Annotated in this window: 55 protein-coding genes (1 of these 55 running past the window's edge); 20 read left to right on the plus strand and 35 right to left on the minus strand. The window is 72.0% G+C overall.

All coding sequences use genetic code 11. The annotated features are described in order from the left end of the window. From ACWC5O_RS14530 to ACWC5O_RS14540, 3 genes are all read right to left on the minus strand, one after another. The coding region (locus ACWC5O_RS14530) for an acetyl-CoA C-acetyltransferase (RefSeq protein WP_450780984.1) at positions 1–1126 on the minus strand (1126 nt) is incomplete at its 3' end. A 40-nt stretch (positions 1127–1166) separates the two neighbouring features. Further along, positions 1167–1802, minus strand: coding sequence for a TetR/AcrR family transcriptional regulator (locus tag ACWC5O_RS14535; protein WP_094220263.1), 636 nt, complete (start codon positions 1800–1802; stop codon positions 1167–1169). A gap of 24 nt (positions 1803–1826) precedes the next feature. Continuing rightward, complete coding sequence (locus ACWC5O_RS14540; RefSeq protein WP_450587353.1) at positions 1827–2612, minus strand: SDR family oxidoreductase; 786 nt, start codon at positions 2610–2612, stop codon at positions 1827–1829. Positions 2613–2665: 53 nt separating this feature from the next. Here ACWC5O_RS14540 and ACWC5O_RS14545 point away from each other — a divergent pair, with 53 nt between their 5' ends. Together ACWC5O_RS14545 and ACWC5O_RS14550 are read left to right on the plus strand one after the other, a co-directional pair. After that, entirely contained in the window at positions 2666–3805 is a 1140-nt protein-coding gene (locus tag ACWC5O_RS14545; protein WP_450587452.1) for an acyl-CoA dehydrogenase family protein, read from the plus strand. Next, positions 3805–4755: an acyl-CoA dehydrogenase family protein gene (locus ACWC5O_RS14550; protein ID WP_450587351.1), complete on the plus strand. Its 951-nt coding sequence runs from the start codon at positions 3805–3807 to the stop codon at positions 4753–4755. The genes ACWC5O_RS14545 and ACWC5O_RS14550 overlap by 1 nt, the downstream gene beginning before the upstream one ends. Positions 4756–4781: 26 nt before the next feature. On the opposite strand, the gene ACWC5O_RS14555 is transcribed toward ACWC5O_RS14550, so the two are convergent. After that, entirely contained in the window at positions 4782–5507 is a 726-nt protein-coding gene (locus ACWC5O_RS14555; RefSeq protein ID WP_450587349.1) for a VWA domain-containing protein, read from the minus strand. Positions 5508–5650: 143 nt separating this feature from the next. Between ACWC5O_RS14555 and ACWC5O_RS14560 the strand changes: the two genes are divergently transcribed. Further along, positions 5651–6529, plus strand: coding sequence for a rhomboid family intramembrane serine protease (locus ACWC5O_RS14560; RefSeq protein ID WP_450587348.1), 879 nt, complete (start codon positions 5651–5653; stop codon positions 6527–6529). 191 nt (positions 6530–6720) lie between these two features. Here ACWC5O_RS14560 and ACWC5O_RS14565 read toward each other — a convergent pair whose 3' ends face one another. Beyond that, entirely contained in the window at positions 6721–7746 is a 1026-nt protein-coding gene (locus ACWC5O_RS14565) for a glycoside hydrolase family 113 (protein WP_450587346.1), read from the minus strand. Between the two features lie 35 nt (positions 7747–7781). Beyond that, the gene (locus tag ACWC5O_RS14570; protein WP_450780986.1) at positions 7782–9638 is read right to left on the minus strand and encodes a DUF2334 domain-containing protein; all 1857 of its coding nucleotides are present in this window, start codon (positions 9636–9638) and stop codon (positions 7782–7784) included. Between the two features lie 430 nt (positions 9639–10068). Between ACWC5O_RS14570 and ACWC5O_RS14575 the strand changes: the two genes are divergently transcribed. The 3 genes from ACWC5O_RS14575 to ACWC5O_RS14585 all read left to right on the plus strand — a co-directional run bounded on the left by ACWC5O_RS14575 (position 10069) and on the right by ACWC5O_RS14585 (position 13273). Next, positions 10069–11268 carry a glycosyltransferase gene (locus ACWC5O_RS14575; protein ID WP_450780991.1) on the plus strand — a complete coding sequence of 400 codons (1200 nt, stop codon included), beginning with the start codon at positions 10069–10071 and terminating at the stop codon, positions 11266–11268. A gap of 134 nt (positions 11269–11402) precedes the next feature. Then, on the plus strand, positions 11403–12566 hold the full coding sequence (gene wecB, locus ACWC5O_RS14580) for a non-hydrolyzing UDP-N-acetylglucosamine 2-epimerase (RefSeq protein WP_450587342.1): 1164 nt from the start codon (positions 11403–11405) through the stop codon (positions 12564–12566). Continuing rightward, complete coding sequence (locus tag ACWC5O_RS14585) at positions 12563–13273, plus strand: calcium-binding protein (protein ID WP_450587341.1); 711 nt, start codon at positions 12563–12565, stop codon at positions 13271–13273. Before wecB ends, ACWC5O_RS14585 begins: the two co-directional genes overlap by 4 nt. A 98-nt stretch (positions 13274–13371) precedes the next feature. Here ACWC5O_RS14585 and ACWC5O_RS14590 read toward each other — a convergent pair whose 3' ends face one another. The 3 genes from ACWC5O_RS14590 to ACWC5O_RS14600 form a co-directional block, all read right to left on the minus strand. Next, entirely contained in the window at positions 13372–14835 is a 1464-nt protein-coding gene (locus ACWC5O_RS14590; protein WP_450587339.1) for a glutamate synthase subunit beta, read from the minus strand. Continuing rightward, on the minus strand, positions 14828–19420 hold the full coding sequence (gltB, locus tag ACWC5O_RS14595) for a glutamate synthase large subunit (RefSeq protein ID WP_450587337.1): 4593 nt from the start codon (positions 19418–19420) through the stop codon (positions 14828–14830). The genes ACWC5O_RS14590 and gltB overlap by 8 nt, the downstream gene beginning before the upstream one ends. Positions 19421–19826: 406 nt before the next feature. Then, positions 19827–20558 (minus strand): VIT1/CCC1 transporter family protein, encoded by a 732-nt coding sequence (locus ACWC5O_RS14600; RefSeq protein ID WP_450587336.1) that lies wholly within the window; start codon positions 20556–20558, stop codon positions 19827–19829. A 304-nt stretch (positions 20559–20862) separates the two neighbouring features. On the opposite strand from ACWC5O_RS14600, the gene ACWC5O_RS14605 reads away from it, so the two are divergent. From ACWC5O_RS14605 to ACWC5O_RS14635, 7 genes are read left to right on the plus strand one after another with little or no spacing between them, the layout of a single operon-like run. Continuing rightward, on the plus strand, positions 20863–22104 hold the full coding sequence (locus tag ACWC5O_RS14605; RefSeq protein ID WP_450587335.1) for an ADP-ribosylglycohydrolase family protein: 1242 nt from the start codon (positions 20863–20865) through the stop codon (positions 22102–22104). After that, entirely contained in the window at positions 21993–23216 is a 1224-nt protein-coding gene (locus ACWC5O_RS14610; RefSeq protein ID WP_450587334.1) for an ADP-ribosylglycohydrolase family protein, read from the plus strand. The genes ACWC5O_RS14605 and ACWC5O_RS14610 overlap by 112 nt, the downstream gene beginning before the upstream one ends. Before the next feature lie 8 nt (positions 23217–23224). Next, a complete protein-coding gene (locus ACWC5O_RS14615) occupies positions 23225–24400 on the plus strand; it encodes an ADP-ribosylglycohydrolase family protein (RefSeq protein WP_450587333.1) in 1176 nt (391 codons plus the stop codon). Then, positions 24388–25755, plus strand: a complete 1368-nt coding sequence (locus tag ACWC5O_RS14620; RefSeq protein ID WP_450587332.1) for an ADP-ribosylglycohydrolase family protein — start codon at positions 24388–24390, stop codon at positions 25753–25755. Before ACWC5O_RS14615 ends, ACWC5O_RS14620 begins: the two co-directional genes overlap by 13 nt. Next, on the plus strand, positions 25752–26645 hold the full coding sequence (rbsK, locus tag ACWC5O_RS14625; protein ID WP_450587330.1) for a ribokinase: 894 nt from the start codon (positions 25752–25754) through the stop codon (positions 26643–26645). The genes ACWC5O_RS14620 and rbsK overlap by 4 nt, the downstream gene beginning before the upstream one ends. Positions 26646–26647: 2 nt before the next feature. Continuing rightward, the gene (locus ACWC5O_RS14630; protein ID WP_450587328.1) at positions 26648–27898 is read left to right on the plus strand and encodes a CaiB/BaiF CoA transferase family protein; all 1251 of its coding nucleotides are present in this window, start codon (positions 26648–26650) and stop codon (positions 27896–27898) included. After that, a complete protein-coding gene (locus tag ACWC5O_RS14635) occupies positions 27895–28707 on the plus strand; it encodes an HpcH/HpaI aldolase/citrate lyase family protein (RefSeq protein ID WP_450587326.1) in 813 nt (270 codons plus the stop codon). Before ACWC5O_RS14630 ends, ACWC5O_RS14635 begins: the two co-directional genes overlap by 4 nt. Before the next feature lie 68 nt (positions 28708–28775). On the opposite strand, the gene lgt is transcribed toward ACWC5O_RS14635, so the two are convergent. From lgt to hisI, 11 genes are all read right to left on the minus strand, one after another. Continuing rightward, positions 28776–29744 carry a prolipoprotein diacylglyceryl transferase gene (gene lgt / locus ACWC5O_RS14640; protein WP_450587325.1) on the minus strand — a complete coding sequence of 323 codons (969 nt, stop codon included), beginning with the start codon at positions 29742–29744 and terminating at the stop codon, positions 28776–28778. A gap of 84 nt (positions 29745–29828) precedes the next feature. Next, entirely contained in the window at positions 29829–30602 is a 774-nt protein-coding gene (locus ACWC5O_RS14645; RefSeq protein ID WP_450587324.1) for a DsbA family protein, read from the minus strand. Between the two features lie 148 nt (positions 30603–30750). Next, positions 30751–31569 (minus strand): tryptophan synthase subunit alpha, encoded by an 819-nt coding sequence (gene trpA / locus ACWC5O_RS14650; RefSeq protein ID WP_450587322.1) that lies wholly within the window; start codon positions 31567–31569, stop codon positions 30751–30753. Further along, complete coding sequence (trpB, locus tag ACWC5O_RS14655) at positions 31566–32849, minus strand: tryptophan synthase subunit beta (protein ID WP_450587320.1); 1284 nt, start codon at positions 32847–32849, stop codon at positions 31566–31568. The genes trpA and trpB overlap by 4 nt, the downstream gene beginning before the upstream one ends. A 60-nt stretch (positions 32850–32909) precedes the next feature. Then, positions 32910–33158: a tryptophan biosynthesis modulator TrpM gene (gene trpM / locus ACWC5O_RS14660; RefSeq protein WP_450587318.1), complete on the minus strand. Its 249-nt coding sequence runs from the start codon at positions 33156–33158 to the stop codon at positions 32910–32912. A 21-nt stretch (positions 33159–33179) separates the two neighbouring features. Further along, positions 33180–33989 (minus strand): indole-3-glycerol phosphate synthase TrpC, encoded by an 810-nt coding sequence (trpC, locus tag ACWC5O_RS14665; protein ID WP_450587316.1) that lies wholly within the window; start codon positions 33987–33989, stop codon positions 33180–33182. A 158-nt stretch (positions 33990–34147) separates the two neighbouring features. Then, positions 34148–34597, minus strand: coding sequence for a DUF2752 domain-containing protein (locus tag ACWC5O_RS14670; RefSeq protein WP_450587314.1), 450 nt, complete (start codon positions 34595–34597; stop codon positions 34148–34150). Between the two features lie 445 nt (positions 34598–35042). Then, on the minus strand, positions 35043–35300 hold the full coding sequence (locus tag ACWC5O_RS14675) for an HGxxPAAW family protein (RefSeq protein WP_450587313.1): 258 nt from the start codon (positions 35298–35300) through the stop codon (positions 35043–35045). 132 nt (positions 35301–35432) lie between these two features. Then, positions 35433–36071 carry a TIGR02234 family membrane protein gene (locus ACWC5O_RS14680; protein WP_450587311.1) on the minus strand — a complete coding sequence of 213 codons (639 nt, stop codon included), beginning with the start codon at positions 36069–36071 and terminating at the stop codon, positions 35433–35435. Positions 36072–36259: 188 nt separating this feature from the next. Beyond that, positions 36260–37753: an anthranilate synthase component I gene (locus tag ACWC5O_RS14685; RefSeq protein ID WP_450587309.1), complete on the minus strand. Its 1494-nt coding sequence runs from the start codon at positions 37751–37753 to the stop codon at positions 36260–36262. 11 nt (positions 37754–37764) lie between these two features. After that, positions 37765–38157, minus strand: a complete 393-nt coding sequence (hisI, locus tag ACWC5O_RS14690; RefSeq protein WP_450587308.1) for a phosphoribosyl-AMP cyclohydrolase — start codon at positions 38155–38157, stop codon at positions 37765–37767. 138 nt (positions 38158–38295) lie between these two features. On the opposite strand from hisI, the gene ACWC5O_RS14695 reads away from it, so the two are divergent. Both ACWC5O_RS14695 and ACWC5O_RS14700 read left to right on the plus strand, forming a co-directional pair. Continuing rightward, a complete protein-coding gene (locus ACWC5O_RS14695) occupies positions 38296–38931 on the plus strand; it encodes a TIGR03085 family metal-binding protein (RefSeq protein WP_450587306.1) in 636 nt (211 codons plus the stop codon). A 10-nt stretch (positions 38932–38941) separates the two neighbouring features. Continuing rightward, on the plus strand, positions 38942–39349 hold the full coding sequence (locus ACWC5O_RS14700) for a VOC family protein (RefSeq protein WP_450587304.1): 408 nt from the start codon (positions 38942–38944) through the stop codon (positions 39347–39349). Positions 39350–39465: 116 nt separating this feature from the next. On the opposite strand, the gene ACWC5O_RS14705 is transcribed toward ACWC5O_RS14700, so the two are convergent. The 10 genes from ACWC5O_RS14705 to hisD form a co-directional block, all read right to left on the minus strand. Next, positions 39466–40716 (minus strand): MFS transporter, encoded by a 1251-nt coding sequence (locus tag ACWC5O_RS14705; protein WP_450587303.1) that lies wholly within the window; start codon positions 40714–40716, stop codon positions 39466–39468. A 14-nt stretch (positions 40717–40730) separates the two neighbouring features. Next, positions 40731–41318: an ArsR/SmtB family transcription factor gene (locus ACWC5O_RS14710; RefSeq protein WP_450587301.1), complete on the minus strand. Its 588-nt coding sequence runs from the start codon at positions 41316–41318 to the stop codon at positions 40731–40733. A gap of 84 nt (positions 41319–41402) precedes the next feature. Beyond that, positions 41403–42173 carry an imidazole glycerol phosphate synthase subunit HisF gene (gene hisF / locus ACWC5O_RS14715; protein ID WP_450587299.1) on the minus strand — a complete coding sequence of 257 codons (771 nt, stop codon included), beginning with the start codon at positions 42171–42173 and terminating at the stop codon, positions 41403–41405. Further along, entirely contained in the window at positions 42170–42571 is a 402-nt protein-coding gene (locus tag ACWC5O_RS14720) for a RidA family protein (protein WP_450587298.1), read from the minus strand. The genes hisF and ACWC5O_RS14720 overlap by 4 nt, the downstream gene beginning before the upstream one ends. Then, positions 42568–43293, minus strand: a complete 726-nt coding sequence (gene priA / locus ACWC5O_RS14725; protein WP_450587296.1) for a bifunctional 1-(5-phosphoribosyl)-5-((5-phosphoribosylamino)methylideneamino)imidazole-4-carboxamide isomerase/phosphoribosylanthranilate isomerase PriA — start codon at positions 43291–43293, stop codon at positions 42568–42570. The genes ACWC5O_RS14720 and priA overlap by 4 nt, the downstream gene beginning before the upstream one ends. A gap of 3 nt (positions 43294–43296) precedes the next feature. Next, positions 43297–43941 (minus strand): imidazole glycerol phosphate synthase subunit HisH, encoded by a 645-nt coding sequence (gene hisH / locus ACWC5O_RS14730; protein ID WP_450587294.1) that lies wholly within the window; start codon positions 43939–43941, stop codon positions 43297–43299. Further along, positions 43932–44096, minus strand: coding sequence for a hypothetical protein (locus ACWC5O_RS14735; protein WP_450587292.1), 165 nt, complete (start codon positions 44094–44096; stop codon positions 43932–43934). The genes hisH and ACWC5O_RS14735 overlap by 10 nt, the downstream gene beginning before the upstream one ends. Before the next feature lie 3 nt (positions 44097–44099). After that, the gene (hisB, locus tag ACWC5O_RS14740) at positions 44100–44702 is read right to left on the minus strand and encodes an imidazoleglycerol-phosphate dehydratase HisB (protein ID WP_393466498.1); all 603 of its coding nucleotides are present in this window, start codon (positions 44700–44702) and stop codon (positions 44100–44102) included. Then, positions 44699–45808: a histidinol-phosphate transaminase gene (locus ACWC5O_RS14745; RefSeq protein WP_450587290.1), complete on the minus strand. Its 1110-nt coding sequence runs from the start codon at positions 45806–45808 to the stop codon at positions 44699–44701. The genes hisB and ACWC5O_RS14745 overlap by 4 nt, the downstream gene beginning before the upstream one ends. Continuing rightward, positions 45805–47148, minus strand: coding sequence for a histidinol dehydrogenase (gene hisD, locus ACWC5O_RS14750; RefSeq protein WP_450587288.1), 1344 nt, complete (start codon positions 47146–47148; stop codon positions 45805–45807). The genes ACWC5O_RS14745 and hisD overlap by 4 nt, the downstream gene beginning before the upstream one ends. A 202-nt stretch (positions 47149–47350) precedes the next feature. Here hisD and ACWC5O_RS14755 point away from each other — a divergent pair, with 202 nt between their 5' ends. The 4 genes from ACWC5O_RS14755 (at position 47351) to ybaK (ending at position 51463) form a co-directional block, all read left to right on the plus strand. Continuing rightward, positions 47351–48928, plus strand: a complete 1578-nt coding sequence (locus ACWC5O_RS14755; protein ID WP_450587286.1) for an oxidoreductase — start codon at positions 47351–47353, stop codon at positions 48926–48928. A 171-nt stretch (positions 48929–49099) separates the two neighbouring features. Continuing rightward, positions 49100–50185 (plus strand): hypothetical protein, encoded by a 1086-nt coding sequence (locus ACWC5O_RS14760; RefSeq protein ID WP_450587284.1) that lies wholly within the window; start codon positions 49100–49102, stop codon positions 50183–50185. An 11-nt stretch (positions 50186–50196) separates the two neighbouring features. Next, positions 50197–50937, plus strand: coding sequence for an LON peptidase substrate-binding domain-containing protein (locus ACWC5O_RS14765; RefSeq protein ID WP_450587282.1), 741 nt, complete (start codon positions 50197–50199; stop codon positions 50935–50937). Positions 50938–50959: 22 nt separating this feature from the next. Beyond that, positions 50960–51463, plus strand: a complete 504-nt coding sequence (gene ybaK, locus ACWC5O_RS14770) for a Cys-tRNA(Pro) deacylase (protein ID WP_450587280.1) — start codon at positions 50960–50962, stop codon at positions 51461–51463. Positions 51464–51481: 18 nt separating this feature from the next. Here the strand turns inward: ybaK and ACWC5O_RS14775 are convergent, their stop codons facing one another. The 4 genes from ACWC5O_RS14775 to ACWC5O_RS14790 all read right to left on the minus strand — a co-directional run bounded on the left by ACWC5O_RS14775 (position 51482) and on the right by ACWC5O_RS14790 (position 55410). After that, a complete protein-coding gene (locus ACWC5O_RS14775) occupies positions 51482–52153 on the minus strand; it encodes an AAA family ATPase (protein ID WP_450587278.1) in 672 nt (223 codons plus the stop codon). Positions 52154–52187: 34 nt separating this feature from the next. Beyond that, positions 52188–53009, minus strand: coding sequence for an ABC transporter permease (locus ACWC5O_RS14780; protein WP_450587277.1), 822 nt, complete (start codon positions 53007–53009; stop codon positions 52188–52190). Between the two features lie 76 nt (positions 53010–53085). Continuing rightward, positions 53086–54099, minus strand: a complete 1014-nt coding sequence (locus ACWC5O_RS14785) for an ABC transporter ATP-binding protein (RefSeq protein ID WP_450587275.1) — start codon at positions 54097–54099, stop codon at positions 53086–53088. Positions 54100–54192: 93 nt separating this feature from the next. Beyond that, positions 54193–55410, minus strand: a complete 1218-nt coding sequence (locus ACWC5O_RS14790; RefSeq protein WP_450587273.1) for an NYN domain-containing protein — start codon at positions 55408–55410, stop codon at positions 54193–54195. 253 nt (positions 55411–55663) lie between these two features. On the opposite strand from ACWC5O_RS14790, the gene ACWC5O_RS14795 reads away from it, so the two are divergent. Beyond that, on the plus strand, positions 55664–55837 hold the full coding sequence (locus tag ACWC5O_RS14795; protein ID WP_450587272.1) for a hypothetical protein: 174 nt from the start codon (positions 55664–55666) through the stop codon (positions 55835–55837). 71 nt (positions 55838–55908) lie between these two features. On the opposite strand, the gene dnaE is transcribed toward ACWC5O_RS14795, so the two are convergent. Further along, positions 55909–55969 carry the 3' portion of a DNA polymerase III subunit alpha gene (dnaE, locus tag ACWC5O_RS14800; protein WP_450587271.1) on the minus strand. It continues 3479 nt past the right edge of the window, so only the last 61 of its 3540 coding nucleotides appear in the window; the start codon falls outside the window, past its right edge — the gene reads right to left on this strand; its stop codon occupies positions 55909–55911.

The following is a 55969-nucleotide window of genomic DNA, read 5'->3' on the forward strand; positions in this document are numbered from 1 at the left end:
GACCGCCCCCCTCGCACATCGTCTGGAGGCCGAACCGGCCGCCGGTGCGCTCCAGTTCGTGCAGCAGCGTCGTCATCAGCCGGACGCCGGTGGCGCCGAGGGGGTGGCCCAGGGCGATGGCACCGCCGTTGACGTTGACCTTCTCCGGGTCGGCGCCGGTCTCCTTGAGCCAGGCGAGCACGACGGGGGCGAAGGCCTCGTTGATCTCCACGAGGTCGATGGCGTCGATGGTCAGGCCGGTCTTCTTCAGGGCGTGCGCGGTGGCCGGGATGGGCGCGGAGAGCATGCGGATGGGGTCCTCGCCGCGTACGGAGAGGTGGTGGACGCGGGCCCGCGGGCGCAGCCCGTGTTCCCGTACCGCCCGCTCGGAGGCGAGCAGCATGGCCGCGGCTCCGTCGGAGACCTGGGAGGAGCAGGCCGCGGTGATGGTGCCGCCGTCGAGGACGGGCTTGAGCGTGGCCATCTTGTCCAGGGAGGTGTCCCGGCGCGGGCCCTCGTCGACGGTGACCTCGCCGTAGGGAACGGTCTCGCGCTCGAAGCGGCCGGTGTCGATGGCCCAGACGGCCCGCCGGTGCGAGCGCAGGGCGAACTCCTCCTGGTCCGCGCGGCTGATGCCCCATTTGGCGGCGATCATCTCGGCGCCGGCGAACTGGTTGACGGGCTGGTCGCCGTAGCGGGCGCGCCAGCCGGTGCTGCCGAGGAAGGGGCCGTCGGTCAGGCCGAGGGGGTCGGCGGCCTGCCGGGAGGCGAAGGCGATGGGGATCTGGGACATGTTCTGCACCCCGCCCGCGACCACCAGGTCCTGGGTACCGGAGAGCACGGCCTGCGCGGCGAAGTGCACGGCCTGCTGGGAGGAGCCGCACTGCCGGTCGACGGTGACGCCCGGCACCTCCTCGGGCAGACCTGCGGCCAGCCAGCAGGTGCGGGCGATGTCCCCGGCCTGCGGTCCGACCGCGTCCAGGCAGCCGAAGACGACGTCCTCCACGCGGGCCGGGTCGATCCCGGCCCGCTCCACGAGCGCCTTCAGCACATGTGCGCCCAGGTCGGCCGGGTGGACCCCGCTGAGCCCTCCCCCGCGCCGCCCGACGGGCGTGCGGACCGCTTCGACTATGTAGGCCTCGGCCATGGCGACTCCCTCACAGGAAAGGGGGGTGTTGATCGTGATGTCATTCGCGTACGGCGATCCCGTCCAGCACCATCGACAGGTACTGGCGGGCGATCTCCTCCGGGCTGTGCTGTCCGCCGGGCCGGTACCAGGACGCGGCGACCCACACCGTGTCCCGGACGAACCGGTAAGTGAGCCGGACGTCCAGGTCGGCGCGGAAGACGCGCTCGGCGACCCCGCGTTCCAGCGTGGACAGCCATGCCTTCTCGAACCGGCGCTGCGAGTCGGCGAGGAAGGCGAAGCGGTCCTGCGCGACGAGCTGCTTGCTCTCCTTCTGGTAGATCGCGACGGCGGCGCGGTGCCGGTCGATCTCCCGGAAGGACTCGGTGACCAGGGCCTCCAGGGTCTCGCGGGGCCCGAGCCCGGAGGCCAGGACGGTGTCGTAGCCGTCCCACAGCTCGTCCAGGAAGGTCCGCAGGATCTCCTCCAGCATCGACTCCTTGGAGTCGAAGTGGTAGTAGAGGCTGCCCGCGAGCATGCCGGCGTGGTCGGCGATGGTGCGGACGGTGGTGGCGTTGTAGCCCTGCTCGGCGAAGACCTCGGCGGCGGTGCCGAGGAGTTCGTGGCGGCGCGCCTGGGCGGCGGCGGCCGTGGGCTTCTTCGGGGCGGTCACCTGGGGCTTCTTCTTGGTCGGCACGAACCCATTGTGGTCTGCCGTTCGTCAGGGATGCTGGCTGCTGACGGCGACGACCTCGCCGGTCAGGTACGAGGAGTAGCCGGAGGCCAGGAACACGATCACGTTGGCCACCTCCCAGGGCTCGGCGTAGCGCCCGAAGGCCTCCCGTGCGGTCAGTTCCTGGAGCAGTTCGGCGGAGGTGACCTTCACCAGGTGCGGATGCATGGCGAGGCTGGGCGCCACCGCGTTGACCCGCACCCCGTAGGCGGCCGCCTCGATCGCCGCGCACCGGGTCAGCGCCATCACGCCGGCCTTGGCGGCGGCGTAGTGGGCCTGGCCGGCCTGGGCGCGCCAGCCGACGACGGAGGCGTTGTTGACGATCACCCCGCCGTCGGTGTCCCGCATGGCGCGCAGGGCCGCCCGGGTGCAGCGGAAGGTGCCGTTCAGTGTGACGTCGAGGACGCGGGACCACTGCTCGTCGGTCATGTCGACGAGGTTCGAAGTGCCGCCCAGCCCCGCGTTGTTGACCACGATGTCGAGCTTTCCGTGTTCCCGTACGGCCGCCTCGAAGAGTGCGCCCACCTGGGTCTCGTCGGTGACGTCGCAGGACACCGCGGCCACCGCGCCCGGGAACTCCCGGCCCAACTGGGCCTCGTGCTCCTTCAGGCGGCGCGTGTGCGCGTCGCTGATCAGCACCCGGGCACCCTCCTCCAGGAAGCGACGCGCGGTGGCCCCGCCGATCCCCGCGCCGGCCGCCGCGGTGATGACGGCGGTGCGCCCCTTCAGCAGCCCGTGCCCGGGCACGTACGCCGGACTCTCGACGCCTGTCATAGGGCCACGCTAACCTACCAAACACTTGTTAGGGAAGGACGGTGACGGCGACCGTGGACCTGACCCACGCTCCGGCCGACGAGGAGTTCCGCGCCGAGGCCCGCGCCTGGCTGGCGGCACACGTGCCCCGCACCCCGCTCCCCTCCCTGGAGACCGCGGAGGGCTTTGCGGCGCACCGCGCCTGGGAGGCCGAACTGGCCGCGGACCACTGGTCGGTGGTGTCCTGGCCCAAGGCGTACGGCGGGCGGGGCGCGGGGCTGATGCGCTGGCTGGTGTTCGAGGAGGAGTACTGGGCGGCGGGCGCGCCGGGCCGCGTAGGCCAGAACGGCATCAGCCTGCTCGCGCCGACCCTGTTCGACCACGGCACGGAGGAGCAACGCGCGCGCGTGCTGCCGCCGATGGCCTGCGCCGAGGTGGTCTGGGCGCAGGCCTGGTCAGAGCCGGAGGCGGGATCCGACCTGGCCTCGCTCACCTCAAGGGCGGTGCGGACGGACGGCGGCTGGCTGCTGAGCGGCCAGAAGACCTGGTCCTCACGGGCGGCCTTCGCCGACCGGGCCTTCGGCCTGTTCCGCAGCGACCCCGAGGCCCCGAAGCCGCACCAGGGGCTCACGTATCTGATGTTCGACCTGCGGGCCCCCGGCGTCGCCGTCCGCCCGATCGGCCGCCTCGACGGGAAGCCGGCCTTCGCGGAGCTGTTCCTGGACGAGGTGTTCGTGCCGGACGAGGACGTGATCGGCGAGCCCGGCCAGGGCTGGCGGATCGCGATGTCCACGGCGGGCAACGAACGCGGCCTCACCCTGCGATCCCCCGGCCGCTTCCTCGCCTCCGCCGCCCGGCTGCTGGAGCTGTGGAGGGCGCAGGGCCGCCCGGAGCAGGCGCGCGCCCGGGTGGCGGACGCGATGATCGGCGCCCGTGCCTACCAGCTGTTCACCTACTCGGCCGCCGCCCGCTTCCTGGAGGGCGCCGCGCTCGGGCCGGAGTCCAGCATGAACAAGGTGTTCTGGTCCGAGTACGACCTGGCGCTGCACGAGACGGCGCTCGATCTCCTGGGCGCGGAGGGCGAGTCGGCGGACACGGGCTGGGCGGAGGGGTACGTCTTCTCGCTGGCCGGGCCCATCTACGCGGGGACCAACGAGATCCAGCGCGACATCGTCGCCGAGCGCCTGCTCGGCCTGCCGAAGGGACGCCGCTGATGCGCTTCCTCCTCGACACCGAGCAGCGTGCCTTCGCCGAGTCGCTGCACGCGATGCTGACGGCGGCGGACACCCCGGCGGTGGTCCGGGACTGGAGCCGCGGCGACCATGCGGGCGGCCGCGCGCTGTGGCGTCGTATCGCCGAGGCAGGGGTCTTCGGTCTCGTCGTGTCCGAGGAGCACGGGGGACTGGGGCCGCACCCGGTGGAACTGGCCGTCGCCTTCGTGGAGCTGGGCAGGCACGCGGTGCCCGGGCCGCTGGTGGAGACGGTCGCGGCGGCCGTACTGCTCGGTGCGGACGGGTCCGCCAAACGGTTCCTGCCCGGGCTCGCGGCGGGCGAGATCATCGCGACCGTGGCGACGCCCACCGGGTACGCCCTCGACGGTGACGCGGCCGGCCTCCACCTCGTCCCGGCCCCCGGGGGACTGCGCCTGTCCCCGGGTCCCGGCCCGGTCCGCCCCTCTCTCGACCCCGCCCGCCGGCTGACCCCGCTGGCCCCCGGCGGCGAACTCCTGTCCCCCGACCCGCCGGACGCCCACGCCCTCACCTGGGCGCGCCTGGCCACCGCCGCCCAGGCCCTCGGCGTGGGACTCGCCCTGCTCGACCGGACGGTCGCCCACGTCCGAGCGCGCACGCAGTTCGGTGTCCCCATCGGCTCGTTCCAGGCGGTCAAGCACCGCCTCGCCGACGCGAAGATCGCCCTGGAGTTCGCCCGGCCGCTGCTCTTCGGAGCGGCGATGTCCCTGTGCCCCGCGGACGCGGCCGCCGCCAAGCTGAAGGCCTGCGAGGCGGCCTACGCCACCGCCCGCACGGCACTCCAGCTGCACGGAGCGATCGGGTACACGGCGGAGTACGACCTGTCCCTGTGGCTGACCAAGGCCCGCGCCCTGCGCACCGCGTGGGGCACGCCCGACGAGTGCAGGGACGCGGTGCTCGAGGCCGCCGGCTGAGCGGTCGGGGCCGGCGGGCGCACGGCTCAGGCAGGCCGCGCGATGCCCGCGGCACGTGCGGCCGCGAGCCACTGGGGGAACTCGGCGACGAGACGGTCGTACAGCTCGGCGTCGGAGACGTTCCGGGGATCCTGGCCCGCGTGGAAGAAGCCGGCGTTGTCCACCGGCCGCTTGCCGGGGACCGCCAGCTCGTCCAGTTTGCGCAGGAACTCGAACTGGCGGCTGCCCGGGTCGCCGAAGCCGACGAACTGCCAGAACAGCGGCAGCTTCGCCGCCTTGCACAGATAGCGTTCCGCGGCGAGCTTGTTGATCGGGCCGCCGTCGGTCTGGAAGACGACCAGCGCGGGGTCGGTGGCGCCGCTGTCCAGGTAGTGGTCGATGACGGCGTCCATCGCCAGGTGGTAGCTGGTCTTGCCCATGTGCCCGAGCCCGGCGGCGATCCGCTCGATGCGGCCCTCGTGGCCGTCGAGGGCGATGTCGGTGACCGCGTCGACGTCCGTGGAGAAGAACACCACGGGCACCCGTCCGTCGTCGTCCAGGTGCGCGGACAGGCCCAGCACCCGGTCGGCGAGCGCCTGCACGCTGCCGTCCTTGTAGTACGGCTTCATCGAGCCCGAGTAGTCGACCACCAGGTACACGGCGGCCCGCAGCCCGTCCAGGCCGTGTTTGCGCAGGCAGACGCCGGCCGAGCGGTACGGCTCGACGAGCGCGGGCGCGGTCTCCTCCACCTTGCGCAGGCTGATCGCGGCCATGGTTCCCCACTTGGCTGTGCAGGAGGCCGAGCCTAAGGGATCAGACGCCCCGGCTGTCGCTCCCGTCACATCAGTTCGCTATTTTGTTCGCCGCCGTCCCCACCGGCTCACCCTGTCCCGAACTTTCCTCAGAGGAGCCGGCCGTGACCGCCGAGTCCGCCGTCACCACCTGCTTTCGCCACCCCAAGGTGGAGTCCCACGTCCGCTGCACGCGCTGCGACCGCCACATCTGCCCGTCCTGCATGCGGGAGGCCGCCGTCGGTCATCAGTGCGTGGACTGCGTGAAGGAGGGCGCTCGCTCGGTCCGGCAGGCGCGCACGGCGTTCGGCGGCAGGATCAGCGCGGTGCCGCTGGTGACGTACGTGCTGATCGGGCTCAACGTGCTCGCCTATCTGGCCGAGTTGGCGCGTCCCTCGGTCGAGGACCGGTTCGACATGCTGGGCACCGTGCCGGCGGGCTACTACCCGGAGGGCGTCGCCCACGGCGAGTGGTACCGACTGCTGACCGGGGCGTTCCTGCACCTGACGCCCGCCGAGGGCACGTTCGGCATCGCGCACATCCTGATGAACATGCTCGCGCTGTGGAACGTCGGCCGGGTGGTCGAGGCCCAGCTGGGCCGGGTCCGTTATCTCGCCCTGTACCTGCTGTCGGCGCTCGGCGGCTCGGTCCTGGTGCTGCTGCTCGCCCCCGAGACCCCCACGGTCGGCGCCTCCGGGGCCATCTTCGGGCTGGGCGCCGCGTACTACGTCATGGGGCGTCGCCTCGGCTACGACATGCGCGCGGTGAACCAGTACATGGGCGGTCTGCTGCTGTGGCTGGTGATCTCCGCGTGGGTGACCTCCTGGCAGGGCCACCTCGGCGGGCTGCTGGCGGGCGGGGCGGTGACGCTGGCTTACGCGTACGCGCCCCGGGACAACCGCCGCGTCCTGATCCAGGCGGGCGCGTGCGTGGCCCTGCTGGCGCTGCTGCTGGTCCTCGCCTGGGTCAAGGCCGGGGATCTCACGGGAGGCGCGGCCGCATGAGGCGAGCGGGAATCCTGCTGAGGCCGTCGCCGACGCCCCGCCGGGCCTGGCCGCGCCCGCCAAGAAGGAGCTGGCACAGCGGATCGTGGCCGGCTCCGAGAACTCCACGCTCCACTGGCGGCAGTTGCACGCTCCGCTGAAGTGGCGGGTGTACGGGGAGCCGTACCGGATTCCGTAGCGCGTCACGGACGTCAGCCGGCCCACTTCCGGCGCAGCACCTCCTCCGCGGGTTTGCCGTGCGGGGTGTACGCCAGGCGTGCCGGGGTCTCTCCGCTGTCCGGCCAGTCGTCCCACATCCACCAGCAGACACCGGCCCACCACGGACGGCCCTCGAAGGAGTCGAGGAGTGCCCGGTAGGCGGCGGCCTGTTCGGCGTCGGCCGGGCGGGTGCTGACGGTCCAGGAGTACGGGGCGGTGGTGGAGCCGCGCTGGCTGACGTACCCGGCCTCGGTGAACAGGATCCGGCGGTGCCGGCGCGCCGAGTAGGCGGCGAGCTTCTGCCGGATCGGGGCCCAGGCGCGGTTCAGCAGGGCGGGATCGGTGGTGGGCTTCTCGGCGAGGGGCCAGTAGGCGTCGATGCCGATGAGGTCGAGGTCCTTCCAGAAGTGGACGTGCTCGTACTCGTCGTAGTTGGCAGCGTAGGTCAGCGGGCCGTCGTAGTGGTCGCGGACCGCCTTGATCACCTTTGTCCAGGCGGCGGTGTCGCCGGAGACCCCGGCGAGTTCGGTGCCGACCGCGAGCTGTTCGGCTCCGGTGCCGGCGGCGATGTCCGCGTAGTGGGTGATGAAGCGGCGGTAGGCGGCGAACCAGGCGGCCCGGTCGCGGGGGCGGATCTCGGCGCGGTCCTCGTCGCCGGGCAGGTCCACGTGCGGTTTGATCATCACCTTGAGGCCGGCCGCGTGGGCGCGCTCGACGATCCTGCGCAGGCTCGCGTCGCTTGCGGTCTCCTCCGTGGCGTGCGGGCCGGAGTCGGTGACCCGCTTCTGGTACCAGGTCGGGGTGAAGGTGACCCAGCGTGCCCCGGTGGCCTTGATACCGCGCAGATAGCGGGGTGCGGCCGGGCTGTCGTAGTCGGTGCGGTACCACGAGGGCAGGGTGATGCCGCGCATGGCGGTCGTCCCGGTCTCCGGGCGGGAGGCGTGCGTGCTGCCGTGGCCGGACCCCTGGCCCTGCCCGGTGGACACGCATCCGCCGGCGGCGAGGAGGACCGCCGCCATGACGGCGACGGTCCTCCTCCTGGGGGCGGGCGCCGTCACAGCGCCGCCGGGCTGACGAAGGTGTAGCCGAGTGCCCTGATGCCGTCGATCGTGTCCTTCAACGGCTGCACCGGGTAGTACGGGTGGTAGAAGAAGCTCGCCACTCCGTCCCGTACGGCCAGGTTGGCCTTCGCCGAGGCGATGAGGTCGGCGGGCAGGCGCGCCGGGTGGTTGTTGTACGCCTCCGGCTCGTAGTTGCCGATGTTCTCGGGCAGCACCTTGGTGCCGTACACGTCCTTCACGACGTACGGGAAGAACTGGCCGATGAACCGGTTCGGGTCGGACTGGGCCCCGCTCAGCGTCCCGGCGAAGTAGAGCGAACGCTCAAGGCGTGCCGAGAAGTTGGAGCTGAAGACCTTGTAGTCGGCCGCGGAGCCCGCGTAGTGCGGGGTCGTCCACAGCGTCGGCTTGGGCAGGCCCGCCAGGGCGAACTGGGCGAGCGCGCTGGTGACGCGGGTCTGCGCCCAGAGGCTGGAGTCCTCGGCGACCGGGCCGTCGTAGACGACGTTGTTCGCGGCGTCGACGTGCGCGCGGTAGAACTCGAAGTCGTCGCCGGTGACGCCGTTGTAGGGGTTGGCGACGTTGCCGTACTGGTGGGTGTAGCCGTGGTCCATCAGGACCGCGCCCCTGGCCAGCATGTACTTCAGCGCGCTGACCACCTGCGGGCGCTGGGCGAGCGTGATCGTCTGCGGGACGCCGGCGTTGTAGGTGCCGTTGGGGTCCGTGTAGACGGGGATCACGTTGATGCCGTACGGGATGTTCTGCGAGTACAGGTAGTCGGCCATCGCCCGCAGTTCGGCGGGATCCGAGTCGGGGCTGATGTCCTCCAGGCGCACCATCGCCCGGTGCCGCTCGGCGGTGGCCGGGGCGAGGGCGTCGAAGAGCAGGTCCTCGAAGGCGATGACGCGGTCGGTCTCGGAGACGTACGCGAACGGGATCTCACCGATGTAGGTGAGGTTGGACGAGCGGACCGCCCAGCCGAAGGTGTGCCCGTTCGAGCTGTCCAGTCCCTCCGCGAGCCGGGTGACGGCCGGATACCCGGGCCCCGTCAGGACGTTGGGGCGCAGCACGCCGCCGTCCTGCCCGGCCGGAATGGTGCGGGTCAGTGTCTGGCCGCGGTACGTCACCTCCGTGACGTTGCCGATCGAACCGCCGTCCTCGTAGTACGACGTCGTCGGGTCCCAGCCGTACTTCTGCGTGAACTGGGCTACGCCCGCCGCCCCCGCCATGTTCCAGATGTTGGCGCCCATCCAGATCACCGGCTTGGTGCTCGCCGACGCGTCGGCGTAGAACGCGGCCGGGACGGCGTCCGGGATGGTGCCGCCGTAGTACGTCGAGCCGATGTAGATCACGGCCGAGTAAGAGTCGATCATTCCGGCGGTGTACTGCTGGACCGGCTTGGCCGTCACCGTGCCGAAGTGGCCGGCGAGGTTGGCCGTGGCCATCGCGTACAGCTCGCCCAGCTGCCCGTAGGGGCCCGCCGTGTCGTAGAGGACGAGTGTGGTCGCAGTGGCGTCCGCGGCCGCGTCGGCAGGGGCGAGCAGGGCCTTCTGCCTGGTCGCGGTGGTCGCCGTGGCCGCGGTGCGGACCGGGACGGCGGCCACGCGGGTGGTCGGGGTGGTCTTCGGGTGCGGCCGGGTGCGCCGCGTCTGGTCGGCCTTGAGCTGGGCCCTCGCCCAGCCCCTGAGGTCGACCCGGTTCAGTCCGGACCTGGTGCCGGCGGCCTCGCCCCTGCGGTGCTGCCCCCCGGCGGCCTGGGCGTTGGTGGCCATGAACGTGCCGCTCAGCAGAGCGGCGACGAGTAGTAGGACGATGGAAATGCGGCTGCGTGCCCGCTTCCGAGGCGGGATCACTCGTCTCACGATCTTCCCCCCACTTTGCCAAATGATTGACAAAGCATTTGGCGTCAGGAAGGCACAGATTCTTCTGGCCACTGCGAGGGCTGTCAAATGTCCTTCTCGGTCCCGGAAGGTCTGCTAAGTTCGCCTCGCGCGTTGGGGACGCGCACCGAATATGGGGGGACCATGTACGGACGACCCGCCCTGGGCGCACTGCTGCCCTTGGCAGGAGCGATGGCCGCACCGGAAGCAATACCCGGACTACCTTTGGCCAAAGCACTACAAGCGATAGCCGGGGCTGGATTCCTGATCTACTGCCTGACGGCGTGCCTGATACTGCTGGCCCGGATACACCTGCGACGCCGGGGCCAGGGGATGCGGGCCCATGCCGGGGGCAGCCGTGATCATTGAGCTGCTCCTTTGGTCGAGCATCACTCTGATCGTGATGGCCGGCTGCTACAACACCAGTCTTTTCCTGCTCTCTCGACGCAGAATTCGGCGTTCCAGAACAGACCGGAGAGAACGTTTCTACGTATTCCTGCTGGCGTGTCTGAACGAGGAGAAAGTTCTCACGGAAAGCCTTGCGCGCATCACTTCGTTGCCCGCCAGGAATTTCATGGCCCTGGTCATAGACGACGGCTCCGACGATCGCACGAGTGAAATCGCACTTGCCGCCGAGCCGAACCTGGTCCGGCTGCACCGGCGCACTCCACCGAACGCACGCCGGGGCAAGGGCGCCGCCCTCAACGACGGGGTGCGGCACCTCAGGGAGTCCGGCCTGCTCGCCGGGCACGACCCGGCGGACGTCGTGTTGTGCGTGGTCGACGCGGACGGGCGGCTCGATCCGCACGTCGTGCAGTCCGTCGACCCGTACTTCGACGACCCGCGCACGGGCGCGGTTCAGGTCTGCGTCCGGATGTACAACCGGGACCAGGGGCTGCTCGCCCGCATGCAGGACATGGAGTTCGTCGTGTACGGCGACGTGTTCCAGAGCGCGCGGCGCTTCATCGGCAGCGTGGGCATGGGCGGCAACGGGCAGTTCATGCGGCTGTCGGCGCTCGACACGCTGGATGGTGCCGGCCCGTGGAGCGACAGCCTCACCGAGGACCTCGACCTCGGGGTGCGGCTGATCGCCAAGGGCTGGACCAACATGCACTGCACAACCGCCGCGGTGTCCCAGCAGGCCGTGCTCAGCCTGCGGCGCCTGGTCCGGCAGCGGTCCCGCTGGTTCCAGGGTCATCTGCAGTCCGCCGGTCTCGTCCCGCTCATCCTCAGGGACGTGCCGACCCGGCCGGCGTTGGACATGCTCTACCACCTGTCGAGCCCGGTCCTGATCCTGCTCACCTCGCTGCTGCCGATCTCCTTCCTGGTCGCCCTGGGTGCCACCGTCATGGCCTCCGTCCAGGTGGGACACGCGCTCGTGTCGCCGATGTGGCTGCTCGGACCGTATGTGCTCTCGTTCACGGCCGCCTACACGTACGGTTTCGTCTACTTCAAGCGTGAGCGGGAGCTCGGGCTGGTGCGCTGTGTGCTCCTCGCCCATGTCTTCGTCTTCTACGGCTACATCTGGTTCTTCGCCGGCTGGTGGGGGTTCTGGCGGATGCTCACCGGCAAGCAGACCTGGCTGAAGACCGCGCGCACCTGAGGGCGGCCGTCCCTCTCTCGCGGCTCTCCCGCCGCGCCTCTCTCATCTCTTCTCTCATCGCGTCTCTCATCTCCGCACCGCTCACACCCTTGCGTGGTCCTGCGACGACCACGCATGCCCTAGGGGGGCCTTCCATGTCCACACCTCCGTCGACCCTGCCCGTACGCGCCATGCTCGTGCTGGGCACCCGGCCGGAAGCGATCAAGCTGGCGCCGGTGGCACGGGCCATGGCCGACAGCGAGCAGTTCGAGCCGGTCGTCGTCACCACCGGCCAGCACCGCGAGATGCTCCACCAGATGCTCGGCCTGCTCTGCGTCGACGTACGGATCGCGCTCGACGTGATGCGCAGCCGGCAGCAGTTGTCCGAACTGACCGCCCGCCTGGTCGGCGAACTCGGCGAGGCCATGCGGGAGCGACGGCCGGACCTGGTCGTGGTGCAGGGGGACACCACGACCGCGCTGGCCGGCGCCCTGGCCGCCTTCTACGAGAAGATCCCGGTCGCCCACGTCGAGGCGGGGCTGCGCACCGGAGTCATCGACAACCCGTTCCCGGAGGAGCTCAACCGCAGCCTCATCGGACGCATGGCCCGCTGGCACTTCGCCCCGACCCCGCGCGCGGCACGGCATCTGACCGACGAGGGTGTCCCGGCGGAGCAGGTGTTCACCACCGGCAACACCGTCATCGACAACCTGCTGTGGGTGCTGGCCGAGGGCACCGGCACCTCCGCGTTCCGCACCGGCGCCCGGCGGGTCCTGGTGACCCTGCACCGCCGGGAGAACCAGGGCGAGCGGATGCGCGGCATGGGCCGTGCGCTCACCCGGCTCGCCGGACGCGGGGACGTGGAGATCGTGCTGCCGCTGCACAAGAGCCCCGCCGTACGGGACGCGCTGCTGCCCGAACTCGACGGCCACGCCGGCATCTCGCTCGTCGAACCGCTCGACTACCTGGACTTCGCGGCCACGCTGGCCGAGTGCGACCTGGTGCTCACCGACTCCGGCGGCATCCAGGAGGAGGCTCCGAGCCTGAGCAAGCCCGCGCTGGTGCTGCGCACGACCACCGAGCGCCCGGAGGCGGTCGAGGCCGGCGCGGCCCGGCTGATCGGCACGGACCCGGACGCCATCGTGACCTGGGCCGAGCGGCTGCTGGACGATCCGGTGGAGTACCGGCGGATGGCGACCGCGGGCAACCCGTTCGGGGACGGACAGGCGGCCGGGCGCGTACTCGCCCAACTGGCCGAGGACTTCGCCGCCGAAGTTCCGGTCGGCCTCACCGCGTCCGGGCCATACTCTGCGGCATGACGTCATCACTCCTGCGCCCCCGCCGCCGGATCCCGCCGATCCCGCAGGGGCGCAGGGGTCGTCTGCTCACCACCCTGGCACTGGCGCTCACACTGACCGCGCTCCTGGCGGTCGCCCTGACCCAGTGCCGGGGCAACGCCGCACCGCCGCCCAAACCCTGGATCGACGGCACGATCCACGGCCGCTGGCTCTCGGTGTTCAACGGTCACGGCACCAACCTGGGCGACGACGACTCCCTGTCGCTCTCCCCCAGAGCCGCGGAGGACCCCGGCACCACACACGCGGGCCTCGTGGTGAGCACCGCCTCGTACACGGACGTGCGGTACGAGGCGCGGATGCGGACGGTGCGGCAGCTGCGCGATCCCGACCCGAACCCGTGGGAAGTCCCGTGGCTGGTCTGGGCGTACACCGATCCGGAGCACTTCTACTACATCACCCTCAAGCCGAACGGCTGGGAGCTGGGGAAGCGGGATCCGGCCTATCCGGGTGGCCAGCGCTTCCTGGCGACCGGGAGGACGGTGTACCCGGTGGGCGCCTGGTACACGGTCCGGGTGGAGCAGAACGGCGGGGACCTCACCGTCGAGGTGGGCGGAAAGCACCTGGTGACCTTCGTCGACACCGAACGGCCGTACACCAAGGGCAGGATGGGTGCCTACACCGAGGACGCGACCGTGAAGTTCCAGGGGATGAAGGCGAGTTCACGCTGAAAAGGCGGCGACGCCTGCCCACGTCCGGTCGGGGACTGTGGGGCAGGCGCCACCAGTGTTCCGTACGCCTTTGTACGGGACGTTCTTGTGCTGAACCGTCAGACCATCAGGGAGCGGTCCGTCGGGCGGATCGGGGCCGGCAGGTCGCTGACTCCGGTCAGGTGCCGGTCGACACCGCGGGCGGCCGAGCGGCCCTCCGCGATCGCCCACACGATGAGGGACTGGCCGCGGCCGGCGTCACCGGCGACGAACACACCCGGCACGTTGGTCTGGAAGTCGGCGTCGCGAGCGATGTTACCGCGCTCGTCGAGGTCCAGACCGAACTGCTCCACCAGGCCGTTCTCCCGGTCGGTGCCGGTGAAACCCATGGCGAGGGTGACCAGCTGGGCCGGGATCTTGCGCTCGGTGCCCGGCTTCGGGGTCAGCCTGCCGTCGACGAACTCGACCTCGGTCAGGTGCAGCCACTGCACGTTGCCGTCCTCGTCGCCCTCGAAGTGGGTCGTCGAGACGGAGTAGACCCGCTCGCCGCCCTCCTCGTGCGCCGAGGTGACCTTGTAGAGCATCGGGAAGGTCGGCCAGGGCTGGTTGGTCGGGTGCCGCTCGTCGTTCGGGCGGGGCATGATCTCCAGCTGAGTGACGGAGGCCGCGCCCTGGCGGTGGGCGGTGCCCACGCAGTCGGCGCCGGTGTCGCCACCGCCGATGACGACGACGTGCTTGCCCTCGGCCGAGATCGGCGCGGTGACGTAGTCGCCCTCCTGCACCTTGTTGGCCAGCGGCAGGAACTCCATCGCCTGGTGGATGCCCTTGAGCTCGCGGCCCGGCACCGGCAGGTCACGGGCGGTCGTGGCGCCGGCGGCGATCACGATCGCGTCGTACCGCTTCTTCAGGTCGGTCGCCTTGAGGTCGCGGCCGATCTCGATGCCGGTGCGGAAGCGGGTGCCTTCCGCGCGCATCTGCTCGATACGGCGGTTGATGTGCCGCTTCTCCATCTTGAACTCGGGGATGCCGTACCGGAGGAGGCCTCCGACGCGGTCCGCGCGCTCGTAGACGGCGACGGTGTGCCCGGCCCGGGTCAGCTGCTGGGCGGCGGCGAGGCCCGCCGGGCCCGAGCCGATGACCGCGACCGTCTTGCCGGACAGGCGCTCGGGCGCCTGCGGGGCGACGTCCCCGGTCTCCCACGCCTTGTCGATGATCGAGACCTCGACGTTCTTGATGGTGACCGGCGCCTGGTTGATGCCGAGCACGCACGCCGACTCGCAGGGGGCCGGGCAGAGGCGACCGGTGAACTCCGGGAAGTTGTTGGTCGCGTGCAGGCGCTCCGAGGCGGCCGCCCAGTCCTCGCGGTAGGCGTAGTCGTTCCACTCGGGGATCAGGTTCCCCAGCGGACAGCCGTTGTGGCAGAACGGGATGCCGCAGTCCATGCACCGGCTGGCCTGCTTGCTGATGATCGGCAGCAGGGAGCCGGGGACGTAGACCTCGTTCCAGTCCTTGACGCGCTCGGTGACGGGGCGGGTCTTGGCGACCTCACGGCCGTGGTTCAGGAAGCCCTTCGGGTCAGCCATTGATCGCCGCCTCCATCATCTTCTCGGTGATCTCGGTCTCGGAGAGACCGGCTCGCTCGGCGGCGTCCTTGGCGGCGAGCACTGCCTTGTACGTGCTGGGGATGATCTTGCTGAACCGCGCCACGGCCGTGTCCCAGTCGGCCAGCAGCTTCTCGGCGACCGTCGAGCCGCTCTCCTCGGCGTGGCGGCGCACCACGTCGTGCAGCCACTGCTTGTCCGTGTCGTCCAGCGCCTCGACGGCGTCGGCGTTGCCGACGTTGACGTTGTCGCGGTCGAGGTCGATGACGTACGCGATGCCGCCGGACATGCCCGCCGCGAAGTTGCGGCCGGTCGGGCCGAGGACCACCGCGCGACCGCCGGTCATGTACTCGCAGCCGTGGTCGCCCACGCCCTCGGAGACGACCAGCGCGCCGGAGTTGCGGACGCAGAACCGCTCACCGGTACGGCCGCGCAGGAACAGCTCGCCGCCGGTGGCGCCGTAGGCGATGGTGTTGCCCGCGATGGTCGAGTACTCGGCGAGGTGGTCGGCAGCGCGGTCCGGGCGGACGACGACGCGGCCGCCGGAGAGGCCCTTGCCGACGTAGTCGTTGGCGTCGCCCTCCAGGCGCAGCGTGATGCCGCGCGGCAGGAACGCGCCGAAGGACTGGCCGGCGGAGCCGGTGAAGGTGATGTCGATGGTGTCGTCGGGCAGGCCCGCGCCACCGAACTTCTTCGTCACCTCGTGGCCGAGCATGGTGCCGACCGTGCGGTTGATGTTGCGGATGGCGACCTGGGCGCGCACCGGCTGTGCCTCGGTGGCGTCCGAGGCGGCGAGCGCGTCCGCGGCCAGCTTGATCAGCTCGTTGTCCAGGGCCTTCTCCAGGCCGTGGTCCTGCTCGACGATCTGGTGACGCACCGCGCCCTCGGGCAGCGACGGGACGTGGAACAGCGGCTCCAGGTCCAGGCCCTGCGCCTTCCAGTGGTCGACGGCACGGGCGACGTCGAGCGCCTCGGCGTGGCCGACGGCCTCCTCGATGGAGCGGAAGCCCAGCTCGGCGAGGATCTCGCGGACCTCCTCGGCGATGAACTGGAAGAAGTTCACCACGTACTCGGCCTTGCCGTTGAAGCGGTCGCGCAGGACCGGGTTCTGGGTGGCGATGCCGACCGGGCAGGTGTCCAGGTGGCAGACGCGCATCATCACGCAGCCGGAGACGACGAGCGGAGCGGTCGCGAAACCGAACTCCTCGGCGCCGAGCAGCGCGGCGATGACCACGTCACGGCCGGTCTTCAGCTGGCCGTCCGTCTGGACCACGATCCGGTCGCGCAGGCCGTTGAGCAGCAGCGTCTGCTGCGTCTCGGCCAGGCCCAGCTCCCAGGGACCGCCCGCGTGCTTGAGCGAGGTCAGCGGGGAGGCACCCGTACCGCCGTCGTGACCCGAGATCAGGACCACGTCCGCGTGCGCCTTGGACACACCGGCCGCGACCGTGCCGACGCCGACCTCCGACACCAGCTTCACGTGGATACGTGCGGCCGGGTTGGCGTTCTTGAGGTCGTGGATCAGCTGGGCCAGGTCCTCGATGGAGTAGATGTCGTGGTGCGGCGGCGGGGAGATGAGGCCCACGCCCGGCGTCGAGTGACGCGTCTTGGCGACCCACGGGTAGACCTTGTGGCCGGGCAGCTGGCCGCCCTCGCCGGGCTTGGCGCCCTGGGCCATCTTGATCTGGATGTCGTCCGCGTTGACCAGGTACTCGGAGGTGACACCGAAGCGGCCGGAGGCGACCTGCTTGATGCTGGACCGGCGTGCCGGGTCGTACAGGCGCTCCGGGTCCTCGCCGCCCTCACCGGTGTTGGACTTGCCGCCCAGCTGGTTCATGGCGATGGCGAGGGTCTCGTGCGCCTCCTTGGAGATGGAGCCGTACGACATGGCGCCGGTCGAGAAGCGCTTGACGATCTCGCTCGCCGGCTCGACCTCGTCGATGGAGATCGGCTGGCGGCCGGACTTGAAGCCGAACAGGCCGCGCAGCGTCATCAGGCGCTCGGACTGCTCGTTCACCCGCTCGGTGTACTTCTTGAAGATGTCGTAGCGGCCGGAGCGCGTGGAGTGCTGCAGGCGGAAGACCGTCTCCGGGTCGAACAAGTGCGGCTCGCCCTCGCGGCGCCACTGGTACTCGCCGCCGATCTCCAGCGCGCGGTGCGCCGGGGCGATGCCGGAGGCCGGGTAGGCCTTGGCGTGGCGGGCGGCGACCTCCTTGGCGATGACGTCGATGCCCACGCCGCCGATCTTGCTGGCGGTGCCGTTGAAGTACTTCTCGACGAAGGTGTCCTCCAGGCCGACGGCCTCGAAGACCTGGGCGCCGCGGTAGGAGGCGACGGTCGAGATGCCCATCTTGGACATGACCTTCAGGACGCCCTTGCCGAGGGCGTAGATCAGGTTGCGGATGGCCTTCTCGGGCTCTATGTCCGACAGGAAGGTGCCCGCGCGGACGAGGTCCTCGACGGACTCCATCGCCAGGTACGGGTTCACGGCCGCGGCGCCGAAGCCGATCAGCAGCGCGACGTGGTGGACCTCGCGGACGTCGCCGGCCTCGACCAGCAGGCCCACGTGGGTGCGCTGCTTGGTGCGGATGAGGTGGTGGTGGACGGCCGCGGTGAGCAGCAGCGACGGGATCGGCGCGTGCTCGGCGTCCGAGTGCCGGTCCGAGAGGACGATCAGCCGGGCGCCGTTCTCGATGGCCGCGTCGGCCTCGGCGCAGATCTCCTCGATGCGCGCGGCAAGGGCGTCACCGCCGCCGGAGACCCGGTACAGGCCGGAGAGGGTCGCGGCCTTGAAGCCGGGCATGTCGCCGTCGGCGTTGATGTGGATGAGCTTGGCCAGCTCGTCGTTGTCGATGACCGGGAAGGGCAGCACGACGGAGCGGCAGGAGGCCGCGGTCGGGTCGAGCAGGTTGCCCTGCGGGCCCAGCGAGCTGCGCAGGGAGGTGACCAGCTCCTCGCGGATCGCGTCCAACGGCGGGTTGGTGACCTGCGCGAACAGCTGGGTGAAGTAGTCGAAGAGCAGCCGCGGGCGCTCGGAGAGAGCGGCGATCGGCGAGTCGGTGCCCATCGAGCCGATCGGCTCGGCGCCGGCCTTGGCCATCGGCGCGAGGATGACGCGCAGCTCCTCCTCGGTGTAGCCGAAGGTCTGCTGGCGGCGGGTGACCGAGGCGTGGGTGTGGACGATGTGCTCGCGCTCGGGCAGGTCGCCCAGCTCGATCTCACCGGCCTCCAGCCACTCGGCGTACGGCTGCTCGGCGGCGAGGGACGCCTTGATCTCGTCGTCCTCGATGATGCGGTGCTCGACGGTGTCGACGAGGAACATCTTGCCGGGCTGCAGGCGGCCCTTGCGGACGACCTTGGCCGGGTCGATGTCGAGTACGCCGACCTCGGAGCCGAGGACGACGAGGCCGTCGTCGGTGACCCAGTAGCGGCCGGGGCGCAGACCGTTGCGGTCGAGCACGGCGCCGACCTGGGTGCCGTCGGTGAAGGTGACGCAGGCGGGGCCGTCCCAGGGCTCCATCATCGTGGAGTGGAAGCCGTAGAAGGCGCGCCGGGCCGGCTCCATGGAGTCGTGGTTCTCCCACGCCTCCGGGATCATCATCAGCACGGAGTGCGGGAGCGAGCGGCCGCCGAGGTGGAGCAGCTCGAGCACCTCGTCGAAGGAGGCCGAGTCGGAGGCGTCCGGCGTGCACACCGGGAAGATCCGCTCCAGGCCCTTGTCCCCGAAGAGGTCCGAGACCAGCTGGGACTCGCGGGCGCGCATCCAGTTGCGGTTGCCCTTGACGGTGTTGATCTCACCGTTGTGGGCGACGAAGCGGTAGGGGTGCGCGAGCGGCCACGACGGGAAGGTGTTCGTGGAGAAGCGCGAGTGGACGAGCGCGACGGCCGAGGCGAAGCGGCGGTCGGACAGGTCCGGGAAGAAGGGCTCCAGCTGGCCGGTGGTCAGCATGCCCTTGTAGACGATCGTGCGGGCGGAGAGGGACGGGAAGTAGACACCGACCTCCCGCTCGGCGCGCTTGCGCAGCACGAAGGCCTTGCGGTCCAGCGCGATGCCCTCGCTGGTGCCGTCGGCGACGAAGACCTGCCGGAAGACCGGCATGGTGGACCGGGCGGTGGCGCCCAGCAGTTCCGGTGCGACGGGGACCTCGCGCCAGCCGAGGACGGTCAGGCCCTCGTCGGCTGCGATCGTCTCGATCCGCGAGACGGCGTCCTCGGTCCCTTCGCCCGGCAGGAAGGCGATGCCTACGGCATACGAGCCCGCCACGGGAAGGTCGAATCCGGCCACGTCACGGAAGAAGGCGTCGGGCACCTGGGAGAGGATGCCGGCGCCGTCGCCGGAGTCGGGCTCGGAGCCGGTGGCGCCGCGGTGCTCGAGATTGCGCAGAACGGTGAGCGCCTGCTCGACCAGCGCGTGGCTCGCCTCTCCGGTGAGGGTCGCCACGAATCCGACGCCACAGGCGTCGTGCTCGTTGCGGGGGTCGTACATACCCTGCGCAGCAGGGCGAGCATCCATGAAGGACCAGTTCTGGCCATTCGCGGAATGCTGGGACGGCTGGCGCGGCGTACGCATCGGCTCTCCCGTCGTCGTCATGTGGCATGTGGCAGGTGCCGAGGGACGACGTTGGCCCTCTGCGGATGTGGCGAAATTTCGTGCAGGTTACATGATGGAGCGGTTCTCGGGAACCGGATACTCCGTTCCAACATGCGGACGCCGCCCGGGTTTACGGCAGGTGCCGCGGGGTCACGGCAGCGCCGCACACGAGCGGCGGGAAGTATGTGGGGGACCGAGCGGGACAAGATCGATCAGATCGGCGTCCGACGGCCCGAAGGAGGCGGGGGGAGCGTCGTCGCCCCTCCCGCAAGTGCACCGCAGGCGTCATTGCCCACAGCGCTTACGGCTCATGCCCGGTGGTTAAGCATTCGAAACCAGCAAGTAACGGCTACTTATGCGGCCCATCGCATAGGTAGCGGTCGCACTATCCTACGGCCGTTCCGAACAGGCTGCCCAGGGCGTACGTCACACCGGCCGCCGCGCCGCCCAGCGCGAGCTGCCTGAGGCCGCTGTACCACCAGGTCCGCGCGGTCACCCTGGCCACCACGGCGCCGCAGCCGAAGAGCCCGGCGAGCGCGAGGAGGAGGGCCGGCCAGAGGGCGGTGGCACCCAGCAGGTACGGCAGGACGGGCAGCAGGGCGCCGAGCGCGAACGACCCGAAGGACGACACGGCCGCGACCAGCGGCGACGGCAGGTCACCGGGGTCGATGCCCAGCTCCTCGCGCGCGTGGATCTCCAGGGCCTGCTCGGGATCCTCGGACAGCTGCCGGGCGACCTCACGGGCCAGTTCGGGCTCGACCCCGCGGGCCACGTAGAGCGCCGCCAGCTCGTCCTCCTCGTCCTGCGGGTGCTTGCGCAGCTCACGCCGCTCGACGTCGAGTTCGGCCTCGACGAGTTCGCGCTGCGAGGCGACGGAGGTGTACTCGCCGGCCGCCATGGAGAAGGCGCCGGCGGCGAGGCCCGCGAGCCCGGTGATGACGATCGTCTGGTGACCGACGGAACCGCCGGCCACACCGGTCAGCAGAGCGAGGTTGGAGACCAGGCCGTCCATGGCACCGAAGACGGCGGGACGCAGCCAACCGCCGTTCACGTCCCGGTGCGTGTGGTTGTCGCGGTGCGCCTCGTGCAGCGCCGCCTCGGTTTCGATGATGGCCATGCGGGCCCCCCAGGAAGATTAGCCAAAGCTAACTTTGGATGCGTTCTACTTTTCGACAATACGGAACGTACGCCGATAATTTCATCGCCGCCAGCAAGGAAAGGCTGGGCTAACCTGCGGTTTTACCGTCGATCGCTCATCCGTGCTGACTATTGCTCAGATGCCGACTGGGTGACACGGCGCCCGCCGAGGCTCATCCGCACCCCTCCCGTGGGAGACATCCGCAAAGGTCCCCGTGACCCCCTGAGGTCCCGACGCGGCCCCGCTGTGGCCCCGTCGTGGTCCCGTGAAGGAGAGGCCGCCCATGGCATCGATCGCCTGCACTCCCCCGGCCCCGGCGCCCGGGGACGCCACCGGACTCCACGAGCGGGCCCGCGGCGCACTGCTCGGCCTGGCCGTCGGAGACGCGCTGGGGGCGCCCGCCGAGAACCTGAAGCCCTCCGAGATCCGCGCCCGCTGGGGCCGCATCACGGGATACGTCGCCGAGGAGCCGTGCGGCACGGACGACACCGAGTACGCGATCTTCTCGGGCCTGCTGCTGGCCCGGCACGGCTCGGCACTCACCCCCGCCCATGTCGAGGCCGCCTGGCACGAGTGGATCGCCGACCGGGCCGAGGGCCCCTTCCGCGGCGCGGGCTTCAGCGAGCGGGGCACGCTGGAGAACCTCCGCCGCGGCCTCGCGGCACCCATCTCCGCCCAGCACCGGCACGCCTGGAGCGACGGCCTGGCGATGCGGGCGGCACCCTTCGGCGTCTTCGCGGCGGGCCGCCCCGCCGAAGCGGCCCGTCTGGTGGCGATCGACGGCCTGGTCAGCCACGAGGGCGAGGGCATCTACGGCGGCCAGGCGGTCGCGGCGGGAGTGGCGGCGGCGATGGCGGGCGCCTCGCCCGCGGTGGTGATCGCCTCGGCGCTCGCCGTCGTCCCCGAGGACTCCTGGACGGCCCGCTCGCTGCGGCGTGCGGTGACCGTGGCCCACCGCGGCGAACGCGCGGTCCGCTCCGCGGTGGTCATCGGCGGCTACCCCTGGACCGACCTGGCCCCCGAGGCCGTCGCCCTCGCCTTCGGCGCGTACGCGGCGGCGGACGGCGACTTCCGGGAGGCGGTCCTCACCGCGGTCAACATGGGCCGCGACGCGGACACCACGGCGGCGGTGGCGGGTGCCCTGTCAGGCGCCACCCAGGGCGTCTCGGCGATCCCCCCGGAGTGGGCATCGGCCATCGGACCGGTCCGGGGCCGCTGTCTGCCCTCCATGGCCGGCCATCACGTCCTGGACGTGGCGGAGCTGCTGGTACCGGAGGAGGGCGGGAAGTGGGGGGCGGGGGTGGTACGGCCGGACTTCTCGCCGGAGGGCGTTCGGGAGCTCGAGCCGGCCATTTCTCAGCCGGCCGAGCCCCCCACACCCCTGCCGGCCACTTCTCAGCCGACCGAGTCGGGATGGGGGTCCCCCCGCGCGAGCGCAGCCGAGCGTGGCGGAGGGTGGGCAAAGGTCCGGGGGTCCAGGGCGCGGAGCCCCCTGGTCGGTGCGGACAGCGAGGGCCAGCCGTGACGCGCCGCATCGAAGGGCTCCTGCTGGGCCTGGCCGCAGGCGATGCCGCCGGCTGGCCCGCCGCCCGGCACCGAGCCGCCAGGATGCCCGAGTGGACCCGTCGCCTGACCCGCGAACTGGACACCTTCGCCGAGCAGAACGCCACCACCACCCTGCCCGTGCCGATCGCGCTCAACCAGCCACCGGAACCCCTCCGCCTCGGCCCCTCCGACGACGCCGAGTGGGCGGTGTTCGCCGCGGAGGCGGTCCTGCGGGCCGGTGACGACGACGTGCTCGGCGACCTCAGCCGGGAACGCCGTATGCGCGCCGCCATCGACCTCACCTGGACCGCCGTCGCCGCCGAGGTCGCCGCGGCGGCGGACCGCGCCCCCGAGATCGAGTCCGCCGTCCTGCCCCTGCGCGCCCGTATCTCCGTCCGCGCCGGCCTCGGCAACCTCGCCGCCGGCCTGCGCCCGCCCGCCACCGGCCACGACAACCCGCACTACTTCGACGACGCCGCCTGCGTCCGCGCCTGCGTCCTCGCCGTGGCCCACCCCGGCGACCCCCAACGCGCCGCCGACCTCGCTGAGTTCGACGCCCGCTACACCCAGGACGGCGACGGCGTGCACGGCGCCCGCGCGATGGCGGCGGCCCTCGCGCTCGCCCTCACCGGAGCGGACCCGGACGCCTGTGTGACGGCCGCGCTCGCCGAACTCCCCGCGGCGACGGAGATCGGCCGCAACACCCGCCACGCCCTCGCCCTGGCCGAGGACGGCGCGTCGGCGTTCGCCCTCATCCCCCTCCTCGAACACCAGATCGTCGACCACGTCTACAGCTACGGCATCGCCGCCGCAGAGACCGTCCCCGTGGCCCTGGCCCTCGCCACGGCCGCCCGGGGGCGTCTCGCCGAGGCCGTCCCCGCCGCCGCCTGCCTGTCCCGGGTCGCCGACTCCGCCCCCGCCCTCGCGGGCGCGCTCACCGGCGCCCTCGGCGGCGGCGCGGCCGTCCCGGCCAGCTGGCGCGACGCCTGCCGTACCCTGTCCGGCTGCGCCCTGCCCCGCCTCACCGGCACCGACCTGGTGGAACTCGCCGGACTCCTGGAAGCCGCACAACGGGCCCGACCAGGAGGATGATTCGGGGCATGACGCCCATAGGAGAAGAAAACCGCGGGCCCGGTCTGGACGAGCGGATCACCGGAGCCCTGGTCGGAGCCGCCGTCGGCGACGCGCTCGGCGGCCCCGTCGAGGGCTACTCCCCCGACCAGATCACCGACCGCCACGGCGGCCGGGTCCACGGCATCGTCGGTCCCTGGCACGGCGACGCCTGGCGCACGGCCCGCCCCATCGCCCCGTACCACAAGGGCGACGGCCACGTCACCGACGACACGTTGATGACCCACGCGCTGGTCAGGGTCTACGCCCGCGTCCGCGACCACCTCGACGCGTACGCCGTCTCCGACCACCTGGTCCCGGACCTGATGACGAACCCGCGCTGGATCCCGGAACTGGAGGCCGAGGCGCTGCCGCTCCACCGCGTCTTCCTCGCCGAGAAGTGGCTGGTGGCGCGGCTGGCCTACGGCCACGTGGACCCCCGGGAAGCGGGCGTCGGCAACATCGTCAACTGCGGTGCGGCGATGTACATGGCCCCCGTCGGCCTGGTCAACGCGGCCGACCCGGCCGGGGCGTACGCCGAGGCGCTGGACATCGCCGGAGCGCACCAGTCGTCGTACGGCCGTGAGGCCGCCGGAGTCTTCGCCGCGGCGGTCGCCGCCGCCACCGCACCGGGCGCGACCCCGGACTCGGTGGTGACCGCCTGTCTGTCCCTGGCGAAGGACGGCACGCGCACGGCGATCGAGAAGGTCTGCGAAGTGGCCCGCGACCACGGCGACTTCGAGTCGGCCCTGGTCCCCCTCCGGGAGGCGGTGGCCCCGTACGACACGGTCGGCCCCGACTACCGCGCCCCCTCGCTCGGCGCCCGTCGGCCCTCCCGGCTGCATTCCATCGAGGAACTCCCCGTCGCCCTCGGCATGTTGCTGGTCTCCGGCGGCGACTACCGGCAGGCGGTCCTGGGCGCGGTCAACTACGGCCGCGACTGCGACTCGACCGCCACGATGGCCGGCGCGCTCGCGGGCGCTCTGGGCTCCCCGGTCCCGGAGGACTGGGCGAAGACGGTGGCGGAGGCGAGCCGCCTGGACCTGTGGGAGCCGGCCCGCACCCTGGCCGCGGTCACCCGCGAGGTCTTCGCGCGGGACGTGCGCCGCCGGCGTGCACACGAGCAGGCCTTCGCGGCGCTCGGAGGCACGGCATGCTCCGCCTGACCTGGGTCCAGCCGGAGGACCTCCTGGGCCACGAACTCCGCCAGGCCCGCCTGGACGGCCGGGAACCGTCGAGGATCGAGGCACGGTGGCGGGCGGCGGGAGGCCTGGAGCCTCCGGAGCGCGCGGGAGCCTCACCGCAACCGGCATCGCGATACCTTCGGCTGCTGGCGGAAGACCTGCTGGACGAACTCGCCGACCTCCCCAGCAAGTTGACCGACGACGAGCCGACGGACCTGGCCCGCCTCAAGGCACTGTGCCCGGACTGGCCCGAGCCTTCCGGAGGCCCCACCCCCACCCTCACCCCCCTCGCCCTCGAAGCATCCTGGCTGGGCCGGGCCATCGGCTGTCTCCTCGGCAAACCCGTCGAGAAGCTGCCCCTGGACGGCATCCGCGCCCTCGCCCGGTCCGCCGGCAACTGGCCCCTGTCCACCTGGTTCACCGCGAAGGGCGTCCCCGAAGACCTGCTCGCCCAGTACCCCTGGAACCGCCGCTCCGCCGCGACCTCCCTCGCCGAGAACATCGACGGCATGCCCGAGGACGACGACCTCAACTACCCCCTCCTCAACCTCCTCCTGCTCCAACGCCACGGAAGGACCTTCACCACCACCGACGTGGCACGGCTCTGGCTCGACGAACTCCCACCCGGGCGCACCTTCACCGCCGAACGCATCGCCTTCCGCAACCTCCTCACCGGCACCGAACCCCCGCACACCGCCCGCCACCGCAACCCGTTCCGCGAATGGATCGGCGCCCTGATCCGCGCCGACGTGCACGGCTGGACCAACCCGGGCGACCCCGCGGCCGCCGCCGAACAGGCCCACCGCGACGCTCGCCTCACCCACACCGCCAACGGCGTCTACGCGGCGATGTTCACGGCCGCCACCCTCGCGGCAGCGGCCACCGGCACCCACGACATCCACGCCTGCCTGCACACCGGCCGCACAGTGGTCCCACCCCGCTCCCGCCTGGCGCACGCGATCGACCACGCCCTGCGAACGGCCAGGAAACACAGGGACTTCGACGACGTCGTGGACGAACTCCACGCCGCCTACTCCGCGACCCACCACTGGGTCCACGCCATCCCCAACACCGCCCTGGTCGTCGCCGCCCTCACCCACGCGGACGGCGACTTCACCGGCTCCGTCTGCCGTGCCGTGTCCGGCGGCTGGGACACCGACTCCAACGGAGCGACCGCCGGCAGCGTCGCCGGTCTCCTCGCCGGCGCCCCGAGCGCGCTCCCCGAGCGCTGGCGGGCCCCGCTGAAGAACCGGCTCGCCACCACCGTCGCCGACTTCGACGGCACCGGCTTCGACACCCTCGCCCACCTCACGCACCTGGAGGCGACCCGACCATGACCCACATCGCCGTCCTCGGCAGCACCAACATGGACCTCGTCACCTACGTCGCCAAGGCTCCGCAGCGCGGCGAGACCGTGACGGGACGGGAGTTCCGTACGATCCCCGGCGGCAAGGGCGCCAACCAGGCGATCGCCGCGGCCCGCGCCGGAGCCACGGTCTCGATGATCGGCGCGGTCGGCAACGACGCCTTCGGGGTGCGCCTGCGCGACACCCTCGAACACTCCGGTGTGGACACCGACTTCCTGCGCACGGTCGAGGGCCCGTCCGGCACCGCGCACATCGTGGTGGACGACGAGGGCGGCAACTCCATCGTCGTCATCCCCGGCGCGAACGGCACCGTCGACCACCTCGCACCCGGCGACGAGGGCGTGCTCGCCTCCGTCGACGCCCTGCTGCTCCAGCTGGAGATCCCGCTGGCCGCGGTCGTCGCCGGCGCGCAGGCGGCCCGCCGGCACGGCGTCCGCACGATCCTCACTCCGGCCCCCGCCCAACCACTGCCGCCCGAACTCCTCGCCGCGACCGACCTGTTGGTCCCCAACGAGTACGAGGCCGTCACCCTCACCGGCCGCACCGACCCACGGGAGGCGGCCGCCGCCCTGCTCGACCTGGTGCCGGAGGTCGTCGTCACCCTGGGCGCGACCGGCAGCCTCTATCTGGCCCGGGGCGCCGAACCCCTCGTGGTGCCCGCGCCCAGGGTGAAGGCCGTGGACTCCACCGGGGCGGGCGACACCTTCGTCGGCGCGCTCGCGGTGGCCCTCGCCGAGGAGAAGCCGGTGCGGGAGGCCCTGTCCTGGGCGGCCGCCGCCGCAGCCTTGTCCGTGCAGCGGGAGGGGGCGTCGGCGTCGATGCCGTACCGCCCGGAGATCGACGCGCAGTGCACGGCATGAGCATGAGTACGACCACGACCACGACTGCGAGTACGACCACGGCCACGACGGCGAGTACGGCCCCGCGCATCCAGCCCCTCGACGATCTGCGGGTCCTCGATCTGGCCACCCTCTTCGCCGGCCCCATGGCCGCGACCCTGCTCGGCGACTTCGGCGCCGAGGTGATCAAGGTGGAGCACCCCGGCCGCCCCGACCCGTCCCGGGGACACGGCCCGGCGAAGGACGGCGTCGGACTGTGGTGGAAGGTGCTCGGCCGCAACAAGCGCACCATCACCCTCGACCTGTCCAAGCCCGGCGGCCGCGCGACCCTGCTCCGGCTCGCCGCCACCGCCGACGTGGTGATCGAGAACTTCCGCCCCGGCACCCTGGAGAAGTGGGACCTGGGCTGGGCGGAGCTGTCCGCCGCCAACCCGCGGCTGATCCTCACCCGGGTCACGGCCTTCGGCCAGTTCGGCCCGTACGCGCACCGGCCCGGCTTCGGCACCCTCGCCGAGGCGCTGAGCGGCTTCGCGGCCCTCACCGGCGAACCGGACGCACCGCCGACGCTCCCGCCGTTCGGGCTCGCGGACTCGGTCGCGGGCCTCGCCACGGCGTACTCCGTGCTGACGGCCCTGGCCGCGAGGGACCGGACCGGCGAGGGGCAGGTCGTGGACATGGCGATCATCGAACCGATCCTCGCCGTCCTCGGCCCCCAGACCACCTGGTACGACCAGCTCGGCTACGTCCAGGAACGCACCGGCAACCGGTCCGCGAACAACGCCCCGCGCAACACCTACCGCACCGCCGACGGCGGCTGGGTCGCCGTCTCCACCTCCGCTCAGTCGGTGGCGGAGCGGGTGCTGCGGCTGGTTGGCCGCCCGGAGCTGATCGAGGAGCCGTGGTTCGCCACGGGCACCGACCGGGCCGCGCACGCCGACGTCCTGGACGAGGCGGTGGGCTCCTGGATCGCGGCCCGCACCCGCGCCGAGGTGCTCGCGGCCTTCGAGAAGGCGGACGCGGCGGTGGCCCCGGTCCAGGACGCCCGGGACGTCCTGGCCGACCCCCAGTACCAGGCCCTGGACACGGTCACCACCGTGGCCGACCCGGAGCTGGGCCCGCTGCGCATGCAGAACGTGCTCTTCCGGCTGTCCGCCACGCCCGGCGCGATCCGCTGGGCCGGGCGCCCACACGGCGCCGACACGGAGGCGGTGCTCACCGAGCTGGGCCTGGCCCCGGCCGAGCTGCGCGCCCTGCGCGAGGAGGGCGCCCTGTGACGCCGTTCCCGCTGACCTGGCTCTACGTCCCCGGCGACCGCCCGCACGTCGTGGCCAAGGCGCTGGCCGCGGGCGCCGACGTGGTGGTCATCGACCTGGAGGACGCGGTCGCCCCCGACCGCAAGAACTACGCCCGCGCGGCCACGACCGAGCGCCTGTGCGAGCCCCAGCCCGTCCCGGTCCACGTCCGGGTCAACGCCCTCGACGGCCCCTGGGCGGCCGCCGACCTGACGGCGCTGGCCACCCTGCCGGGCCTGTCCGGGCTACGACTCCCGAAGGTGACGTCCCCGGGCCAGATCCGGCAGGTCGCCGTGGCCACTCCGGTCCCCCTGTACGCCCTCCTGGAGTCGGCCCTCGGCATCGAGCACGCGTACGCCATCGCCACCGCCCATCCGTCCCTGCGGGGCGTCTCGCTCGGGGAGGCCGACCTCCGGGCCGACCTGGGCGTACGGGTCGACGCGGGCCTCGACTGGCCCCGCTCCCGGGTGGTCGTCGCCGCGCGCGCGGCGGGCCTGGCACCGCCGCCCCAGTCCGTCCACCCCGACATCCGCGACCTGGACGGCCTGGCCACCTCGTGCGCCCGGGGCCGCACCCTCGGCTTCCTGGGCCGGGCGGCGATCCACCCACGGCAGCTGCCGGTGATCGAGCGGGCGTATCTCCCGACGTCCGCGGAGATCGAGGCAGCGGAAACGATCGTCAAGGCAGCGGCGACGAACGAGGGTGCCCAGGCCCTGCCCGACGGCCGCTTCGTCGACGCGGCGGTGGTGGCGGCAGCACAGCGAACCCTGTCGTTGGGACGGAGGCGCTGAACTTTTTTCCACACGCACTGAGGGCGCCCAGAGGATTCCGGGCGCCCTCAGTGTCGTACAACCGGCCGTCAGCTCTTCTTCGTCGCCGACTCGGCCTCGTCCTTCGGTGAGTCCTGCGGCTCCGGCTCCGGCTCCGAGGTGTCCTGCTGCTCGGACTGCGGGGAGTCGGCGGAGTCGTCCTGGGACTCGGGCTCGCTCTCCCCGCCGGGTACCTCGGCAACCGCCGCCGGCTCTACCACCGCTTCCCGGCCCGGCCGCTTCTTCGCCGACACCACGATGTACGTCACCGCCAGCAGGAACACGATGATCGCGGTCCAGTCGTTGAGGCGGAGGCCCAGGATGTGGTGGGCGTCGTCGACGCGCATGTACTCGATCCAGCCGCGGCCCACGCAGTACGCGGCGACGTACAGGGCGAAGGCCCGGCCGTGGCCCAGCTGGAAGCGGCGGTCGGCCCAGATGACCAGGAGGGCGACGCCGACGCACCAAAGGGACTCGTAGAGGAAGGTCGGATGGTAGTAGCCCGGCACCCGGCCGCCCTCGGAGGAGGTGATGTGCAGCGCCCACGGAACATGCGTCTCGCGTCCGTACAGCTCCTGGTTGAACCAGTTGCCCCAGCGGCCGATGGCCTGCGCGAAGGCGATGCCGGGGGCGATGGCGTCGGCGTAGGCGGGCAGCGGGATGCCCCGGCGCCGGCAGCCGATCCAGGCGCCCACCGCGCCGAGGGCGATCGCGCCCCAGATGCCGAGGCCGCCCTCCCACACCTTGAAGGCGTCCACCCAGTCACGGCCCGGGCTGAAGTACAGCTCGTAGTCCGTGATCACGTGGTAGAGCCGGCCGCCGACGAGGCCGAAGGGAACGGCCCAGACCGCGATGTCGGCAACCGTGCCGGCTCGCCCGCCCCGGGCGATCCAGCGCTTGTTGCCGAGCCAGACGGCGACGAAGACGCCGATGATGATGCAGAAGGCGTAGCCGCGCAGCGGGATCGGACCGAGGTTCCAGACCCCGCGCGACGGGCTGGGAATGTAGGCAAGTTCCATGGCAAGGTCGACGCTACCGTGCCGGGCCGCGAGGACGGCAGGCAGCCCGGCTACGGGTCCATAACGGGCACGTGAGAAACACGCTTACCCGCGGTTCGCCTCCTCCACCATCTGCTTGAGCTTCGCCGGGGTCATCGTCTGGTCCGCGTAGATGTTCTTGCCGCCGAACAGGACGGTGGGCGTGCCGCTGAAGCCGCCGGCCTGGAAGGCCTTGTGGGACTTGTTCACCCAGCTGTCGTGGGTGCCGTCCTTGACGCACTTCTGGAACGCTGGGGTGTCGAGGCCGTTCACCTTGCCGGCCAGCTGGATCAGCTCGGCGTTGTCCGCCAAGGCGTCGTCGGTCTCCTTGGGCTGGTTCTCGTACAGCACGTCGTGGTAGTCGCGGAACTTTCCGGCGTCCTGGGCGCAGGCCGCGGCGTTGGCCGCGCGCAGGGAGCCGGTGCCGCCGAGGTTGCCGTCGATCAGCCGGACCAGGTGGTACTCGACTCTGAGCTTGCCCGCGTCGGTGAGCTCGTGGAGCGTGGGCCGGTACATCGTCTCGAAGGCCTGGCAGGCCGGGCAGCGGAAGTCCTCCCAGACCGTGAGCGTCGCCTTGGCGCCGTCCTTGCCGACCGGGATCGCGAGACTGTCCTTGCCCTGCGCGCCGGAGGGCGCCACGACCGGGCCCGCACTGGTGGTCTTCTGCTTGCCCGAGTTGGCGGCGATGACGCCGATCACCGCCGCGAGCCCCAGGACGCAGATGACGCTCGCGCCCACGATCAGCGCGCGCCGTCGCTTCTCCGCGGCCTTCTGCTTCTCGCGCTCGACCGCCAGCCGCTCCCGGGCGGTGCGCTTTCCGTCACGGTTCTTCTCGCTCACACCCCCAGAACGAACCGGGGAGGCGCAGCGCGCCTCCCCGGCCTGAGGTCCACTCGTTCGAGTGACCGAATCTTCCGTCGCGAACACCTACGGAAAGCTGTGCGAAAACTACGGACAGCTGCGAACGGCCGCGGCGGATGACGAACGGTTACGCCTGTCGGCGTACGCCCTTCGCCAGTTCGCCGGCGAGCCCGCGCACCGCCTCGATGCCGGAGGCGTGGTCCGGGGCGTCCAGCATCCGCTTCACGAACGCCGAGCCGACGATGACACCGTCGGCGAAGCCGGCGACCTCGGCGGCCTGGGCCGCGTTGGAGACGCCGAGACCCACGCACACCGGCAGCGTGCTGCCGGTGGCCCGGGTGCGCTCGACCAGGTCGTGGGCCTGGGCGCCGACCGACTCGCGGGTGCCGGTGACACCCATCAGCGAGGCCGCGTAGACGAAGCCGCTGCCCGCCGCGGTGATCTGGGCGAGCCGCTCGTCCTTGCTGCTGGGGGCGACGACGAAGACGGTGGCGAGGCCGTGCTTCTCCGCGTGCTCCCTCCACAGGCCCGACTCCTGGACCGGCAGGTCGGGCAGGATGCAGCCCGCGCCGCCCGCCTCGGCCAGCTCGGCGGTGAAGCGCTCGACGCCGTAGCGGTCGATGGGGTTCCAGTAGGTCATCACGAGTACCGGCTTCCCGGTCGCCTCGTGCGCCTCCCGGACCGTCCGCATGACGTCCGCGATCCTGACTCCGCCGCGCAGGGCGATGTCGTCGGCGGTCTGGATCACCGGACCGTCGAGGACCGGGTCGCTGTGCGGCAGACCGACCTCGACGACGTCGGCGCCGCCGTCGAAGACGGCCTTGATCGCCTCGATGCCGCCGTCCACGGTCGGGAAGCCCGCCGGGAGGTAGGCGATGAGGGCGGAGCGCCCCTCCGCCTTGGCGGCGGCGAGGGTGTCGTTCAGAAGCTGGATGTTGCCGCTCACTTGGCGTCCCCCTCGATCTCGGCCATGTCGGCTTCGTTGGCGGCCACCTCGGCGTCGGTGTCGTACAGGCCGAAGTAGCGCGCCGCGGTGTCCATGTCCTTGTCACCGCGGCCGGACAGGTTGACCACGATCAGCCCGTCCTTGCCCAGCTCCTTGCCGACCTCCAGGGCACCGGCGAGGGCGTGGGCACTCTCGATGGCCGGGATGATGCCCTCGGTCCGCGACAGCAGGCGCAGGGCCTGCATGGCGGCGTCGTCGGTGATCGCGCGGTACTCGCCGCGGCCGCTGTCGCGCAGGTAGGAGTGCTCCGGGCCGACGCCCGGGTAGTCGAGACCGGCCGAGATCGAGTACGGCTCGGTGATCTGGCCCTCGTCGTCCTGCAGGACGTAGGAGCGGGAGCCGTGCAGGATGCCGGGCTCGCCCGCGGTCAGGGTGGCCGCGTGCTCACCGGTCTCCACGCCGTGCCCGGCCGGCTCGCAGCCGATCAGGCGGACGCCCTCGTCGGGGATGAAGGCGTGGAAGAGGCCGATGGCGTTGGAGCCGCCGCCCACGCAGGCGACGGCGGCGTCGGGGAGACGGCCGGCGCGCTCCAGGAGCTGCCGCCGCGCCTCCACGCCGATCACCCGGTGGAAGTCGCGGACCATGGCCGGGAAGGGGTGCGGGCCGGCGACCGTACCGAACAGGTAGTGGGTGTGGTCGACGTTGGCGACCCAGTCCCGGAACGCCTCGTTGATGGCGTCCTTCAGCGTGCGGCTGCCGGACTTCACGGCGACGACCTCGGCGCCGAGCATGCGCATACGGGCCACGTTGAGGGCCTGGCGCTGGGTGTCGATCTCGCCCATGTAGATGGTGCAGTCGAGGCCGAAGAGGGCGCAGGCGGTGGCCGTGGCGACGCCGTGCTGGCCGGCGCCGGTCTCCGCGATGACGCGGGTCTTGCCCATGCGCCTGGTGAGCAGGGCCTGGCCGAGAACATTGTTGATCTTGTGGGAGCCGGTGTGGTTCAGGTCTTCCCGCTTGAGGAACACCCGGGCGCCACCGGCGTGTTCGGCGAACCTCGGCACCTCGGTGAGGGCGCTGGGGCGGCCGGTGTAGTTGACGAGCAGGTCGTCGAGTTCGCGGGCGAACTCGGGGTCGTGCTTCGCCTTCTCGTACTCGACGGCGACCTCGTCCACGGCGGCGACGAGGGCCTCCGGGATGAACTTGCCGCCGAACGCGCCGAAGTAGCCCTCGGTGCTGGGCACCTGACCGCTGGGGTCAGGGATGAAGAATTGGCTGGGCATGCGGAAACCTCACGGTGAGTGGTGTGTGAACAGCACTGATCGCCGTGGGGGCGGGGATTGTCAGTCGGCTGTGGGCCAGATGTGGCTGGTCGCGCCCGCGCGGCGGAGCCGCGTGTCCGGGCACTGCCCCGCGCCCCTGGAGGGGCGCTGCCATCGCATGCCGTTGACCTGCCCGGGCTCGTCACCGATGACGTACCGCACCCGTCGGCCGTGCACCCTGCGGGCGGGCGCACGGCAGCCACGCGGGCGGCAGCCGCGCGCGAGGCGGGCGTACCTGTCCGCGGCCGTGGCGGGTGTGGTCGGAGTCATCGCGGTCAGCCTAGCCGTCGATCAGCTCCGGCCGTGCCGCAGTGCGGGGTGCTCGCCCGCCGCGACCAGGTCGGAGACTGCCGTCTTCGGGTCCTTGCCGGTGACCAGGGACTCGCCCACCAGGACCGCGTCGGCGCCGGCGTTGGCGTACGCGATCAGGTCGTGCGGCCCGCGCACACCGGACTCGGCGACCTTGACGATGCTCTCGGGGATCTCCGGGGCCACCCGCTCGAAGGTGCCGCGGTCGACCTCCAGGGTCTTCAGGTTGCGCGCGTTGACGCCGATGATCCTGGCGCCCGCGGCCACGGCCCGCTCGACCTCCTCCTCGTCGTGCACCTCGACGAGCGGGGTGAGTCCGATGGAGACGGCACGCTCGATCAGCGACTCGAGAGCCGGCTGGTCCAGGGCGGCCACGATCAGCAGCACGAGGTCGGCGCCGTATGCGCGGGCCTCCCACAGCTGGTACGACGTGACGATGAAGTCCTTGCGCAGGACCGGGATGTCCACACGCGCGCGGACGGCCTCCAGGTCGGCCAGCGAGCCGCCGAAGCGGCGCTGTTCGGTGAGGACCGAGATGACGGCCGCACCGCCCGCCTCGTAGTCCGCCGCGAGCCCGGCCGGGTCGGCGATCGCGGCCAGCGCGCCCTTGGAGGGGCTGGAGCGCTTGACCTCGCAGATCACCTTGACGCCGTCGCCCTTGAGTGCGGCGACCCCGTCCTTGGCGGCGGGGGCCTTCGCCGCACGCTCCTTGAGCTCGTCGAGGCTGACGCGTGCCTGCCGCTCCGCGAGGTCGGCACGGACTCCGTCGATGATCTCGTCGAGCACACTCACGCGAGCGGCCCCCTTTCAGACGGTTGTTCCTTCGGGTTCTGAAAACCCTTGGTCACTGCGATGGTATCCGCAGGTCCACGATGGCCCTGCATCCGATCTATACCGGTCCCACCACCTGGACATTCCGTGGACGGGTCCGAGAGCGGTCCGGGAGCGGTCTAGGGGTGCAGCCAGCCGCCGACCGGCAGGTTCCGGACCACGGTGAAGACCAGCAGCAACGCGCCGATGCTCCACATCTGCACCTGTCCGAGTTCGATCCGTAGCGGCCGGCCGCGCACCGCGCGGACCACCCAGACGGTCCACAGCACCGCGAAGCCGAGGTAGGCGGCCACGCCCACCGCGTTGTCGTGCAGGGCGGTGAACAGGTCGCCGTGGACGAAGGCGTGCGCGCTGCGCAGTCCGCCGCAGCCGGGGCAGTACAGGCCGGTGAGCCGGTACAAGGGGCACACCGGGTAGTGGCCGGGCTCGTTCGGGTCGACCGTGCCGACGTACGCGAAGGCCCCGCCGACGGCCGCGAGCAGGCCGGCCGGAAGGGCGAGCCGACCCCACAGGGCGGGCGACGGGCTGGTGCGCGGGGCGCTACGGCTGTCGGCGTTCACGCTAGGCATTCTGCCCCGCACGCCCCGCGCACGCGCGCGAGGGGCGGACTTGCGGCGCTGCCTCGACCGGCCCGCCGCGGTCGGCGGCGCACACGGCCGCGGCGCCCCGGTTGCGCGCCACGACGCGCGCGAGGAGCAACCCGACGGCGTTGCCCCCCACGAGCCCACACCCGGCAGTCGGCAACACACGCCGACCGCGCCCGCACGCCCCCACCACGCACGCCACGAGCAACCCCGGCAGCGCCACCTCGCACGGACCAGCAACCAGCCGGTAGGCCCCCCCGGCGCCCCGGACGCGCTCCACGACACGCGCAAGGAGCAACCCCGGCAGCGCCAACTCGCCCGAGCCCGTGAGCAGCGGTCGGCGACACACGCCGACCGCGCCCCGGTACGCGCGAGGGGCGGCCCGCACCCCTCTCGGGTCCGGGCCGCCCCTCGTGGGAAGCGGTGGTGCTCAGCTCTCGGCGCCGGCCGGCTCGCGGGTCGGGGCGGGGGCCGCGTGGACGAGGGCCTGCGCCTGCTTCGGCTGGCCGAGGCCCATGGCGCGCATGGCGGCGCCCACGACGCCACCGAGGACCACGATCGCCATGCCGGCCCAGAAGCCGACCGGCTGGGCCATCACCATGAAGGCGCCCGCGACGCAGAAACCGATGAAGGCGATGGTGACGCCGGTCCAGGCGGCCGGGGTGTGACCGTGGCTGCTGCCCGCCATGACTTGCTCCTCATTGCTGTATGTCCTAGTCCGAGCCGGACGCTCGTCGTCCATTGTCCCGTACGCGCACGCGTGCCGGACGCGCGGGTGGCGTCTGGTTCGCCACATCCGGCGACCGCCGGGGGATACCGCTCAGGCGCCGGTCGGGTCCTCGCCGCGGTCCAGGGCCTTCCAGATCTCCTCGGGACGCTCGGGGTCCACCGGGCGCGCCTTGCGCCGCGGGCGGTCGGCCCCGCGCTCGTAGCGGCCGGACATGGCGGGCCACAGGCTGCCGTAGCGCAGGGCGAGCAGCCCGGCGAGCAGGATCAGGAGGCCGCCGACGGCCGCGACGTACGGCCAGCCGGTGTGGCTGAGGGCGGCGACCGTGGCCGAGGTGTCGCCGGTGGTCTGCGCGGCCTTCTCGTCCAGCGCGGAACTGTCGGAGGCCCCGACGAGGGCGGCGGCGACGATGCCGGCGCCGGAGAGCGCGAGCACCGCGGCGACGGCGAGGCGGCCCGCCCTGCGGACGGCGAAGACGGCGACGAGCGCGGCGAGGCCCACTATGGCGAGGGCCGCGGGGACGCCCGTGACGTCGCTGCCCTTGGCGGTCAACGGGAACGCGCCGCCGGCCACCGTGGCGGTGCCCTCCGCCCAGCGCTGCCGGGTCGCGAGCAGCGCCACGGCCGCGCCGAGCGCACCGCACAGCAGGGCGAGGGCGAGGCTCCGGCGGCCTGACCGGGCGGGTCCGGCCGCTTCGGAGGGAGGGTGAGGTACGGCAGTCATGTACTCCACTATCGCGCCAGCTGCCAGGCGCCGAGACACCGGGGCGTGCACAACGAGCGCCACTGGCTGTGCCACGGCCTTTGCGTCCCGCTCCACACCAGTGGTGCGGGGGTGATCGGCTGCGCCCCCGCGCCTGCACCCCGCGCCTGCACGATCAACGTCCCGTACGAAGGACGATCACGAGCCGATCGTGCTGGTCAGCTGCCCAGCCGGTTCGCCGTGTGGACCGCCCGCAGTACCGCGGCGGCCTTGTTGCGGCACTCCTGGTCCTCGGCGACCGGGTCGGAGTCGGCGACGATGCCCGCGCCGGCCTGCACATAGGCCGTGCCGTCCCGGAGCAGGGCCGTGCGGATGGCGATGGCGGTGTCGGAGTCGCCGGCGAAGTCGAGGTAGCCGACGCAGCCGCCGTACAGGCCGCGCCGGGACGGCTCCAGTTCGTCGATGATCTGCATGGCGCGGGGCTTGGGGGCGCCGGACAGGGTGCCCGCCGGGAAGCACGCGGTCAGCACGTCGAAGGCCGTACGGCCCTGGGCGACCCGGCCGGTGACCGTGGACACGATGTGCATGACGTGCGAGTAGCGCTCGATGGACATGAAGTCCACGACTTCCACCGAGCCGGGCTCGCAGACCCGGCCGAGGTCGTTGCGGCCGAGGTCGACCAGCATCAGGTGCTCGGCGCGCTCCTTGGGGTCGGCGAGCAGCTCCTCGGCGAGGGTCTGGTCCTCCTGCGGGGTGGCGCCGCGGTGCCGGGTGCCGGCGATGGGGTGGACCATCGCGCGCCCGTCCTCGACCTTGACCAGCGCCTCGGGGGACGAGCCGACGACGTCGAACGCGCCTCCTTCCCCGTGGGGGAACCGGAACAGGTACATGTACGGCGACGGGTTGGTGGCCCGCAGGACCCGGTAGACGTCCAGCGCGCTCGCCGTGCACGGGGTCTCGAAGCGCTGGGAGGGCACGACCTGGAAGGCCTCGCCCGCGCGGATGCGCTCCTTGACGTCCTCCACGGCCGCCTGGAAGTCGGGGCCGCCCCACAGGGCGGTGTACTCGGGCAGTTCGGAGGGCGGCAGGACCGCCGGGGGCTGGGCGACCGCCCGCGACAGGTCGGCCTCCATGGCGTCGAGGCGGGCCACGGCGTCGGCGTAGGCCTCGTCCACCCCGGTGTCGAGGTCGTTGTGGTTGATCGCGTTGGCGATCAGCAGGACCGAGCCCTCCCAGTGGTCCATGACGGCGAGGTCGCTGGTGAGGAGCATGGTCAGCTCGGGCAGCTTCAGGTCGTCGCGCTCGCCGGGGCCGATCTTCTCCAGGCGGCGGACGATGTCGTAGCCGAGGTAGCCGACCATGCCGCCGGTGAAGGGCGGCATGCCCTCCTGGTGCGGGGTGTGCAGGGCCTGGAGGGTGGCGCGCAGGGCGACGAGCGGGTCGCCGGAGGTCGGGACGCCCACGGGCGGACTGCCGAGCCAGTGGGCCTCGCCGTCCCGCGTGGTGAGGGTCGCGGCGGAGCGTACGCCCACGAAGGAGTAGCGGGACCAGGAGCGGCCGTTCTCCGCGGACTCCAGCAGGAAGGTGCCGGGGCGTTCGGCGGCGAGCTTGCGGTAGAGCGCGACCGGGGTGTCGCCGTCGGCGAGGAGCTTGCGCGTGACCGGGATGACACGTCGGTCGGTGGCGAGCTTGCGGAAGGTCTCGAGGTCCATGGCGGCTGACCTTACTGATCCTGTGCCAGTACGCCGGAATCGGCGTCCTTGAGCAGCACGTCCTCGTCGAAGCAGGTGCGGGCGCCGGTGTGGCAGGCGGCGCCGACCTGGTCGACCTTGACCAGCACGGTGTCTGCGTCGCAGTCCAGGGCGACGGACTTGACCCACTGGAAGTGGCCGGAGGTGTCACCCTTGACCCAGTACTCCTGGCGGCTGCGCGACCAATAGGTGCAGCGGCCCGTGGTGAGAGTGCGGTGCAACGCCTCGTCGTCCATCCAGCCGAGCATCAGCACCTCACCGGTGTCGTACTGCTGGGCGATGGCCGGGAGGAGCCCGTCGGCGCTGCGCTTCAGGCGCGCGGCGATCTCGGGGTCCAGGCTGCTGGGCGGGGGCGTACTGGTCATGCGTGCCATTGTGCCGCGCGGCACGGACAGTGACGGCCCATGTCCACTGATTGAGCCCGGTGGCACGCAGCGCCTCGTGGAGAGGTGGTGGTCGGGTGACGGGTGGGCGGACCCTGTGCGTGGTCGTAGGCTGACTGCATGTCGACCTTCGCGCAGCGTGAACGGCTTCTGCTCGCCGACCTCTTGGAAACCACCGGGCCGGACGCCCCGACCCTCTGCGGGGGATGGCAGACCCGCGATCTCGCCGCGCACGTGGTGGTGCGGGAGCGGCGGCCGGACGCGGCCGGGGGCACGCTGATCAAGCAGCTCGCGCCGCGGCTGGAGAAGGTGATGGCCGAGTACGCCGCGAAGCCGTACGAGGAGCTGATCCAGCTGATCCGTACCGGCCCGCCGCGTTTCTCGCCCTTCCAGCTCAAGCAGATCGACGAGGCTGCCAACACCGTGGAGTTCTACGTCCACACGGAGGACGTGCGCCGCGCCCAGCCGGACTGGACGCCGCGCGAGCTCGACCCCGTCTTCCAGGAGTCGCTGTGGTCCCGTCTGGAGCGCACCGCCCGCCTGCTGGGCCGGGGTGTGCCGACGGGCCTGGTCCTGCGGCGTCCGGACGGCCAGACGGCCGTCGCCCACCGGGGCACGCCCGTGGTGACGGTGACCGGCGAGCCGGCGGAGCTGCTGATGTTCGCGTTCGGCCGGCAGAGCGCGGCGAAGGTCGAGCTGGACGGCGACGAGAACGCCATCGCGAAGCTGCACGAGTCCAAGCAGCTGGGCATCTGAGAGGCACGTCATGATCAAGGTCGCGATGACCGGTGTGTACGTGGACGACGTGCCGAAGGCGCACGCCTTCTACACGGACGTCCTCGGCTTCGAGACCCGTACCCACCTGGACCTGGGCGGCGGGACGCTGTTCGTCACGGTCGGCGCGCCGGGCGGGGCCCAGCACGATCTCCAGCTGCTGCTGGAGCCCGGCGACGGCCCCATCGCGGAGCCGTACCGCCGGGCCCTGTACGAGGCGGGGATCCCGTGCATCGTCTTCTCGGTGGACGACATCCAGGCGGAGTACAAGCGGCTGGTGAATCTCGGCGTGCGCTTCACCCACGAGCCGCAGGAGCAGGGACCGGTGATCGCGGCCGTGATCGACGACACGGTCGGCAACCTGGTCCAACTGACCCAGCCGAAGCCGGCCCACGGCTAGGGCCTGTCCGGCGGATCAGGCCGGCTCCAGCCGACGGCGCCTCATCGGCACCGGTGAGCGGAGCCATGGGGGTGCCCCCGCGCGACTCCGGCTCGATCCGCCGGAGGCCCTGGGTCTCAGTGGGGCAGTTCGGCCCGGCGCAGGTCCGGGACGTACAGGGCGACGAGTCCGCCGAGGCCGCAGACGACGGCGCTGACGACGTAGACCGGGCCGAGGCCCCAGGCGCCGATCGCGGCGGCCGCGAACGGCATGCTCAGCGGGGCGAGGCCGAGGCTGACCAGGCTGGAGACGGCCGTGACCCGGCCGAGGCAGGCGGGGTCGGCCTGGGTCTGGAGCAGGGCCCCGCACATGGCGCCGCTGAGCCCGGCGAGGAGTCCGACGAGCAGGGCCACCCCGACGGCCCCGGCGAGGCTCGGGACGTAGGCGAGGGCGCCGATCGCGACGGAGCCCGCGAGGATGGCGTACGCGGCGACCAGCCCGGCGCGCGGCAGCCGCCCCCGGACGGTGAGCAGCAGCGAGGCGGCGCCCGCGCCGACGCCGAACCCGGCGAGGATCCAGCCCATCCCACAGGCGCCCCAGCCGCGCCGGTCGGCGAGCAGGGTCAGGCCGACGTTGAACGGTCCGACGAAGCCGAAGTCGCCGAGGGCGATGGCCAGCATGAGCGGGGCGAGGACGCGGTGGCGGCGGATGTAGCGCAGGCCTTCCCGCAGATCCCGCCAGGCGGACGTCTCCCGAGGGCCCGCCCTGTCGTCCGCCGGCAGCTTCCGCACCCGTACGCAGACCAACAGCGGCACCGACACCGCGATGAGCACTCCGGCGAGGGTGAACGCGGTCGCCGCGCCGCCGAGCGCCACGCCGAGGCCGCCGAGCGGGGCGCCGACGACGTTCGCGAAGCGGATCGCGAGGCCCCTCATGCCCTGCACCCGGGCCAGCTGGTCGCGGCCGGTGATCCGTGCCGGGAGGGCGCCGACGGCGGGCATGAACACGGCGTCGACGGTGCCGAAGACCAGGGCCAGCAGGGTGAGCGGCCACAGCCCGGGGCTGGTCAGGAACAGCAGGGCGGCCACCGCGAGGACGGCGGCACAGCGCACGGCGTCGCTGCCGATGACGACACGGCGCGGGCCCAGCCGGTCGGCGAGCACTCCCCCGCCGAGCATCAGCACGGCCCGCGGCAGCGCGCTGACCGACATCACGACACCGGCCTGCGCCGGCGTCCCGGCCTGGACGGCGGCCCAGGACAGGGCGATGTAGTAGATGCTGTCGCCCAGCATCGAGGAGGTGTAGGCACCGAGCCAGCGCAGGACGTTGGGGTCGCGATGGGCGGCCCTTTCGAAGTGCCGCGCGGGTATGTCGGACAGGACGGTCACGGCGGTGCCCTCTCTCAGACGCGGAACGGGAAGCCGTACATGAACAGCGCGACGTGTTCGCGCCCCTCGGTCCCGCCTGCGGCTTCGGCGGCCCGGCCCTGCTCGTCGTACCGGCGCAGGAGCGCCTCCAACTCCCGCTTCAGTGAGGCGAGTTCCTCCGGGGTCAGCCGCATCCAGGACTCGCTGTCCACGGACGCGGTGTTCCACTCGGGGTTCCAGGTGGGGCGTTCGTCGAGATAGCGCCGGTAGCGGTCGGCACGCTGGTCGTGGAAGAGGCGGCTGGCCGCCAGGTGGGCCGCGGCCTTCCCCGGTTCGCCACGGAAGTCCTCGTCCCGGATGCTCAGCCCGTCGGACGCGGGCTGCCACCACCGCTCCCGTGCGTCCTCGCTCTGCGGCTCCGCCTCCTCGATCAGTCCGTGCTCGGCGAGCTTGCGCAGGTGGTAGCTGACCAGGGACACGGCTTCGTCCACGTGCTGGGCGAGCTGTGACGCCGTAGCCACCTGCTCGACGCACAGCAGCCGGTACAGGTTCGCCCTCAGCGGATGTGCGAGTGCCTTCAGCGTCCCCACATCGGTGATCCGCCGCGGCTCCTTGTCTGCCATGCCGTCAGGCTAGACAGGAAAGAAAAGTTGCACAACAGATTTTGCGCAACTTCTCTTTCCTGTCTGCCGAAGCTCGGCGCGGCGTCACCGCACCGGGTGCCCCGCCTCCCGCAGCGTCTGCTTCACCTGGCCGATGCGCAGGTCGCCGAAGTGGAAGACGGAGGCGGCCAGCACCGCGTCCGCACCCGCGTCGATGGCCGGCGGGAAGTCCGCAAGCTTGCCCGCACCGCCCGAGGCGATCACCGGGACGGTGACGTGCTTGCGGACGGCCGCGATCATCTCCAGGTCGTAGCCGTCCTTGGTGCCGTCCGCGTCCATGGAGTTCAGCAGGATCTCGCCGGCGCCCAGCTCGGCGGCCCGGTGCGCCCACTCGACGGCGTCGATGCCGGTGCCCCTGCGGCCGCCGTGGGTCGTGACCTCGAAGAATCCGGACGAACTGTTACGGGAAGGGGCGCGGCGCGCGTCGACGGACAGCACCAGCACCTGCCGGCCGAAGCGCTCGGCGATCTCGCGGATCAGGTCCGGGCGGGCGATGGCCGCCGTGTTGACGCCCACCTTGTCGGCGCCGGCCCGCAGCAGCTTGTCCACGTCCTCGGCCGTGCGGACGCCGCCGCCGACGGTCAGCGGGATGAACACCTGCTCGGCGGTGCGGCGCACCACGTCGTACGTCGTCTCCCGGTTGCCGGACGAGGCGGTGATGTCCAGGAACGTCAGCTCGTCGGCGCCCTCGGCGTCGTACACCTTGGCCATCTCGACGGGGTCGCCCGCGTCGCGCAGGTTCTGGAAGTTGACGCCCTTGACGACCCGGCCGTTGTCCACGTCCAGGCAGGGGATGACTCGGACCGCCAGGGTCATGAGTTCACGGCTCCTCTGAATGCCTCTAGTTCCACTTCGACCAGGATGCGCGAGTCGACGAAGCCCTCCACGACCAGCAGGGTCGAGACCGGGCGCACGGAGTCGAAGATCTCCTTGTGGGCCCGGCCCACGGCGTCCACGTCCCGCGCATGGGTCAGGTACATCCGCGTGCGGATCACGGACTCGACACCGAGCCCGAACTCCGCGATCGCCTCCAGTGCGCTGGTGAACGCCACCTTGGCCTGCTCGTACGGGTCGCCCTCCCCGTACGGCACACGGCCCCGGAAGGACGTCGTACCTGCCACCAGCACCCGGTCACCCGCCGCCACGGCGCGCGCGAACCCGAAACTCTCTTCCCAGGGACTTCCGCTCTGCACGCGCCGCACGGCATCGCTCATGACGACACAGCCTCCAAGGCCTCTTCCAGGGTGAACGCCTTCGCGTACAGGGCCTTCCCGACGATGGAGCCCTCGACACCGAGGGGTACCAGCTCGGCGATGGCCCGGAGGTCGTCGAGCGACGACACGCCGCCGGACGCCACGACCGGCCGGTCCGTCGCGGCGCACACGTTGCGCAGCAGCTCCAGGTTGGGGCCCTGGAGGGTGCCGTCCTTGGCGATGTCGGTCACGACGTAGCGGGCGCAGCCCTCCTTGTCGAGGCGCTCCAGCGTCTCGTAGAGGTCGCCGCCGTCACGGGTCCAGCCGCGGCCGCGCAGGGTCGTGCCGCGCACGTCCAGACCCACCGCGATCTTGTCGCCGTGCTCGGCGATGACCTTGGCGACCCACTCCGGGGTCTCCAGGGCGGCGGTGCCGAGGTTCACCCGGGTGCAGCCGGTGGCGAGGGCGGCGGCGAGGGTGTCGTCGTCGCGGATGCCGCCGGACAGCTCCACCTTGATGTCCATCGCCTTGGCGACCTCGGCGATCAGCTCCCGGTTGTCGCCCGTGCCGAAGGCGGCGTCCAGGTCGACCAGGTGCAGCCACTCGGCGCCGGAGCGCTGCCAGGCGAGGGCGGCCTCCAGCGGGGAGCCGTAGGACGTCTCGGTCCCGGACTCACCGTGCACGAGACGGACGGCCTGGCCGTCACGGACGTCGACGGCGGGAAGGAGTTCGAGCTTGGCCATGGTCTACAGGGTTCCGATCCAGTTGGTGAGGAGCTGGGCACCGGCGTCGCCGGACTTCTCGGGGTGGAACTGGGTGGCCCACAGGGCACCGTTCTCCACGGCCGCCACGAAGGGCTTGCCGTGCGTCGACCAGGTCACCCTGGGCGAGTGCATGACCGGGTTGTGGGTCTCCAGGGTCCAGTCGTGGACGGCGTAGGAGTGCACGAAGTAGAAGCGGGCGTCCCGGTCCAGACCGGCGAACAGCTCCGAGTCGGCCGGGGCGTCGACGGTGTTCCAGCCCATGTGGGGCACGATGTCGGCCTGGAGCGGCTCGACCGAGCCGGGCCACTCGTCGAGGCCCTCGGTCTCCACGCCGTGCTCGATGCCGCGCGCGAACAGGATCTGCATGCCGACGCAGATGCCCATCACCGGGCGGCCGCCGGACAGCCGACGGTCGATGATCCAGTCGCCGCGGGCCCCGCGCAGCCCCTGCATGCAGGCGGCGAAGGCGCCGACGCCCGGCACCAGCAGGCCGTCGGCGTTCATCGCCCGGTCGAAGTCACGCGTTATCTCGACGTCGGCCCCCACGCGCGCGAGGGCACGTTCGGCGGAGCGGACGTTGCCGAAGCCGTAGTCGAAGACGACCACCCGCTTGGCGCTCAATTCCACACCTCCAGCCTCAGGACACCCGCGACGAGGCACATGGCCGCGCTGACGGACAGCAGCACGACGAGGCTCGTGGGCATCTTCTGCTTGACGAAGGAGATGATGCCGCCGACCAGGAAGAGGCCGACGACGATCAGGACGGTGGACAGACCGTTCATGGGTTACAGCGCGCCCTTCGTGGAGGGGAGGATGCCGGCCGCGCGCGGGTCGCGCTCGCTGGCGTAGCGCAGGGCCCGGGCGAGCGCCTTGAACTGGCACTCCACGATGTGGTGCGCGTTGCGCCCGTAGGGCACGTGCACGTGCAGCGCGATCTGCGCCTGGGCGACGAAGGACTCCAGGATGTGCCGGGTCATCGTCGTGTCGTACTCGCCGATCATCGGCGCCATGTTCTCGGGCTCGGTGTGCACGAGGTAGGGGCGGCCGGACAGGTCGACGGTGACCTGGGCGAGGGACTCGTCCAGCGGAACCGTGCAGTTGCCGAAGCGGTAGATCCCCACCTTGTCGCCGAGTGCCTGCTTGAAGGCGGCACCGAGCGCGAGGGCGGTGTCCTCGATGGTGTGGTGGGAGTCGATGTGCAGGTCGCCGTCGGTCTTCACGGTCAGGTCGAACAGACCGTGCCGGCCGAGCTGGTCGAGCATGTGGTCGTAGAAGCCGACGCCCGTGGCGATGTCGGTCCTCCCGGTGCCGTCGAGGTCTATCTCGACGAGGACCGAGGTCTCCTTGGTGGTGCGCTCGATTCTTCCGACGCGACCTTCGCGAGTCATGCCTCAAGCTCCTTCTTGACTTCACGTACCGCGTCGAGGAACGCGTCGTTCTCTTCGGGGGTTCCCGCGGACACCCGCAGCCACCCCGGTACGCCGACGTCCCGGACCAGGACGCCCCGGTCGAGGATCTTCTGCCAGGCGGTGTGGGCGTCCTCGAACCGGCCGAACTGCACGAAGTTCGCGTCGGACTCGGTGACGTCGTAACCGGTCGCCCGCAGCTCGCTCACCAGCCGGTCCCGCTCCGACTTCAGCTGCTCGACGTACTTCAGCAGCGTGTCGGTGTGCTCCAGGGCGGCCAGGGCGGTCGCCTGGGTGATCGCCGACAGGTGGTACGGCAGCCGTACGAGCTGCACCGCGTCCACGACCGCCGGGTGCGCGGCGAGGTAGCCGAGGCGCAGGCCGGCCGCGCCGAACGCCTTCGACATGGTGCGGGAGACGACCAGGTTCGGCCGGCCCGCCAGCAGCGGCAGCAGCGAGTCGCCGTGGCTGAACTCGATGTAGGCCTCGTCGACGACGACCATGGACGGCTTGGCCGCCTGGGCCGCGTCGTACAGCGCGAGGACCGTCTCGGGCGGAACCGCGTTGCCGGTGGGGTTGTTGGGGGTGGTGATGAAGACGACGTCGGGCCTGTGCTCGGCGATGGCCCGCTCGGCCACGGCGAGGTCGATGTCGAAGTCCTCGTTGCGGGGACCCGCGATCCAGCCCGTCCCCGTGCCGCGCGCGATGAGTGCGTGCATCGAGTACGACGGCTCGAAGCCGATGGCCGTCCGGCCCGGTCCGCCGAAGGTCTGCAGCAGCTGCTGGATGACCTCGTTGGAGCCGTTGGCGGCCCACACGTTCTCGGTGCCGAGCGGGTACTTGCCGGTCTTCGTCAGGTACTTGGCCAGCTCGGTGCGGAGCTGGACCGCGTCCCGGTCGGGGTAGCGGTTCAGGTTCCGGGCGGCCTCGCGCACCCGCTCCGTGATCCGCTCGACCAGCGGCTCGGGCAGCGGGTACGGGTTCTCGTTGGTGTTCAGCCGTACGGGGACGTCCAACTGGGGAGCGCCGTAGGGGGACTTGCCGCGCAGCTCGTCCCGTACCGGAAGATCGTCGATTCCGAAGCTCACTTGCTCTCAGGCACCTTCCAACCGAACCTCGCCTTGATCGCCGCGCCGTGCGCGGGCAGGTCCTCCGCCTCCGCCAGCGTCACCACGTGGTGCGCGACCTCGGCCAGCGCGTCCTTCGTGTAGTCCACGATGTGGATGCCGCGCAGGAAGGACTGGACGGACAGGCCGGAGGAGTGGCACGCGCAGCCGCCGGTGGGCAGGACGTGGTTGGACCCGGCCGCGTAGTCGCCGAGCGACACCGGGGCCCAGGGGCCGATGAAGATCGCGCCGGCGTTCCTGACCCGGCCGGCGACCGCGGCGGCGTCCGCCGTCTGGATCTCCAGGTGCTCGGCGCCGTACGCGTCGACGACCCGCAGGCCCTCCTCGACGCCGTCGACCAGGACGATCGCGGACTGCCTGCCGCTCAGGGCCGGGACGATCCGGTCCTCGACGTGCTTGGTGGCCGCAACCTGCGGCTCCAGCTCCTTGGCCACCGCGTCCGCCAGCTCGACCGAGTCGGTGACCAGCACGGCAGCCGCCAGCGGGTCGTGCTCGGCCTGGCTGATCAGGTCCGAGGCCACGTGCACCGGGTCGGCGGTGTCGTCCGCGAGGATCGCGATCTCGGTGGGGCCGGCCTCGGCGTCGATGCCGATCTTCCCGGTGAAGTAGCGCTTGGCCGCGGCCACCCAGATGTTGCCGGGGCCGGTGACCATGTTGGCGGGCGGGCAGGACTCGGTGCCGTACGCGAACATCGCGACGGCGGTGGCACCGCCGGCCGCGTAGACCTCGTCCACGCCGAGCAGGGCGCACGCGGCGAGGATCGTCGGGTGCGGCAGCCCGCCGGCTGGATCATTTTCAAAAGCGGGGGCCTGGGCCGGGGAGGCGAGCGCGATCGACTCGACGCCGGCCTCCTGCGCGGGCACCACGTTCATGACCACGGAGGACGGGTAGACCGAGCGGCCACCCGGGGCGTACAGCCCGACGCGCTCGACCGGCACCCACTTCTCGGTGACGGAGCCACCGGGCACGACCTGGGTGGTGTGCGTCGAACGGCGCTGCTCGCGGTGGACCATGCGGGCGCGGCGGATGCACTCCTCCAGGGCCGCGCGCACGGCCGGGTCGAGGGCCTCGAGCGCGTCGGTGAGCGCCTGGGCCGGGACACGGACGGATTCCAGCCGTACTCCGTCGAACTTCTCGGCGAAGTCGATCAGCGCCGCGTCGCCCCGATGATGCACGGCCTCGCAGATCGGACGCACCTTCTCCAGGGCGGCCTGAACGTCGAAGTCGGCTCGGGGCAGCAGGTCGCGCAGGGCGGGGCCCTCAGGAAGGGCGTCGCCGCGCAGATCGATTCGGGAGATCACGGTGTCAATTCTCTCAGACCGGGGTCCGGAGCCGTCCGCGCGTATCAATGGCTGATACAGAACGTGGGACAGCGGGCGGTACATAGCCTGGCCGGAACCCGGAAGATCGCCTTCACGTCTTGTGTAACAGGCGTCACTCAACGGGCATGAACGGGTGTACGGGGACGGTGACAGCGAGTAGTCAGAGGAGGAAGGAAGAGCGGTGACCGAGGGGGCCGGCATCCACGCCGGGGACCTGCCGGACGACCTGACCGCGACCGAGGCGGGCATGTGGCAGGCCTTCCGCAACGGCAGCGTGTACGACCTGAGCAGCGGGGACGCCGTCGTGGACGATCCGCACGGCGGGCATCCCTGGGGGCCCGAGCGGAGCGTCAGGGCGCGCATCGTCTGCTGGCTGCTGCTGGACGGGCCGCCCGCGCTCGCGGGCCGGGTGCCCGCGCTGAAGCTGTTCGGCGCGCGGGTCACCGGCACGATGGACCTGGCGGGTGGCACGGTCACGCCGTACGTGGAGCTGCGCGGCTGCCGCTTCGACGACCAGATCCTGCTGCCCGAGGCCCGGTTCACGACCCTGCGCCTGGTGGACTGCGCGGTACCCCGACTGGAGGCGGCCCGGGTGCACACCGAGGGCGATCTGCACCTGCCGCGCTGCCGCTTCCAGAACGGGGTGCGGCTGACCGACGCGCACATCGGCACGGACCTGCTGCTCAACCAGGCGATCGTCTACCGGGACCGCAGCGGCCGCTCGATCGCCGCGGACGGCATGACCGTGGGCCAGGACCTGCAGGCGGAGCTGCTGGAGTCGCACGGCGAGCTGAGCCTGCGCAGCGCCAAGGTCGGGGTCTCGCTGAGCCTGCGGGGAGCGAAACTGGCCAACCCGTACGCGCGCCTCGCCCTGAACGCCCCCCAGCTCACGGTGGAGCGCACCCTGTATCTGACCCCGGCCGGCGTGGGCAACCCACTGCTGAGCGGGACGACCCCCGCGCGCGGGACACGCATCCAGCGCTTCGAGTGCCGGGGCGGGATACGGCTGGACGACGGGCGGTTCGGGGACGCCGTGGACCTGGAGCGGGCCCGGTTCGCCTTCACCGACGACCAGGAGCTGTCGCTGCGCCGGGTGCAGACGCCCGAGCTGCGTTTCCTCGGGGACGGGCCGGAGCGCGGGAAGGTGGTGCTGTCCGGCGCGCGGATCGTGAACCTGGTGGACCACGCGGGCAGCTGGCCGGGCCCGGGCAACCTCCACATGGGCGGCTTCGCGTACGAGAACCTCGTACCGCAGGGCCCGTTCCCGCTGACCCGGCGGCTGGACTGGGTGGCGGCGGCCACCGCCGAGTACAACCCGGAGCCGTACGAGCGGCTGGCCACCGTGCTGCGCGCGGCCGGGGAGGACGAGGACGCCCGCGAGGTGCTGCTCGCCAAGCAGCGCCGGCGCCGCGAGACGCTGCCGCTGGCCGCCAAGTTCTGGGGGTACGTCCAGGACTGGACGGTGGCCTACGGCTACCGGCCGGGACGGGCCGCGGTGTGGATGGCGGTGCTGTGGGCGGCGGGCACGCTGGCCTTCTCGCACGCCGACCATCCGCCGGTGAACCCCGGCGGCCATCCGACCTGGAGCGCCGCCCTGTTCACGCTGGACCTGCTGCTGCCGGTGATCGACCTGGGTCAGGCCGGCCAGTGGCAGCTGCGCGGCGGCTGGCAGTGGCTGGCGGCGGCGATGATCCTGCTGGGCTGGATCCTGGCGACGACGGTCGCGGCGGGGGCGACCCGGCTGCTGCGGCGCGGCTGACGCCCTCTTCAGCGGCACGTACGGATGCCCGGTTCAGCGGCACGTACGTCACATTGGTCAGGTACACCACATCGCTTGATAATTACCTTTTACTTGCCCTTGAACATCGGGCGTACAACCTTCCACGACTTGCCCGGACCCTCTGGCGCAGCCTCGACCTGCGGTCTTTCAATGGTCGACACCATGGCTCTGCTGCCTGCGTTCCTCCGCCCCACACGGATGACACGACATGCCACGCGCCCCGCCGACCCCCAGCCGGCCGGCGACGAGGCCGTCCTCGACGCGCCCGACGAACGCCTCTCCCCCGTGCTGGTCGCGGCCGGCCGGGGCGAGTACGGCGCCGCCTCCGCGCTGCTCGCCACCACGCGCGCTGCGGCCGAGTGGGAGGCCCACGACCGCTACACACGCCGGCTCGCGGCCTTCGCCCGCTCGCGCTCCGAGTGGTTCGAGGCCTGGCGCGCGGCCGCCCCGTACGACCCCGACGTGACGCTCGTCGCGGCCCAGCTCGCGGTGGACCGCGCCTGGCCCTCCCCGGCCCGCGCCGAGCTGCTGCGCGAGGTGAGCCCGCTGATCACGGCCGCCGCCCGGGCCGACGACCGCGACCCGGTGCCCTGGCGGATCGCGCTCGACCACGCACGCGGCTCCCGGGCCGGGCACCGCTACTTCGAGGAACTGTGGGAGGCGGCGGTCCGGCGCGCCCCGCGCCACTACGGCTGCCATGTTGCCGCCCTGCGCTACCTGGGCAGCTCCTGCTGCGTCTTGTGGGGGGACACCCCTCACACCCCCCGTGCCTCGCACCGCGAGTGCTTCGACTTCGCCGACCTGGCCGCGCAGGACGCCCCGGCCGACTCGCTCGTCCAGGCGCTGCCCGCCCGGGCGGCCCTCGTCTACCTGACCGACGGCTGCGGCCCCGAGGTGCCGCGCGAGCGGCTGGACGCGGCGGCCGACCGGGCGATCGCGCTCTCCGGCCGGTTCCCGGCGGCCACGCCGTCGTGCGCCGAGATCCGCAACAAGCTGGTCTACGTCCTCGCCCGGCTGGAACGCCGGGAGGACGCCCGCGCACAGCTGCGCCTGATCGGCCCGTACGCCACCTCGTTCCCCTGGGACCGGCTCTCCGACGACCCGCTGGGCCACTTCCTCAGGCTGCGCGAGGCCCTCCTGACGGCCGCTTGCGGCACCCCCCTGACCGAACTGCTGGCGGCACCGGCACGACCGCGGAGCGAACACCGCGGCCATGCCCCCGCCCCCGACCATTAGGCTGGGGCGCCGTGACCACCGTCCGTCTCCCTCTGTTCCCGCTGAACTCGGCGCTGTTCCCCGGGCTCGTGCTGCCCCTGAACATCTTCGAGGAGCGCTATCGCGCCATGATGCGCGAGCTTCTGAAGACCCCCGAGGACGAACCGCGCCGGTTCGCCGTCGTGGCGATCCGCGACGGCCACGAGGTGGCACCGAGCGCTGCGGGCATGCCCGATCCGACCGCACAGCCCGAGCGGGGCCCGGCCGCGGGCTTCGGTCCGGACCCCCTCGCGTCCTTCCACGGCGTGGGCTGCGTGGCGGACGCGGCGACCATCCGGGAGCGCGCCGACGGCACGTTCGAGGTGCTGGCGACCGGGACGACCCGGGTACGGCTGCTGTCCGTGGACACGTCGGGCCCGTTCCTGACGGCCGAGCTCGAGGAACTGCCGGAGGACCCCGGCGACGAGGCGGGCGCCCTGGCGGAGGGCGTCCTGCGCGCCTTCCGCCAGTACCAGAAGCGCCTGGCGGGCGCCCGCGAGCGCTCCCTGTCCACGGGCGTGGAACTCCCGGACGACCCCTCGGTGGTCTCCTACCTGGTGGCGGCGGCGATGGTCCTGGACACCCCGACCAAGCAACGGCTGCTGCAGGCACCGGACACCGCCTCCCGGCTCCGGGACGAGCTGAAACTCCTTCGCTCGGAGACGGCCATCATCCGTAACCTTCCGTCGTTGCCCGCGTTCGAGCTGACGCGGACGCCGACCAGCCTGAACTGAGCGAACCGAGGCCGACACCCCGATGGCGAAGAAGTCGAAGAAGCAGCAGCAGTCCGGAGGCACCCCCGCGACGGTGTCGCTGACGGCGGCGGGCGTGGACTTCACCCTGCACTCCTACGACCACGACCCCTCCCATCCCTCCTACGGCGAGGAGGCGGCGGAGGCGATGGGCGTCTCGCCCGACCGGGTCTTCAAGACGCTGGTGGCCGACGTGGACGGCGCGCTGACGGTGGCGGTGGTCCCGGTCTCGGGCACGCTGGACCTCAAGGCGCTGGCCGCGGCGGTGGGCGGAAAGCGTGCGACGATGGCCGACCCCACCCTCGCGGAACGCACCACCGGCTACGTACGCGGCGGCATCTCCCCTCTGGGGCAGCGCAAGAAGCTCCGCACCGTCCTGGACGACTCGGCCGAGTCCCACGCGACGGTCTGCGTCTCGGCGGGCCGCAGGGGCCTGGAGGTCGAACTGACCCCGGGAGACCTGGCAGAGATGACGGAAGCGGTGCTGGCACCGATCGGCCGGGGCTGACGGGTTACGTCAGCGGGGTTACGTCAGCGGGGCTCCGTACCCGTCCTTCGGGGCCGGCCCCTGCGGATACGGCTCGGGGTCCCGGGGCCCGAACAGCGCGGTCAGCCCCAGATGCACCAGCGCCGCGGCCAACGGCCAGGCCAGCAGCGCGCCCTTCGCCCCCAGCTTCAACGGCGCCGAGAAGGTGACCCCCTTGCCCACCTCCTTCGCGTGCGCGATCACGTCGGACGTGGGCCCCAGCCACACCCCCAGCCGCCACGCCAGCAACGACCCGAGCAGACCGCCCAGACCCAGCGCCACCACCAACGGCACACCCCCACGGCGCCGCAGCAGAAACACGACGACCGCGCTGACCAGCCCGAAGGCCAGCCCGAGCAGTGTGAACGTCCCGTCCACCCCGGCCGCCTGCTCCCCCTCGGTGTCCTTGAGGTAGACGACCCAGCTCTTGTCGACCTCGTCCCCCACCAGCGGCACGTGCGGCGCCAGCCACCACCACAGCAGCCCGAACAGCACTCCGCCCAGCGCCACCGCTATCGTGATCACGGCGGCCTCCCGGACTTCGGTCTTCATCCCAGGGCCGTCCTGTTCGTACAGGCCCGCGACCGGCGCCCCGGCAGGCGGCGGGGCCTGCCAGACCTGGTGCGGGGATTCGTCGTGCGGCGGCGTAGGCGGAGTCAGCGGTGCGGTCACCCTGACATCGTGCCAGGTCGCGCCGTGGGCCGCGTCATCGGACGGCGGCCCTGCGGTAGGCCCAGGTCGCCACGGCCAGCGAGATCACTCCGACACCCGCGCAGACGCCCAGGTCAGCGAGGACGGCGGCCCAGTCCGGGTGGGCCCCGAAGGTCCGCGCGTAGGCCTCCACGCCGTAGGTCGACGGCAGCAGGTCCCGGGCCAGCCGCACGATCTCCGGCATCCGGTCGGCCGGCAGCACACCGAGCAGCAGCGCCGCCGACATGCCCAGCTGTCCGAGCAGCGTGGCCAGCTCGGGCCGCGGCGCGAGCAGCCCGCAGGCGGCGCCGAGCCCGGCGAGCGCGGCCCCGGCGAGCGGGATGACGGCCACCAGGATCCACAGGTTGGACAGCGGCAGCCCGAACAGCGCGCACCCGAAGACGGCGGTCACCAGGGTCCCCGGCACGGTGAAGGAGGCGTACGCCCCCGCCGCGCCCAGCACCACCGCCGCGGGCGGCACCGGCAGCGTGGCGTAGTGGTCGAGCCCGCCGCTGGCCCGCAGCTGCCCGAAGTACTGCGACAGCAGATTGAGCGCGACGTACGCGACGACGAGCACCGAGGACCCGGCCACCACGGACTGGGCCTCACTGCCGCTGTCGACGACGCCCCGCATCATCACGGCGATGCCGATGGACTGGAAGGTCGCCACGAACAGCAGCGGGATGCGCGCCACCCGGGCCCGGGACAGCTGGGCGCGGTAGACGGCCACCAGCGACGGCCACAGCCGCGCGGGCGGCCCGAGCTCGGCCGCGGGCCGGGCCGGCTCCGGCACGGCCCGGGCACCGCCCGGCAGAACCTCCGCTGGTACGACACTCACGACGAGCTGCTCCTCTTCCCTACGGCAGCCGCACCGCCGTCCCACAGGGACCATACGGGTACGACGATCCTCGCGCTCACGCCTTCACCAGCCCCTGCCGTGCCGCCCCGCCCAGCGCCAGGTACACGTCCTCCAGGCTGGGCGTGGCGAGCGTGAAGTCGTCCAGCGCGGCGAAGGCGGCCCCGCCGGTCACCGTGGCGACGGCGGCCCGGGCCTCCTCGGGCGCGAGCCGGAGCGTCCAGCGCCGGCCGGACTCCACGGCCCGTTGGCGCAGCACGGCGACCTCGGGCACGTCCAGCGGTGCCCGGTCCCGCCACACCAGTTCCACCCGCACCTCGCCGGAGACCTGTTCCTTCAGCCCGGCCGGGGTGTCGCAGGCGATGACCCGGCCCCGGTCCAGGACGGCGACCCGGTCGAGGACGGTCTCGGCCTCGATGACGTTGTGGGTGACCAGCAGCACGGTCGTACCGTGCTCGGCCCGCCGCCGGTCCACGGCCCCCCACACGGCGCGCCGGGCGACCGGGTCCATGCCGGTGGTCGGCTCGTCCAGCACGAGCAGCGGCCGTTCCCCGACGAGGGCGGCGGCGAGGCAGGCGAGCCGCCGCTGTCCGCCGGACAGCTTCTTCAGCGCCCGCCCGGCGATCGGCGTGAGGCCCAGTTCCTCGAGTACGGCGTCCCGCTCGGCGCGCGCCTGCCGTACGTCCAGGCCGCGCAGGCGTCCGGTGGTCTCGGCGGCGAGCGCGACGGTCAGCTCGTCCAGGGCGGAGGACTCCTGCCCCAGGTAGGCGAGGATCCGCGCGGCCCGCTCGGGGTGCCTGACGATGTCGTGGCCGAGGATCTCGACGCTGCCGGCATCCGGCCGCAGCAGCCCGGTGAGCTGCCGTACGAGGGTGGACTTGCCGGCGCCGTTCGGCCCGAGCAGCCCGAAGATCTCTCCGCGCCGCACGTCCAGTTCCACGCCGTCGGTGGCCCGCACCTCGGGCGCACCCGGCGCTCCGCGCCGCCCCTTCACGGGCGGGTAGGTCTTGCTGAGCCCGCGCACGCGTACGACCTCGTCATGCCGAGGTGCCTGTCCCGCGCGCGTACTCACAAGGAACGAGACTACGGGGTCCGGCCCCTTTACTCGCCTTTGGGGCCTCTTCTCACCCCTGGCTCCTCATCCCACCACCGGGAAAGTCCCGGCTCACTCCCCGGCAGGGGCGTGCTCGGCCGCGGCGGGTACGTCGACCTCCCGCCAGAACCCCGCCCGGATGGCGTAACGGTCGTGCTCGTCGATCTGGTCGTCCTTGTGGGCGAGCAGCCCGAAGCGGGCGGCGTAGCGCAGCAGCTCGCCGTCGATGCGGTGCGGGATGCGCGGGTACATCGTGGACAGCCGCTGCAGATGGCCCTGGTCGCCGAGCCGGGACATCCACCGGCGGGCGAAGACCTGGCCCACCTCGTACGGGTCGCCGCCGACCGTGGTGATGTCCTCCTCCCGGTCGGCCCACCGCTGCTCGGCGGTGGTGAGCTGGGCCAGCGTCGGCATGGAGGCGACCTCGGGCGGCTCGGAGACTGCGCCCGGCCGGTCCACCCAGCCCTTGTCTGAGGACCACCTGAGGGTCGCGGTCGCCGGATGCTGCACGGCCTGTACACCGGGCGCGCGCAGCGCGGCGAGGTCCTTGGGGGTCGGTACGCCCTTGGGGGCGGGCACCCGCTCCTGGGTTCCGTTCTCGGCCGCGGCGGCCGGCGCGTGGGCGCCCTCCTCGGCAGGTCCTTCGGCGGCCGTGGCGAGCGCGGACTCGGGCAGCGGCGCGGAGAGGATCGCCGCGATCTCGGGGCGGGGCACGGGCTGGGGTGCGCAGACGCCGGTCAGTTCCTTGGCGCGGACCGCCTGGGTGATCCAGGCCCGGTCCAGCACGCGCCGCTCGTCGGCCTCGGCGACCAGGTCCTCGGACTGGTTGTAGTCCCCGTCCGCGGCCTGTACGGCCCACAGGTGGACGGCGACGCCGTGCTCCTTGGCGGCCATCATGCCGGGCAGCAGGTCGCCGTCGCCGGTGATCAGGACGACGTCGGAGCAGGCACGGTTGCGGGCCAGCTCGGTCAGCTCGGCGTGCATGGCGGCGTCCACGCCCTTCTGCGCCCAGCGTCCGTCGCTGCGGGTGAGTGCGCCGAGCCGGACGGTGACGCGGGGCATCACGCGCAGCCGGCGGTGCTCCGGCTGGGGGACCCGGTCAGGGGCGCCGTCGAACCAGTAGATGCGCAGCAGCGGGCGCTCGGTCTCCGACTCCGCGCGTTCGCGCAGGGCCTGGATCAGCGCGGTGTGGTCGACGGTGATCCGGGACCGCGAGGGCTCACCGGCGAGGAGGCTGGCGGCGGCTCCCAGCAGATACCCGGCGTCCACCAGGACGATGCAGCGGTCCACGCGACTCACCTTCTTCCCAGGATGCTCTTGCTTCGGACTTCCTTGGCTTTTCCTTGGCTTCGGACTTCCTTCGAGTCTGCCCGACCACGCGGGGGTTAACGGCCCGAACTCGATCTTCGGCGTGGCGTTTGCGCAAACCGCTCGCCCATCACCCCTGTCACACACGGTAATTATCCGACATGCGCGTGATGTCAGCTTATGTGAATCTGGTCGCGGCCCTGGCCCCTAGATCCCCCACAGGAGGCAGATCACCATGGCCAAGAACAAGAACCGCAAGCAGGGCAGCCAGCAGCGCACCTCGCAGGCCCAGCAGGCGCAGGAGCACGCTCAGCGGTCGTCCTCGGAGGCGCACGAGTCCCCGATGCACGTCCCGGGCAGCCCGGCGGATGTTGCTCGTAAGAAGCAGCAGCGCTTCGGCCACAACTAAAGGGCAGTTGAAGCCCAGGCACACGGAAGGGGCGCACCCGCCGAGGGTGCGCCCCTTCCCGCCGCACCGGCTCAGCCGGCCAGACAGGACGGGCCGAGCAGCACCTTCAGGTCTCCGAAGAGCGCCGGATCC

It is taken from the genome of Streptomyces sp. NPDC001450, from assembly GCF_053597295.1.

What these genes read in the sequence shown, in the direction of transcription:
- ACWC5O_RS14540 (WP_450587353.1), bottom strand. Translation starts at nt 2,612, where the DNA reads ATGACAGGCGTCGAGAGTCCGGCGTACGTGCCCGGGCACGGGCTGCTG.
- ACWC5O_RS14550 (WP_450587351.1), top strand. Translation starts at nt 3,805, where the DNA reads ATGCGCTTCCTCCTCGACACCGAGCAGCGTGCCTTCGCCGAGTCGCTG.
- ACWC5O_RS14555 (WP_450587349.1), bottom strand. Translation starts at nt 5,507, where the DNA reads ATGGCCGCGATCAGCCTGCGCAAGGTGGAGGAGACCGCGCCCGCGCTC.
- ACWC5O_RS14565 (WP_450587346.1), bottom strand. Translation starts at nt 7,746, where the DNA reads ATGGCGGCGGTCCTCCTCGCCGCCGGCGGATGCGTGTCCACCGGGCAG.
- ACWC5O_RS14575 (WP_450780991.1), top strand. Translation starts at nt 10,069, where the DNA reads ATGGCCGGCTGCTACAACACCAGTCTTTTCCTGCTCTCTCGACGCAGA.
- wecB (WP_450587342.1), top strand. Translation starts at nt 11,403, where the DNA reads ATGTCCACACCTCCGTCGACCCTGCCCGTACGCGCCATGCTCGTGCTG.
- ACWC5O_RS14585 (WP_450587341.1), top strand. Translation starts at nt 12,563, where the DNA reads ATGACGTCATCACTCCTGCGCCCCCGCCGCCGGATCCCGCCGATCCCG.
- ACWC5O_RS14590 (WP_450587339.1), bottom strand. Translation starts at nt 14,835, where the DNA reads ATGGCTGACCCGAAGGGCTTCCTGAACCACGGCCGTGAGGTCGCCAAG.
- gltB (WP_450587337.1), bottom strand. Translation starts at nt 19,420, where the DNA reads ATGCGTACGCCGCGCCAGCCGTCCCAGCATTCCGCGAATGGCCAGAAC.
- ACWC5O_RS14600 (WP_450587336.1), bottom strand. Translation starts at nt 20,558, where the DNA reads ATGGCCATCATCGAAACCGAGGCGGCGCTGCACGAGGCGCACCGCGAC.
- ACWC5O_RS14605 (WP_450587335.1), top strand. Translation starts at nt 20,863, where the DNA reads ATGGCATCGATCGCCTGCACTCCCCCGGCCCCGGCGCCCGGGGACGCC.
- ACWC5O_RS14610 (WP_450587334.1), top strand. Translation starts at nt 21,993, where the DNA reads ATGGGGGTCCCCCCGCGCGAGCGCAGCCGAGCGTGGCGGAGGGTGGGC.
- ACWC5O_RS14615 (WP_450587333.1), top strand. Translation starts at nt 23,225, where the DNA reads ATGACGCCCATAGGAGAAGAAAACCGCGGGCCCGGTCTGGACGAGCGG.
- ACWC5O_RS14620 (WP_450587332.1), top strand. Translation starts at nt 24,388, where the DNA reads ATGCTCCGCCTGACCTGGGTCCAGCCGGAGGACCTCCTGGGCCACGAA.
- rbsK (WP_450587330.1), top strand. Translation starts at nt 25,752, where the DNA reads ATGACCCACATCGCCGTCCTCGGCAGCACCAACATGGACCTCGTCACC.
- ACWC5O_RS14630 (WP_450587328.1), top strand. Translation starts at nt 26,648, where the DNA reads ATGAGTACGACCACGACCACGACTGCGAGTACGACCACGGCCACGACG.
- lgt (WP_450587325.1), bottom strand. Translation starts at nt 29,744, where the DNA reads ATGGAACTTGCCTACATTCCCAGCCCGTCGCGCGGGGTCTGGAACCTC.
- trpB (WP_450587320.1), bottom strand. Translation starts at nt 32,849, where the DNA reads ATGCCCAGCCAATTCTTCATCCCTGACCCCAGCGGTCAGGTGCCCAGC.
- trpM (WP_450587318.1), bottom strand. Translation starts at nt 33,158, where the DNA reads ATGACTCCGACCACACCCGCCACGGCCGCGGACAGGTACGCCCGCCTC.
- ACWC5O_RS14670 (WP_450587314.1), bottom strand. Translation starts at nt 34,597, where the DNA reads ATGCCTAGCGTGAACGCCGACAGCCGTAGCGCCCCGCGCACCAGCCCG.
- ACWC5O_RS14675 (WP_450587313.1), bottom strand. Translation starts at nt 35,300, where the DNA reads ATGGCGGGCAGCAGCCACGGTCACACCCCGGCCGCCTGGACCGGCGTC.
- ACWC5O_RS14685 (WP_450587309.1), bottom strand. Translation starts at nt 37,753, where the DNA reads ATGGACCTCGAGACCTTCCGCAAGCTCGCCACCGACCGACGTGTCATC.
- hisI (WP_450587308.1), bottom strand. Translation starts at nt 38,157, where the DNA reads ATGACCAGTACGCCCCCGCCCAGCAGCCTGGACCCCGAGATCGCCGCG.
- ACWC5O_RS14695 (WP_450587306.1), top strand. Translation starts at nt 38,296, where the DNA reads ATGTCGACCTTCGCGCAGCGTGAACGGCTTCTGCTCGCCGACCTCTTG.
- ACWC5O_RS14700 (WP_450587304.1), top strand. Translation starts at nt 38,942, where the DNA reads ATGATCAAGGTCGCGATGACCGGTGTGTACGTGGACGACGTGCCGAAG.
- ACWC5O_RS14710 (WP_450587301.1), bottom strand. Translation starts at nt 41,318, where the DNA reads ATGGCAGACAAGGAGCCGCGGCGGATCACCGATGTGGGGACGCTGAAG.
- hisF (WP_450587299.1), bottom strand. Translation starts at nt 42,173, where the DNA reads ATGACCCTGGCGGTCCGAGTCATCCCCTGCCTGGACGTGGACAACGGC.
- ACWC5O_RS14720 (WP_450587298.1), bottom strand. Translation starts at nt 42,571, where the DNA reads ATGAGCGATGCCGTGCGGCGCGTGCAGAGCGGAAGTCCCTGGGAAGAG.
- priA (WP_450587296.1), bottom strand. Translation starts at nt 43,293, where the DNA reads ATGGCCAAGCTCGAACTCCTTCCCGCCGTCGACGTCCGTGACGGCCAG.
- ACWC5O_RS14735 (WP_450587292.1), bottom strand. Translation starts at nt 44,096, where the DNA reads ATGAACGGTCTGTCCACCGTCCTGATCGTCGTCGGCCTCTTCCTGGTC.
- hisB (WP_393466498.1), bottom strand. Translation starts at nt 44,702, where the DNA reads ATGACTCGCGAAGGTCGCGTCGGAAGAATCGAGCGCACCACCAAGGAG.
- ACWC5O_RS14760 (WP_450587284.1), top strand. Translation starts at nt 49,100, where the DNA reads ATGGTCGACACCATGGCTCTGCTGCCTGCGTTCCTCCGCCCCACACGG.
- ybaK (WP_450587280.1), top strand. Translation starts at nt 50,960, where the DNA reads ATGGCGAAGAAGTCGAAGAAGCAGCAGCAGTCCGGAGGCACCCCCGCG.
- ACWC5O_RS14795 (WP_450587272.1), top strand. Translation starts at nt 55,664, where the DNA reads ATGGCCAAGAACAAGAACCGCAAGCAGGGCAGCCAGCAGCGCACCTCG.